Raw genomic sequence first — 57,671 nt, 5'->3', positions numbered from 1 at the left:
GTACGGACAGCTATCTTTCGCTTGTCCGGGTTTATTAGGTTCTAAAGAGCAATTTAAGCAAATTTACTCCGTGCCGATAGATCAGTTTAAAGATGCCAAACGTGCAACCGAATTGCAACGAAAAATTAATCCATTTGTACTGAGAAGAACAAAAGAACAAGTTGCAAAAGAATTGCCCGATAAAACAGAAATTACAATTTATTGCGAAATGGGTACACAGCAACGTGAAATTTACGAAAGTTGTAGAACTGAAATCCGCGATTATTTAATGGGTAACCCAGAAAATGAACTTACTAAAAGTAGTATGCATGTTTTACAGGGGATTACCAAATTAAGACAAATTTGTAATTCGCCAGCAATATTGAGTAAAGAAAAAAACTATGGAAATGCTTCTGCAAAAATGGATGTATTATTAGAGCAGATTGAAAATAAATCAACTAACCATAATATTTTAGTGTTTTCTCAATTTGTAAGTATGTTAGATTTGGTTAAAGAGCAGTTAGAACAACGAAATATTGCTTTTGCTTACTTAACAGGAACAACAAAAAATAGGGAAGAAGTGGTTAATTCTTTTCAACAAAATGCAGCGGTAAAAGTATTTTTAATTAGTTTAAAAGCTGGTGGAGTTGGTTTAAATTTAACTAAGGCCGATTATGTTTTTTTAATTGATCCATGGTGGAACCCAGCTGTTGAAAACCAAGCTATAGATAGGGCTTATAGAATTGGGCAACAAAATAATGTGATGGCTGTACGTTTAATTTGTCAGGATACGATTGAAGAAAAAATAATGCTGATGCAAGAGACCAAAAAGGACTTAGCAAGTGATTTAATTAAAACTGATGAGTTTATCTTTAAATCGTTAACTAAAAATGATTTGTTGGAATTGATTTAAAAGATGGCAATTTTTTAGTGTTAATATTGGTCTCAAACTAGCTATCTTTTTAGTTTATTGATAAGAGATTTTTGGGGATGAAAAATTATCCAAACCATAAAAAAGCAGACGTAATAAGAATCACGCCTGCTAAACCAAATTATAATATGTTATTTTTACTGATAGCCTGGGTTTTGCCCAAATTCTACTCCATTTGTTAAAGAGTTTAATTCAGCCAAAGGAATTGGTCTAAGTCTATGAAAAGCTTCCACTGCTGTAATATCTGGATTACCCGCTTTAATTTTTGCGACAAATTGTTCTCCAGTTAATGTACGTTTCAAATCAAACCACCTTACGTGTTCACCACACAATTCTCTAGCACGTTCGTCGAGTATAAAATTTATACCTCCAGCCTGAACAATTGCAGCTGTAGTTTGCATTGCAGTAGTTTGATTAACAGGTGTTTTAACTGCAGCTCTGGTTCGTAAAACATTTAATTGAGTTGCTGCTGCCCCAAAATTGCCTAATTGAAACTCAGCTTCTGCGGCTATTAAATACATTTCAGCAAAGCGAATTACGATAATGTCAGCAAAACCTGGTTGAGAATTGGGTACTGTTCTGGTATTGTCGATGAATTTTTTTAACGCAACAAAATCAGTTAACGATTTAATGGTGCCATCGGTATTGTAAAGATCATTTCTATCTACAACAACATAAGGTCGGGTTGCTTTATCGGCCACTACATTTTTTGTAATTTGTAAAGAAAGACCGCTACCACTTACCACAGGCGTACCAACAACACTAGCTGCTTTACCAAAGGTTGTAGCTTGAGCAGCAGTCCATGTAAAAGCATTTGTACCAGTTGCTGTAGAATTTGCTATCCAAGTTTCTTGAAAACTTGCGGCATAACGAGCATCTAATTGTTCATTAAACAAATCGAGCAAATAGCGGGTTGGTTGTAAACGTCTTTGTCCATCAAACCCGTATGGTATACTTTGCACTAAACCTGGTTTATTACTGTATTGTGTTAAAAACCAAGCGTGTAATCGGTTAGCATTTCCATCATAGTTTAAAGCAGTATTAGTAGAGTTACTAATAATATACAATGCTTCCTTATTATTTTTATTATTTGCTGGGTTCCATAAATCGCTTGGAGAGGTCCATAAGTCTACTCCAAATTCTGCCTTTCGAGTAATCATTTCATTAGCTGTGTTTCTTGCCAAGGTAAAATACTCGTTTCGCTCTGCACCAGTGGCGTAATAGGCTCTAGATAAATAGGCTCTTGCCAATAACCCTAATGCCGATTTTTTAGATGCACGACTGTACTCAGCACCCCAGAAAGAAGGAATGGGTAAATTTTCTGCTGCAAATTTTAAATCTCCAATAATTAAATCATAAAATGCACTTACCGGACTTCTCGTTGCAGTTAGCTCTACTGTTGTAGTTTCAGTGGTGCGTAAACTCACACCTCCAAATTGCTCTACAATATGCCAGTAATAAAAAGCACGTAAATAACGGAGTTCTCCAAGTCTTCTATTTTTTTCTGCAGGATCTGTGAAGCCAGCACCCTCAATTCTATTGATACCAGCATTACATAAATTTATGGCTCTGTAAAATAATCGAAATGCTGCTAAAGTGGTACTAGGAGAGGCACCTGATAAGCCTACATAACGCGTTACTTGATTTGCATAATTTGCTTTGTTGGCATTAAGCCATAAATCTGTACCGCTTTCAGAATTTAAAAGCCCGTCTTCTTTGCCATACCAGGCACGTTGCTCTTGGTAGGCGCCATTTACTGCTGTAACAAATCCTTGTGGGGTTGTCCAAGTAGCATCTGCAGTTGCACCACCAGGGTTCACCTCATCTAACCTTTTATTACAAGCTGTTAAACTAGCAATGGTTACTATTGTGAATATAATATTTTTTTTCATGATGAGTTTTGATTAAATTATAAATCCAAATTAAAACCAAATACAAATTGTCTACTAAGAGGAGAAGATTCTGCACCACCTCTTTCAGGATCGTAATCTCTAAGCAATTTGTTTTTTGAATAGGTAAAAATGTTTGAACCTGTGGCATAAGCTCTAAGCGAACCTAATTTAAGTTTATCAGTAACTTTTTTAGGAATTGTGTAGCCCAATTGAATATTTTTTACCTTAAAGAATGAACCATCAATGTATAATAGTGATTGATATTGGTTGGGGTAAACTGAAGCTATGCTACCGCCTTGTCTTGGTCTAGGGAAATCGTTTGAAGGATTATTTATTGTCCAGTAATCAAAATTTGCTGGTCCGTTGGCCACACCACCAGGGTTATATCTACCTACAAATTCTGCTTTTACAAATTGACCATATCTAGCCATCAAGAAAATGCTCAAATCAAATGCTTTGTAACGGAAATTATTTAACAAACCTCCATACCATTGTGGCTGTGTTTGACCAACTACCACCCTGTCATTTTGATCAATGATGTTATTTCCATCAATGTCATCAAGTTTTATATCACCAAAACGAAATGCTTGTCCAGCTTGGCTATATGCTGCCGGATTTTCATTTAATTGCCATATACCTAACTTTCTGTAGGTGTAAAATACCCTTACAGGTGATCCAATAAATAAAGAGTTTTCTTCTGGATTGTTGGAAGCAATAATGTCTCTTCCGTCAATTAAATCTGTAATCTTCTCTTTGTTATGAGAGAAGGTTACGGTTGTACTCCAACTAAAATCTTTCTTTTGAAAATTAATTGAAGTTAAGCTGGCGTTAACACCCGTGTTTAAAGTAGCACCAATATTTTGAGTAATGGTAGTTTGTCCGGTTGAGATAGGTAAACTACGGGCTAAAATAATATCTGTGGTTTTTGTGCTATATAAATCCAGCGTTGCTGAAATTCTATTATCAAATAGTCCTAAATCTAACCCTATGTTGCCCGTGGTAGATGTTTCCCATCCTAAATCTGGATTGGCTACTGTACCGCTAAAACCGTAAGCAGGTGCTGCAACATCGCCGAAACCCATTTGCACAGCAGATATTAAACTTTGCGAGCCATAAGGTGAAACACTGCCAGAGTTTCCAGCCTCACCATAGCTTAACCTAAGTTTTAAATTACTTATAGGTTTAACATCCTTAAAAAAGTCTTCACTGCTAATTACCCATCCTGCAGATGCAGAAGCAAACGAATCCCATTTTCTTCCAGGTGCTAAGCGTGAAGCTCCATCCCAACGTTGGGTAGCCTGAAATAAATATTTGCCATTATAACTATAGTTTATACGAGCTGCATAGGCCAATAAATCATATCTAGTAAAACCAGATGTTGTTGTTCTACTACTCGCTTCTGTACCAAATAAATTGTTAAAACCTTGCGATGCCAAAACTTGTCTAATACCAGTAGCTTGACTAAAATCTGCATCGCTATGGATATAACTTGTTAGCGCAGTTGCAGTAAAACTATGTTTGTTAAAATCTCTTGTGTAAGTAATTACATTGTCCCAATTGTAATACCTACCATTGTCATTTCTTACTGATGCAGATGCATAGCGAACATTGTTTTGAGCTGTAGAATTTTGGTCATTAAATATACCTCTTCTGCCATTGTTAAGAACGGTACCAAAACTCATTCTGTAGGTTAAACCTTTTATTGGGTTAAGTTCTGCATAGGCATTTGCACTAATTTCATTTGCTAAATTTTCATCAATTGCTGCTCCAGGGCGTTCATCGGTTAATGGGCTTAAGTTAGTATTGCCAGTTGCAAAACTAGCCATCGGAAATATGTTTACTGATCCATCCGCATTGTAAGGTATACCTAATGGGATAGCCGTTAGTGCAACAGATAATGGATCTCTACGACTATTAGTTTTGCTAAATGCTAATTGACCAGTTATACCGGCTTTTATCCAGCTATTTACCCTATGATCAATATTGTATCTAAAATTATATCTGTTAAAATCATTGCCCTTTAAAGCGCCTTCTTCATTGAAATATCCAAGAGAAAATAGTGCTTTTGTGTTTTCAGAACCTCCACTTACAGCAACCGAATGACTTTGTTGTCTGCCATTTCTGGTAGCAAGATCTACCCAATTTACAAATGCACCTGCTTGTATGGCTGCTAATTCGCCGGCTCCATTAAATATTTGCGCATCAGTTTGAGTGATCACACCCGCATCATTACGAAAAGATTCTCTTCTTAGTGTTAAATAATCTTCTCCCACCCTTGGAGCAGGAAATGCAGTTTCTCCATTTATGCCATAGTAACCATTATAAGAAATTTTAGACTTGCCTGCTGTACCTTTTTTTGTTGTAATGATGATTACTCCATTTGCACCTTGAGAACCATAAATTGCTGTTGATGAAGCATCTTGTAATACATCAATGCTTTCTATATCGTTTGTGTTAAGGTTGTTAATACTCCCACCGTTTTGTACCCCATCAATTACATACAAAGGACCTGGGTTATTAGAAATTGAACGAGTTCCTCTAATTTGAATATTTACACCAGCACCAGCATTACCACTACTTCTTGTAATGTCTACACCAGCGGCTCTACCCTGTATCGCTTCAATTGCATTGTGTGTAGGAGCTTTAATAATTTCTGCTGCTTTAACAGAAGCTACTGCTCCGGTTAAATCTCTCCTTCTTATGGTTCCAAAACCTACTACCACCACTTCATCAAGCGCATTTGTTTGCGATGAAATTTTAATGGTAATGTTTTGCTCATTTGCACCAACCAAAATAGTTTGATCACTAAAACCAATAAATTTAACAATCAAGGTTTCGGGCTTAGCACTTGCCAAGCTAATGCTAAAGTTTCCTTTTGAATCAGTTGTGGTAGCGGTATTGGCTCCTTGTACGCCAATGTTTGCGCCAACAATTGGTGTGTTGTCACTTTGGTCGAGCACTCTTCCATTAAGTAACCTGTTTTGTGCATTCGCTAAAATAGCGAGCATAACGAGCATGCACGTTAGATAGAGTTTGTTCATATTTTATATTTGGTTAGTAAAAGTTTAAAAACAATATGCGATAAATAAATATCTGATATTTAGAATCTGTTGTTTTTAGGTTTGTTTAATCAAAATTAAAGATGTGATGATATAGCTTGTTGTAAAATGTTTTCATATTCCTATATGATATTATCTGTAGCGATGATTTTACATTTATAAGTGAACGGTGTATTTATTTATGATTTTAAGATTTATTTATATAAAAGAGCATTTATTTTTAATATACCTTGATCAAAAAAATTAACTAATAGTAAAATTTATTTCGTTATATTTTTTTAAATGAAACTATTTTTCATTATCGTTGTTCTAAAATTACATCTCATGTACTGGGATTAATTTTACAGCTGATTTTCAATTATTTACAATTATTATATATTTAATCTGTTTAGTAAAGTTTTCGTATCAATCCCTAAATCATGCATAACTTTTTACTCAAATTATTTTCGTTTGTTCTTTTAGGTTTAACTACAAGTAACATATTTGCGCAAAATGAAATTTATCAAATTAGCAATACTACTTTAACAGTAGAAGGTTTTGGTAAGTTAGATAAATGGCATCCAAGTATTAAAGAAATTGATTTAAAAGCTAACTTTTTAGTAAATAAAAATGCCTTAGCACAAATTTCTGATTTTAATTTAAGTTTTTTATTTGCTAATTCTGATGCAGAAAAAGATCATATTTCATCGGCAATGAAAAAAGTTTTATTAGCAGATGGAGGTAATGAGATTAAGCTTTCTCAAGTTAATATGATGATTTTACCAATTATGAAAATTGCCCATTTTACAATGGATATAAATACATCTGGAGTAAAACAATTTTCGCCTTTATTACTAAATTATAAGGTGGAAGAAGATCAAAGTATTTCATTTTCGGGAGAACAAACGATATGGTTGTATCAATTCGGAATTATGCCTAAAAAAATCAAAGAAACTCATGCTAATGATAAAGTGGTTTTGAAAATAAACTTTAGCTTAGTTAAATCTGCAAACATGATTGCAAAATCTGAATAATAAATCTCTTAAAATTCCATAAATAATAAAAAGCACCATGGTTACTTGGTGCTTTTTACTATCATTTATATTGCAGCTCCAGAAGAAACATCGCTGTTGTTAATTCCTTTTTTATTTTTCTTTATGGCTTCTTTAAGTTTTCCAAATCGATAATTAATACTTGTTGTAAAGTTTCGTTGATAATTTTGATTAAAACTTTCTTGCGTAAAGCTTGGTCCATTTATGCTGTTAATTACATTTCTGTACTTGTTAAATGCATTATTTGCAGCTAAAGAAATACTCAGCTTATTAGCCAAAAAGTCTTTATTTATACTTAATGATGAGGTTACAAAAGCATTTGTGCTACCTTGTAAAGTAAAATTACGGCCATTGTAGTTTACACTTCCTGTAGCTTGCCATGTTTTACTTGGTTTATAAGTTAATGAGCCGAAAGCCCTTTTCATTAAACCTTTGGTTTCAATTAAAGTACCATTAACCTCACCACTTACTCTACCATAATTGGCTGTTAAATTTAAACTTGCTCTTAGTTTACTGCTAAAAGGATAATTTGCATTTACATTTAAACCTACCATTGTTGCAGTTCCATTATTTCCATAGCTAGAGCGTGTAATGTTTGTAATTTCATCAGTAACTATTCTTGGCATAATAATATCTTTAAAGAACATCCCTCGTAAACCAACATTAAGTTGTAGTTTTTTAAAGGAACTAAAACTCATTTCAACACTGTTGCCAGACATAGGCTTCAAATCTGGATTTCCTGTTGTTTCAAAATTTGGATTTGATCGATCAACAAAGGGGTTTAATTGATTGATGCCTGGTCTCTGAATTCTTGAGCTTGCTCCAAAATTAATACTTGTATTGTTTTTAAATTTTCGATTTATTGAAATAGAAGGGATAAAATTAAGCGCATTACTTGTAAATTGTTCGTTGGCACCGTAAAAGTTAGCGTTTATTGCAGTTTGTTCGGCTCTTAAGCCAGCTTTTATACCCCATTGCTTTAAATTAAATTGGTAGGTGTTATAAATGCCATAAACGTTTTGGGTATTGTCGAATATATTTGTTCTCAACGCATCAATTATATAATTACCATCCTGATTAAGCGATTGTACTTCGAAATTACTGTTATTATCCCTAAATATCGCCTTAGCTCCAGCTTCAATTATTAGCTTTTTAATGGGTAATGTATAATCTACTTGAAGGGTCTGCTCTTTTGAGCCGCCTGAGTTAAATTGCTGATAATCTGTTAAGTTATAAGCGATAGGATTAATGATATTTACATTGTTAAATTGATTATTCGTAAAATCGTAATAACGATAGGAAAAGGTAAGTAATTGATTTTTATCTTTCTTAAAACCTAGTTGGTAATTAATAGCAGCATCAATACCATTTCCAGAACCTGTTAAATTGTTATTCAATTCGTAGCGCTGTATAATTGCATTGTTGTTGCTTAGTAAAGAATTTTGAGCATTAAAACTTTCATTATCACTCGCATTATAATTAATTTGAGCAGAAATTAAATTTAAACTGTCAATCTCGAAGCTAAGTTCAGTTCCGATGTAGCCACTTTTTCCTTCAGAATCTCTAACACCAGTTTGAAATAAATTGGTTGGATTTATGCCAGTAGTAAACCTCGTATTGCTATTATTTAGTAGAGGGGTGCTATTTAAATTTCCTCCAAAATTACTGGCCATACCAAATTTGCCAGACTTTAACGTAAACGAACCACCCATACCAGGGCCACCAACCGGAAAGCGGTGATTTACATTTATAGTTCCATTGGTGCCATTGTCTAATTTTTTAAAAGTGATGATATTGATAATTCCTGATAAGCCCTCACCATCGTACTTTGCTGGCGGTGTTGTGATTACCTCAATTCTTTCTATACTTGATGCTGGCATACTTTTTAAAATATCTTTCGGGTTACGTTCCATCATGCCCGATGGACGACCATTGATCAATATTTTATAATTACTATTTCCCTGTAATTGAATGTTATCATCACCATCTACACTTAACATTGGTACTTTTCTCATCATCTCTAAAACACTGTTTACTTTACTCTCAGGATCCGCTTTTAAATCGTATGTTATTCGATCAATCTCTTGTTTAATTAATGGTCGCTCTGCAGAAATAGTTACTCCTTTTAATTGGGTAGGGGATGTTACTAAAAAAAGATTTCCAAAATTTTTCGAACTATTGTTTATTACTACCGAAGCTTTTTTATTTTGAGAGCCCACATTAATGATGAGCAATTGAAAAGTTCCATTTGCTAACTTATCTAAATTAAAAAAGCCCTCTTTATTAGTTAAAACTGATTTTAGTTGAACATTTTTTTCATTTTTTAATATTACAGTAGCAAAATTGATGGGTTTGTTTGTAACAGAATCTAAAATATTGCCTGAGATACTATAACCATCGGTAGTTTGGCTTTTAACAATTATGCTTATCAACAAGCTAATTATTAGAGTAAGTAAAGATTTCATTTCGATGTTTGTATGGTTAGTGTATTAGTTAAATAGTACACAAGTATACGATGAAAAATTTAATCTTTTTATAAAATGTGATGAATGCCTAAAAAAATGTGATGAACAATGAAATTTACATTGATGTTATGAAACCACTTTTTATTTGTGTTGTTAGGATTGTAGCTTTATACATTAATAAAATATATAGTTATGAATACAGAAAAAGCAGTTTTAGCTGGTGGATGTTTTTGGGGAGTAGAAGAATTGATTAGACAATTACCTGGGGTAAGTAAAACGGTGGTGGGTTATACCGGTGGCGATGTAAAAAATGCCACTTACCGAAATCACGGAACACATGCAGAGGGAATAGCCGTTACATTTGATCCAACTGTGTTATCTTATCGTAAGCTATTGGAATATTTCTTTAAAATACATAATCCAACTACGCTTAACAGGCAAGGCAATGATATCGGAACTTCTTATCGCTCTGCAATTTTTTATGCCAATGAAGAGCAACGCGATGTAGCAAAACAGTTAATTGCAGAAATGGATGCTTCTGGAGTTTGGCCTGGTAAAATTATCACAGAAGTTGTACCAGAGACTGATTTTTGGAATGCAGAAACCGAACATCAAGATTATTTGCAGAAAAACCCTTATGGTTATACTTGCCATTTTGAAAGACCAGAGTGGAAGTTGAGTTAAGCATTGGTATTTTATAACTAATGGTTTTAATTTTGAGTGGTGATTAACTTAAAGCGGCAATGTTTTTAATCTGCATTTGGTAGGCTTTTGGTAAAATCATCACTTTTAGTAACTCGTTTAAACTCATCATTTTTAGAATTTTATAACAGTAAATTAGTGTTTTTACACCAAACCCATTGCTTAATTTTAAAAGATGTTTAACTTCCAGAGGAACTAAAACTGATTGCACTTTCTTCATCAAAAAATATCTACCTAAGCCTAAATGTTTTTTGTATTGTTTAAATAAATCTTTAGAAAAATTGCCGTATGCTATGTTGTGCTGTAAATCTTCAGCATATATTAGCTGAAATTCACTGTAATTGTGAGGTAATTTGCTAATGTTCATTCTACTGCCAACTCTGCAAAATACGTGTACCACTTCATTTTTTTCTGCCTCATTCAGCTTTCTTTCTAACAATTCAAAAGATCTAATTGAATAATCGATGAGCATAAATAACACATCTCTGTAAGCCCAATCTGGTATTTTGCTATCTCTAGCTGCCTCTACATGCTGATGGATTTGAGTAATTTGATCTATTGCTAAATTAGCTTTTTCGGTTGAAGAGAAAAGTATTTTTTGAGCATAGGCAACAGTAGAAAATAATCTTCCTAATGGATCATTTGGCAATTTGCCAGTAAAATATAGCCAGTCTACAGTTTTATTTACGCTAAACTGTGCTGCAGCACCAGCAAAAATAAATAATACAACATCTGTGTTGCTCCAAATTTTTCTAACTATTGAGTGGTTTGGTACAAAATTATCCATTTGATATAATTTTAGATTTTGTTAAAAAGATTGAGGATGTTTTCAATTGCTCGATAATCGCCATAAATAAAATCCCAAAAGTGTACATCAGCATATCTAGCCAAGAAAATGATGTGCCGATAACTGTATTGGCTATAGATGAGTTTTGTAAGCCGATAAGTTCAACAAATTTGTAGTATTGAAGAATTTCTACCACACAACTAAATAACAGTACAATGGTTAATAGCAGTTTTTTATTCATTTCAACAAAACTTATTATAAAGCAATAAAGCAAAATTACCACTAAAAAGTCTCCAAAATAGGCTCTAATCCAGTTATCTGTAAATAAGGCGATTAAAACTTCAAGGGCAAACAACAACAAAAACCATAAAAAGTAAGATTGGCGAAAGGTAAAATTCATTTTTAAAAGTGCTTTGTATTACAAAGTAAATTTAAATATATCTATTTTCCAAATATTTGAATAGGCTTTTGTTAATAAAAGTTTTGAGGTATAAAATAGATGGCTGTCAACTATTGTCGACAGCACCTTTAGTGTATAAATTAGATTGCCGATGTACCAGCCGATGCTACTTCATGATCTTGCTCAACCGAACCACCCGATACGCCAATTGCACCAATAATTTCATCTCCGCTTTTTAACACAACGCCACCAGGAAAAGATATTAAACCACCGTTAGAGTGTTCTATGCCGAATAGTGGTTGACCAGGCTGTGATAGTTTTCCAATTTCACCAGTATTCATGTCAAAAAAACGAGCTGTTTTAGCTTTTTTAATAGAGATGTCTACAGAACCTAACCAGGCATTATCCATTCTGTGAAAGCTTTTCAGGTTTGCACCTTCATCTACAATGGCAATATTCATAGGTACGCCAATTTCTGAAGCCTTTTGTATGGCTGCTGCAGCAATTTTTTCTGCTAATTCTAAAGTTAATTTCATGTTTAATTTTTTTTATAATAAACGTTTAAAATGCTTGATAAGTTCTTAATTATAAAACTATTTGGTGAAAAAGGTATCAGTTCGTATTCGAGATGTGATATAGATCACTTTTTAAGATGATGAAACAGCGTTTCTGAAAACAGCACTTACAATAACTTTGGAATGTTAATTACTCAAAAACTAATGATACATAAATTTCATATCCCGGTATTAGGTCTTGGTTATTCAATTGATACGCCTTTAAAAGTTGCAAAGTTTGGCATTTCGTCAGTAGTTTCTATTGTTGATGATGAGTTGATAGAAAGAATGAGGGCATATCATAGTAGAGATATTGAATACATCCCGATAGGAAAAAAGGAAGATAACAGTAGAGCAAGAAGAATTACCTGCTACCTGAATATGTTAGATAGAAGGGTTGAACATGATTTTGAGGAATTAAAAAAAATGCCTTTTGTAGCAGGAAACGAACTTTGTAGGTATTTTGAAATGTTGCCAGAAAGTTCTCAATTAAAACAAGGCTATGATTTAATGGTGGATTATCCTGAAGGCGAAAGAAAAGGTATATTTCAAAATTTATTACGTAAACAGATGGTTAAGGGTGCGATAGATGTAAATATCATGTCTAAAGTAGATCGGGTAAACCATAAAAATGGCAATAGTTTTACTGGCGATGAAAATAGTGATGCCTTGATTGCATTACGTGGATTTGCCAATAGTAGGCTAAATTCTTCTTTGGTTTTATCTGCCGGAATGAATGCCAGATTATATAGCTACATAGAACAATTTGAGGATTTTTTTCCAAACGAACAAGGCGAACTCAGCAAGAAAATTATTTTAAAGGTGAGCGATTTCAGATCTGCATTTATACAGGCTAAATTTTTGGCGAAAAAAGGAATTTGGGTTTCTGAATTTAGAATAGAAAGCGGTTTAAATTGTGGCGGTCATGCTTTCGCAACTGCGGGATATTTGTTAGGGCCAATTTTAGAAGAGTTTAAACAGAGGAAGGCTGAAATGACGACAGAACTTTTTAGCATTTATACCGCTGCACTTAGCGCAAAAGGGTTTGATCATTTATCGTTACCAAAACAAAAGATAAGTGTGCAAGGTGGTGTAGGTACGCAATTAGAAAATGAGTTTTTACTAAAACATTATCAGCTTGATTCGATAGGATGGGGAAGTCCATTTTTGTTAGTTCCAGAGGCTACCAATGTTGATGATAAAACTTTAGAAAGCCTGATGAATGCCAAAGAAGATTCATTTTACGTTAGCAATTCATCCCCTTTGGGTGTTCTTTTTAACAATTTTAAAAATAGCGGCATAGATTTACAACGTATAGAACGGATTAAAAAAGGTAGACCAGGAAGCCCGTGTACCAAAAAATATTTATGTAGCAATACCGAATTTACAAAAGAACCAATTTGTACAGCATCTAGCGCATATCAAAAGCTTAAAATAAACGATTTAAAAACAAAAGATTTATCAATTGATCAGTTTGAGCGACAATTAGATAAAGTAACTGAAAAAGTTTGCTTGTGCGAAGGTTTATGCAGTTCGACCTACCAAAGTATTGGTATTTTAAAACCAAAAGAAAGCAAAGCGGTAGCAATTTGTCCGGGTCCAAATTTGGCTTATTTTAGTAGGATATATTCGTTAGATGAAATGGTAGGCCATATTTATGGGAAAATAGATTTATTAGAAAAGGTTAAAAGACCTAACTTTTTTATTAAAGAATTAGACCTTTACATCAATTATTTTAATGAAGAGCTTAAATTGTTTTTAGAAGAGGTAAGCGCTAAAAAACAAGTTCAATTGCAAAAATTTAAAACGCAATTATTAGAAGGAATTGATTATTACAAATATTTGATCAACGAGTTTGCTAATCAAAGTAGTTTGTTTAAAGATAAATTTAAACAACCATTGTTAGCTGCAGAAATGAGGCTAAAAGAAACGGCTATTTAACTTATAATTAAGCTATATTTGAATGGAACCTTTAGATATGGAAAGAGAAAAGTTATTAATTGCAATTATTGAAAACGCAATTGATGGAATTATTACGATAGACGATAGGGGATTAATTGAAAATATAAATCCGGCCGCTTTGCAACTTTTCGGCTTCAAGACCAGAGAAGAACTTTTAGGTAAAAACGTTTCTGTTTTAATGCCCGAACCTGATAAAAAAAGGCATGATAACTATATCGCTAATTACGAAAAAACTGGCCATAAAAAAATAATAGGCATAGGTAGAGAAGTTACCGGACAGCGTAAAGATGGCTCTACATTTCCTTTTAGGTTAGGTGTAAGTGAGATTAAATTTAGCGATAGGCGAATTTACACAGGCTTTATACACGATTTAAGCAGGCAAAAGGAAGATGAGATAAAGATTAAAAGTTATACCGAAGAATTAGAGATGAAAATTAAAGAGCGTACGCGAGATTTAATTAAATCTATAAATGAGTTAGAAACTGCAAAAGAACATGTGAGTGCGCTTTTTGAGAAAGAAAGAGAACTTAACCAACTTAAAACTCGATTTGTTTCTATGGCATCGCATGAGTTTCGTACACCTTTAAGCTCCATACAGTTATCAGCTTCGTTGATTAATAAATACGTAGAAAAACAGGATGCTGAAAGCGTAGAAAAACACACCTCAAAAATTAAAAATGCAATTAATAACCTTACTACCATTTTAAACGATTTTTTATCATTAGAAAAATTGGAAGCAGGGAAGGTAGAGGTTAATCAGCAAAGCTTTAATATTTTTACTTTTGCAGAAGAAATTGCAGAAGAAATGCAATTGATGACCAAACAAAAACAACTCATTGTTTACGAACATCAAGGTACAACCAGTGAGGTGTTTTTAGATCAAAATTTGCTTAAAAACTGTATCATCAATTTAATTTCAAATGCCATAAAATACTCTGGGGAAGATACCATGATTCAATTTAATAGCATTGTAAACGAACACGAATTGATTATAGATGTGAAAGACAATGGTATTGGTATTCCGGCAACAGAAATGAATAATCTTTTTGAACCATTTTTTAGGGCACACAATACTGGCGATATACCTGGAACAGGCTTAGGTTTAAATATTGTTAGGCGATATGTTGGCTTAATGAACGGCACTTGCACTTGTACAAGCGAACAAAATGTAGGCACTACTTTTAGACTTCAATTTAAATTCTAATTATGAAAAAAGCATTAATAATTGAAGACAACGACGATATTAGAGAAGGTACTGCTGAGATATTAGATTTAGCAGGTTACGAAACATTTACAGCAAAAAACGGAAAAATAGGCGTAGAGCTTGCAGTTAAACATTTACCAGATATCATTTTATGTGATATTATGATGCCCGAATTAGATGGTTATGGGGTGCTGTATTTGCTGCAAAAAAATCCTCAAACGGTAAATATTCCATTTATATTTTTAACAGCTAAAGCCGAGCGTGCCGATATGCGAAAAGGCATGGAAATGGGTGCAGATGATTATTTAACTAAACCTTTTGATGATGTAGAGTTGTTTAACTCTATAGAAAGTAGGTTAAAAAAGAAAAATAAAACCGCAGGGTTTAAAACAGTTGGTGGAGATAAAGATGCATTATTAGAAGCCTTAAGGTTGAAAGGAAAAACCAGATCTTTTGCCAATAAGCAAATTATTTATGTAGAAAATGATGATCCGCTGTTTCTATATTATGTAAAAAAGGGGCAGGTTAAAACATATAAAAGAGCTAAAGATGGGAGAGAACTTTCCTCAACACTTTATAAAGATGGAGATTTTTTTGGCTACGAGAGCTTGTGTAAATCGAGCAATTACACGGATAACGCAGCAACTTTAAGTGATAGTGAAATTTCATTAATAAGCAAAGCTGATTTTATGGAGTTTTTGCTTAATCACCAAGAAATTGCCAACGCATTTATTGATATGCTTTCGGGTAGTGTGCAAGAAAAAGAAGAGCAGATGTTAAGATTAGCTTATTTTTCTGTACGTAAACGCGTAGCTGATGCCTTGGTACAAGTGGCTTCTAAATTTGGCGAACCGAATATGGATAGTGCTACTTTAAAAATATCTAGAGATGATTTAGCGGCACTAGTGGGTACGGCAAGTGAAACGGTAAGTAGAATGTTGGCAGATTTTAAAGATGAAAAACTCATCGAAAAAAATGGTAATGCCATTAGAGTTTTATCGATTGAAAAATTAAGAAACGTAAAGCAGTAGGCAGTTTGCAGTTTACAGTTTTCAATTTACAATTATCAGTTGTCGATCTACGTCATTTCGAAATGAGCTCTTCGCGAATGAGAAATCTTTGGGTCTTTTCCACAGGTTTAACATTTGTTCAAGAAATTTTTAGTCTTTCGTTTTTTGTACCTCGTTTTTTGCTAGCCAACAACGAACAACTACTTTCTTCCTTCTAATCTTCCACCTTCCTCCAGCTTTTCTGATGAATATCACTTTTTCTCTTAACTAATCTCACTCAACAATACCTTACTCTTCGATAGTTTTGCATGGTATAAACTATGCATGAATGAAAGCTATCGCCTACAACATCAATCCGAAAGAAAAAGAGTGGTTAATATTAGCTAACTACAAAAAACACGAAATAACAATTATAGCCAATAGCTTAACTTTAGATACACTAAATTTTGCTGCTGGTAAAGAAGCACTTATCGTGTTTAACCAGGATCCGCTAAATGCTGATATTGTTGCCGGGTTAAAAGCTTTAGGTATTAAATATATTGCTACCTCCTCATTTGACTATAGTCACATCGATTTATTTGCCGCTAAAGCAGCGGGTTTAAAAATTGCTAATATTCCTTTTAAAGATGGTGGCAATTTAGAGAACATGCATCAGGTAATTAAGAACCTAGATAATTGGGCAGCAGGAAAATGTGTTGGCGATGCTTGTTGTTGCCAAAATAGTTGTGCAGTTAAATCCATAATTGATCAGAATCATGAACACTGACTTGCTCAAAAAATACAATATTGCTGCACCTAGATATACCAGTTATCCAACTGTTCCGTATTGGGAAACCGATAAATTTTCTGTTAATGGCTGGTTAACCGAGTTGCAAAAAACTTATACTGAAAGTAATACAGAAGGAATTAGCTTATATATTCATTTACCTTTTTGCGAAAGTTTATGCACTTATTGCGGTTGCAATACTCGTATCACTAAAAACCATGGTGTAGAAATACCTTACATTGATGCGTTAATTAAAGAGTGGGAAATGTACTGTAAGGTACTAGGTGAAAAACCAAAAATTAAAGAATTGCATTTGGGTGGCGGCACACCTACTTTTTTTAGTGCAGTAAATTTACAGCGATTAATCAATACCATTTTAAAAGGTAACACAGTTGATGATATTTCATTTTCCTTTGAAGGTCATCCTGATAATACTACAGCTGATCATTTAAAAACTTTAAACCAGTTAGGTTTTAAACGTTTAAGCTTAGGGATACAAGATTTCGATCCGAAAGTACAACTGATGATCAATCGTTTTCAAACTCCGGCTCAAGTGCAGCGCATAACCACCGAAGCTCGCAAATTAGGTTATGATTCCATCAATTTCGATTTAATTTACGGCTTACCCGGCCAAACCACAATCGGCCTTGCCGAAACCATAGCTGAAGTGATTAAAATGTTGCCAGAACGTATTGCTTTTTACAGCTATGCTCATGTGCCTTGGCTTAAACCTGGACAAAGACATTACTCCGAAAAAGATATCCCGACAGGAGATGAAAAATTTGCTTTATACCAATTGGGTAGAGCTGCTTTGCTTAATGCTGGCTATGAAGAAATTGGTATGGATCATTTTGCATTAAAGCAGGATAGCCTCTGTAAAGCTGGCCAAAACCAGCAATTGCACCGAAATTTTATGGGCTATACCGATCAGGCTACTCAACTATTAATTGGCTTGGGCGTTTCTTCAATCAGCGATTGCCAAACTGCTTTTGCACAAAATAACAAAACTGTTGAAGGTTATATGGAGCAAGTTGATAAAGGCCATTTTGCAATAGAAAAAGGACATCTCCTAACTGATAAAGACCTTAATATCAGAAAACACATTTTAAACCTCATGTGTAAAGGGTTTACCAAGTTTAAGACCGAAATTCCTTTATCTATTTTAGAAAGATTAACGCCATTTATGAATGATCAACTCGTTTTGGTTGCACACAACCAAGTACAAATCACACCACAAGGCAGATCTTTTTTAAGAAACATTTGCATGGCATTCGACGAGCGTTTATGGCAAAGGCAACCGCAAACCAATTTGTTTAGTAACGCAGTTTAACCACATTTTATGGAACAGCAAAAAATTATCGAGGCAAGTTTATGTTACCATTGCGGAGAGGAAATTGCAACATTGGATTTAGTAATTGATGACAAACATTTCTGCTGTGCAGGTTGTAAAGGCGTGTATCAAATTTTGGCTAACAATAACATGTGTGCCTATTATGCATATAATGACACACCTGGTAAACGACTAAATCTAAACACTCATTTCGAGTATTTAGATGAGCCAAGCCTACTTAAACAATTGCTTAATTATCAGGATGAAACGAGTAGTATGGTTACTTTTTACATTCCGGCAATTCATTGCAGTTCTTGCATTTGGTTGTTAGAACATTTATATAAAATAGATGCAGCCATATTCAATTCTCGTATCGACTTTTTAAAAAAAGAAGTCAGCATTAGTTTTAAGCACCAAGAAATTAGTTTACGAAAATTAGTAGAAACCTTGGTACAAATTGGTTACGAACCAGCCATTAATTTACAAGATTTTGTTAAAGAAAACAGTAACACAGTAAACAAAAGTTTGATTTTAAAAATTGCAGTATCAGGTTTTTGCATGGGTAATGTAATGCTGTTCAGTTTTCCAGAATATTTTGGCCTATCTAACCTCGAACCGCAATTTAAAGCGTTATTTGGTTGGCTAAATCTGGCTTTTTCTATACCTGTTGTTTTGTTTTGTGCCAAAGATTATTTTTTATCCGCCTATGCGAGCTTAAAACACAAACACGTAAACTTAGATACACCTTTGGCTTTAATTATTGCCGTTTTATTTTTAAGAACTGCCTATTCGGTAATTTTTAATGATGGCGTAGGTTTTGCAGATACCTTAACAGGATTGGTTTTTTTATTGTTGATGGGCAAGTGGGTTAAGCAACGCACTTATCATCACATTTCGTTTGATAGAGATTATCGCTCTTATTTCCCGATTGCTATTACCACTTTACAAGGTGGAAAAGAAAAACCAAAAGCAATTAATGAGTTGGCCATAGGCGATAGGTTATGGATTAGGAATGGAGAATTAGTGCCTGCAGATTCTATTTTAATGAAAGGCGATGCATGGTTAGATATGAGTTTTGTGACTGGCGAAACAGAACCAAAACACAAGGTTTTAGGCGAAATTATTTATGCAGGTGGCAAGCAAATGGGCGAAGGTATAGAAATTGAAGTGGTTAAAAATGCATCGCAAAGTTACCTGACAAGTTTGTGGAACAAAGAGAACTACAAAGCTAAGTTTAAACAAAATTTTAACGATAGTGTAGCTAAAGTTTTCAGTATTGTAGTGTTTGTAATTGCTTTTAGTGCAATGGTTTATTGGTTTTACTACGGAAATTCGGCAAAAGCTTGGGCCGCATTTACAGCAGTAATTATTGTAGCTTGTCCTTGCGTGTTGGCTTTAAGTACGCCGTTTACTTTGTCGGCTATTTTAGCTGTTTTCGATAAAAAGGGTTTTTATGTAAAAAACACCGATGCCGTTGAAGATTTAGCCAGTTGTAACTCGATTGTTTTCGATAAAACAGGAACGTTGACTACTGCAGAAAATGCTATAATCAGTTTTACTGGTAACCTTACTGATGAAGATAAAAAGATAGTGGTTTCATTGCTCAACCATTCATCGCACCCATTAAGCCGACAGGTTTTAAAACACCTTTCCTGCAATCAATTTTATCCGATTACGCAATATAAAGAGGTTTTAGGTAAAGGAATTAGAGGGATAGTTAATCAGCAAATGGTTTATGCAGGTAATCAATCTTTATTGCCTTTTGCTATTAAAGCTCCAGAGAAATCAGGAGTACACATCGTAATTAACGAACAATACAAAGGAACATTTATTGTTGCCCAACAGTGGCGCCCAAATTTAGCAAAGCTGATAACAAAACTTACAACCCAATTTAAGTTAAAAGTGCTTTCTGGCGATACCAATAAAGATGAGCAGGCTTTGCAAACTTTTTTTTCGCCTTTGGCCGATATTAGTTTTGAGCAAAGTCCACAAGAAAAGTTAACCGCTATAACACAGCAACAGCAAAATGGTGAAAAAGTAATGATGCTTGGCGATGGATTGAATGATGCAGGAGCTTTAAAACAAAGTGATTTTGGTATCGCAATTACCGATAATGTGAACAATTTTACACCCGGTTGCGATGCCATTTTAAAAGGTAGTTCACTATCGCTACTTCCAAATTTTCATCAGCTCAGTAAAGATGGTTTGAAAATTATTAAAATCAGCTTTGCTATTGCAATTACCTATAACTGTGTGGGTTTGTATTATGCAGTTCAAGGTACACTTTATCCTTTAGTTGCAGCAGTGCTGATGCCTATTAGTACCATTACCATTATCAGTTTTACTACCATAGCTACCAGATTTTTTGCAAGTAAAAACAAATTATTATGAACATACTTTATTTTTTGGTTGGTTGTAGCATATTAATGGCTTTGATTTTTTTAGGTGCTTTTGTTTGGTCGCTCAAAAATGGCCAGCATGATGATGTGGTAACTCCAGGAATCAGAGTGTTGTTTGAGGATGAGGATTCTAAAGTTGACAGTTAGGGGTTTTCAGTTAACAGTCTTCACTAGCCTTATCGTCATTGTCAGCTCGACTGGCAATCGTAATGCAATACAAATGAAAATAGAATTTAGCGCATTACTATTCCCGCCTACGCGGGAATGACGGTCGATTTTAAAATTCCATAATTCCCCTCAATAGTGACCAATATCACATTTCTAACTAAGCACTGTCACCCTTCAAATTTCATCTAGCAAATACCTTTGTTTCATTACAAAACACAAAACTATTTTATGCAGTTAGAAAAATTTACTTACGACAACAAGATTGTTCGCAATTTTGGTATTGCCACCATCATTTGGGGTATCATTGGCATGACAGTAGGTTTGCTCATCGCTTTGCAACTATTTAAACCTGCAATGAACATGGGCAACCAATATACCACCTTTGGTAGAATTAGACCATTGCACACCAATGCGGTAATTTTTGCCTTTGTTGGTAATGCCATTTTTATGGGAGTATATTACTCGCTTCAACGTTTGTTAAAAGCCCGTACGTTTAGTGATACCTTAAGCAAAATTCATTTTTGGGGTTGGCAACTCATTATCGTTTCGGCTGTAATTACATTGCCACTCGGTTTTACTTCATCGCATGAGTATGCAGAGTTAGAATGGCCAATTGATATTGCCATAACCCTAATTTGGGTAGTTTTTGGTGTAAATATGTTCGGTACAATTTTTAAACGCCGAGAACGCCATTTATACGTTGCCATTTGGTTTTACATTGCCACATTTGTAACTATTGCGGTTTTACACATCGTAAACTCTTTTCAATTACCAATTTCTTTCTTAAAAAGCTATTATGTGTTCGCTGGTGTGCAAGATGCCTTGGTACAATGGTGGTATGGACATAACGCGGTGGCATTTTTCTTAACTACACCTTATTTAGGGATGATGTATTACTTTTTGCCTAAAATGGCAAATCGCCCTGTGTACTCTTATAAACTTAGTATTCTTCACTTTTGGTCGTTAATTTTTATCTATATCTGGGCTGGGCCACACCATTTGCTATATACTTCCTTACCAGGATGGGCACAATCGGTAGGTGTTGCATTTTCGATTATGCTAATTGCCCCAAGTTGGGGCGGTATGATTAACGGTTTGTTAACCTTACGTGGCGCATGGGATAAAGTTCGTGAAGATGTTACTTTAAAGTTTATGGTAGTTGCCATTACTGCTTATGGTATGGCAACTTTCGAAGGGCCAATGTTATCGTTAAAACAAATTAACGCAGTTGCTCACTTTACCGATTGGATTGTAGCACACGTACACGTTGGCGCTTTAGGATGGAACGGATTTTTAACCTTCGGGATCATGTATTATTTGGTGCCAAAGCTGTATAAAACAGAATTGTATTCTAAAAAAATGGCTTCTTTCCACTTCTGGATTGGTACTTTGGGCATCTTATTTTATGCTGTACCAATGTACTGGGCTGGTTTTACACAAGGCTTAATGTGGAAAGAGTTTACCGCCGAAGGTTTATTAAAATACCCTAACTTTTTAACTACTACACTACAAATTATTCCGATGCATGTTTTACGTGGCATTGGTGGTGCAATGTATTTGCTTGGTGTAATTGTAATGGCTATAAACTTGGGTAAAACCATGTTAAGAGCAAAATTGGTTGATGAAACCGTTGAGGCAATGCCATTGGCAAAAGAAATAGAATCAACCGATCCAGCTGATAAAAAATGGCACCGCGTTTTAGAACGTAAACCAATGAAATTTATGGTGTTATCATTAATCGTGATTTTAATTGGTGGCATGGTAGAAATGATGCCCACATTTACCATCGAATCTAATATCCCAACCATTGCAGCCGTAAAACCATATTCGCCTTTAGAGCTGCAGGGCAGAGATCTATACATCAGAGAAGGTTGTGTAAACTGTCATACGCAAACTATACGTCCTTTCCGCTCAGAAACAGAACGTTATGGCGAGTATAGCAAAGCTGGAGAATTTGTGTACGATCATCCATTTTTATGGGGTAGTAAACGTACCGGACCAGATTTACACAGAATTGGTGGTAAATATTCTAACGCATGGCATTTTAACCACATGGTAGATCCAACATCTATGTCGCCAGGTAGCATTATGCCGCCGTACCCTTGGTTAATAGAGCAAACACTTGATGTTTCTACAACGCCAGCAAAAATAAGAGCCATGCAAACCTTAGGTGTGCCTTATCGCGATGGTTTTGCATCTGAAGCAAATGATAAACTAAAAATCCAAGCTGATGAAATTGCCAAAGATTTGAAACAAAACAACATCAACGTTAAAAGCGACAAAGAAATTATAGCCTTAATTGCTTATTTACAGCGTATGGGTACAGATATAAAAGCAAACCGAATGACCATTCCTTCAAACCAATAATTATGTTTAAACAAATTAAAGACTTAGCCGGCGGTGAATTTTACCTCATTACATCGCTCATCATATTTATGGTTTTCTTTTTAATAATTGGTTTATACCTCTATAAATTAAGCAGAAGCCACATCAGTGTGATGCGTAATCTACCTTTCGAAGACAATCAATCTAATGGATATGAAGAAGACTAATTTAATTTTAACACTCTTGCTGATAAGCTCTGGAGTTATAGCGCAAACAACCGTAGAACCAGCAAAGCAAATTATACCAGAACCAAATATTGGTTTAAGTATCACCGAATTGCTTGTTATCGCTCTGCTATTTTTTGCAGTGGTTTTATTGGTTGTTGCTGTAACGCTTTTTAATGCTTTTAAGGTAATGCTTAAAGAACAGAAAGATCCGCAACCTTTCATTAAATATCAAAAACCAGAGCAAGTTGATTATACAGAATGGTTAAAACTTAAAAAGAGTACGCCAAACATTTGGACCAAACTTTTGAGCTTAAAACCAATGGAAGAAGAGAAAAATTTAGAAATTCCACATGCTTATGATGGTATTAAAGAATTGAGTAATCCGGTGCCTGCTTGGTTTAATGTACTATTTTATGGTACCATTATTTTTGGTGCTTTTTATTTATACTATTATCACATTGGTGGATATGGAGAAAGACAAGATGATGAGTATATCACCGAAATGACTAAGGCCGATTTAGATAAAAAAGCTTTTCTGGCAAAATCTGCTACTAAAGTGGATGAAGGCTCGATTAAAATTGATGCTGCTCAAATTGTAAATGGAAAAGGTGTTTTTGATGCAAATTGCATTGCTTGCCATGGCGATAAAGGACAAGGTTTAGTTGGCCCTAATTTAACTGATGAGTTTTGGTTGCATGGTGGTAGTGTAGTGGATGTTTTTAAAGTGGTTAAATATGGCGTACCTGAAAAAGGAATGGTAAGTTGGCAAAAGAACCTCACATCGTTGCAAATTAGCGAAGTTACCAATTACATCATGTCTTTAAAAGGTACAAATCCGGTAGGAGCCAAAGCACCACAAGGCGAAAAATATGAAGAAAAATTAGCAATTGATACCGCGAATGCTGAAATCATAACTAAAAACTAATATGAAACTAATTGGACGTAAATTTCTTTACCCTAAAAAACCTGCTGGTAAATTATACAATTACCGCAAATGGGTAAGCTATGTTCTTTTAGTTTTTTTGTTTGCCGCACCTTTTTTAAAGATGAAAGGCGAACAGTGGGTTTTGTTAAACTTTTTAGACCGTAAATTTGTGTTTTTTGGTTTGATATTTACTCCTCAAGATTTTTATCTCTTTGCCTTAGCCATGCTGATTTTTATGATCTTCATTGTGTGCTTTACGGTAATTTTGGGTAGGCTTTGGTGCGGGTGGGCTTGTCCGCAAACTATTTTTATGGAAATGGTTTTTAGGCGAATTGAGTATTGGATAGAGGGAGATGCCAACCAGCAGAAAAAGTTAGATGCACAACTATGGACAAGAGAGAAAATTTTGAAAAAAGGTTTTAAACACTTTTTATTTCTGCTCATTTCCTTCGCTATCGCCAATACGTTTTTGGCATATATCATCGGCTCTGATGTACTTTATAAAATCGTTACTGAACCTATTAATCAGCACTTTACTGGCTTTATCTCAATTTGGTTCTTCACCTTTGTGTTTTATATGGTTTTTGCCTACGTGCGTGAAGTGGTTTGTACTGTAATTTGCCCTTATGGTAGGTTGCAAGGTGTATTGTTAGATAACCAAAGTTTAATTGTTGCGTATAACGAAAACAGAGGAGAGCCTAGAGCACATTTACAAAAAAACAAGGTAGATTTAAGCAAAGGAGATTGTATTGATTGTGGTTTATGCGTACAGGTTTGCCCTACTGGAATTGACATTAGACAAGGTACCCAATTAGAATGTGTCAACTGTACAGCTTGTATTGATAGTTGTAACGAGGTGATGCTTAAAATTAACAAACCTCAAAACTTAATTGGCTTTTTTACGCAAGATTACATTCAAAAGCAAACACCTTTTAAACTGGGTTTACGAGCTTACGGTTATACAGCGGTTTTGTTTGTGGTAGTTTTAGTTTTTTCGAGCTTAATTTATAAAAGGCAAAATGTACAAACTACGGTTTTACGGGCTAGTGGCACCACTTATCAGGTTAGGCCAGATGGAGCTATCAGTAATTTGTACAATGCCGAATTAATTAACAAAACCAATAAAGACATCAACTTTGTTTTTAAATCCGATAACCCCGCAGACAAGATAGAGTTTATTCAGAAACCAGTGTATTTACCGAAAGAAGGCACAGTTAGATTAACATTTTTCTTGATCAAAAATCCGAAAGATTTAACTGGTTTTAAAACAGATGTTTTGTTTGAAATAAAGACAAACAATGAAATAATAAGCACAGCTGAGACTACTTTTTTTGCACTGCCTTAACAAACGCTTTTAGTATTTTTATGAATACTTAAACAAATCAAAATGGTAACGATAGATAACTATTTAGACAGTCATTACATACACAGAAGCAATTGGCTACGAGCTGCTGTTTTAGGCGCAAATGATGGTATTATTTCGATTTCGAGCTTAGCAATTGGCATTGCTGCAGCAAGCACTACCAGAGAGCCTATTGTTTTGGCAACAGTTGCGGGTTTAGCTGCAGGTGCTTTGTCTATGGCAGCTGGCGAATATGTGTCGGTAAGTTCGCAAACTGATACTGAAAAAGCAGATATAGAAAGAGAGCGACAAGAGTTGCTAGCAATGCCAGAAGAAGAGCTTAAAATATTGGCTCAGATTTACGAGCGTAGAGGTTTAAAAAAGGAAACTGCACTACAGGTAGCTATTGAATTAACAGAGAAAGATGCTTTGGCTACGCACATTAGAGATGAGTTGGGCATCAATGAAATTAGTCAAGCGAAACCCATTCAGGCTGCATTTGCATCTGGAGCTTCTTTTACCGTTGGCAGCATATTGCCATTAATGGTAGTGTTGTTTGCCCCAGTTAAGGGATTGGAATATTGGCTGTATGCCTGCACCATTGTTTTTCTGATGATTTTAGGTACAGTTGCAGCAAAAACCGGCGGATCGCATATTGGTAAAGCGGTTTTGCGTATAGCTATTTGGGGTACTATTGCTATGGGTTTATCTGCTCTGGTGGGTTATATTTTTGGCGTTAAGGTTTAAAAAGTTACAAAATTAAAAGCACATGAACTGGGGAACGAAAATTGTTTTAGGAATGATAGTATTCATGCTGTTTATCATCGGTATGGTTGTGTATATGTTTAAAATACATGGAAATGATAATTTAGTAGATGAAGATTACTACGAAAAAGGGATCAATTACAATGATGAATACAATGCCAATCAGAACGTAATTACCGATAAAGCTGAACCAAAAATTACCATTAGCGATAGCCAAATCATTATTCAGTTAAAAGACAGTGCCAATTACAATTTAAAATTAGCCAGACCATCAACCAAAAAAGATAAATTGGCAGATAGTGGCGCTACGGTAAGCGATGCTCATCTGATCATCATTAATAGACAAAACATGCATAGCGGAGTTTGGTATTTAGAGCTAAAATGGATCAGCAATGCTAAAAAGTATCAACTTAAAAAAAGCATCACCCTGTGAACGGATTACCCTTAGCATTTTTATTGGGCTTACTCGGTAGTTTACATTGTGCGGTAATGTGCGGACCATTAATGCTGAGTTTGCCTTTACCTAAACAAAATTACTTTAAAGCAGCCTTACATTTATTGCTTTACCAGTTTGGTAGAGTTTTAATGTATACGCTAATGGGTATTTTAGTAGGTTTTGTTGGGAATAGTTTAAGTTTAGTTTTTAGTCAAAATACGCTTAGCTTAATTATAGGGATATTGCTTGTGATTTTTACTGTTCTATATTTTAGTAAAAGTTATCTGCAATTTTTTAATTCTTTTCAATCGAAACTAATTGCTCCAATTGCAAAATTAATGGGTAAGGTTTATGGTTTGCCATTTTGGGGCTTCTTTGCAGGTATGCTGAATGGTATTGTTCCTTGCGGCATGGTTTATTTAGCCTTAGCAACCGCTTTAAATACAGCATCAGTTCAAGAAGCGGGAATATTTATGTTTCTGTTCGGCTTAGGTACAACACCATTAATGTTATTGATCTCCTTAGGTGGGATTTATTTAAAAAAATACATTCGTTTTAACCCCAACAAGTTGGTGCCTTGGTTTATGCTTTTTTTAGGTGTGCTTTTTATCATGCGAAGTGCAGAATTGGGTATTCCTTTTTTATCTCCAGCAATTCATGCCACGCATCCTGGGCATGTGGCAGAATGTATGTAATTAATTAAGCAAAGCTGATGAAAATCAGTTTTTAACTTATTAAGAGTCATTAATTAAACATCGCTAAGAGCTTACTTTTATATTGTTTAGCAGCCCAAAAAGTAGCTGCAACTATTTATATGAAAGTTCCTAATTATATTGATGAAGATAATGCTCTAGCTATTGTAAATTCTGGCGATAGGGTTTTTATACACGGTGGTGCTGCCACACCAGTTTGCTTAGTAAAAGCCTTGCAAAATAGGCATCAGCAATTAAAAAATGTAGAATTGGTTAGTATTACAACACTTGGTGATGTTAATTTGGATCAACCAGAGTTTCGCAATTCCTTCTACTTCAATTCATTATTTGTATCGACAGCTACCAGAAACGTTGCCAATAGCGAAAACGGCGATTATGTGCCCATTTTTTTAAGTCAAATACCACAGCTTTTTCGTAAAAATATTTTACCTATTGATGTAGCCTTAATTCAGGTTTCTCCGCCAGATGCACATGGCTATTGCTCATTAGGTACATCAGTAGATATTGCCCGTTCTGCGGTAGAAATGGCCAAACATGTAATTGCACAAGTAAATCCATTAATGCCGCGTACACATGGTGATGGTTTTTTACACATCAATAAGATTGATGCAATGGTTTGGTACAATGCCGATTTGCCAGAGGTGAATTACGCAAACCAAATTACTGATGTGGTTGAAAAAATTGGATTGAACGTAGCCTCACTTGTAGAAGATGGAGCAACGCTGCAAATGGGTATTGGTGGTATTCCAGATCAGGTTTTAAAGAATTTAACTACGCATAAAAATTTAGGGATCCATACCGAAATGTTTGCCGATGGTATTATTCCATTGTTAGAAAGTGGTGTAATTAACAATAGTTTAAAGAAATTGAATGTGGGCAGATCGGTAACCTCATTTATTACCGGCACTCGCAAATTGTACGATTTTGTGCATGATAATCCTTCGATAAGAGTAATGGATATTGGGTACGTTAACGACACTAGTATCATTAGGCAAAATCCAAAAGTTACTGCCATTAACAGTGCAATAGAAATTGATATGACCGGACAGGTTTGTTCAGACTCTATCGGCACTTATCAATATTCGGGAATTGGAGGTCAGATGGATTTTATCCATGGCGCCTCACTTTCTGAAGGTGGTAAACCTATCATCGCTTTGCCATCTCAAACCAATAAGGGTATCAGTAGGATAGTACCATTTTTAAAAGAAGGAGCAGGAGTGGTAACCACTCGTGGTCATGTACATTGGATTGTAACCGAATATGGGAAGGTAAATTTATTTGGATTGAGCCTTAAACAACGAGCAAAAGCATTAATAGCAATCGCTCATCCCAACCACAGAGAAATGTTGGAAAAATCTTACCATCAACGATTTAATAAATAAATTTTTCACCCTAAAATATCAATACCATGATTCCAAAAACAATGAAAGCGGCTGTGCTGCATGAATTCGGCAAGCCACTTACGATAGAGCAGGTTGAAGTTAAAATGCCTGGTGAAAATCAAGTTTTAATTAAAGTAATTACAAGCGGTGTTTGCCATACAGATTTACATGCTTGTGAAGGCGATTGGCCGGTTAAACCTAAATTACCATTAATTCCTGGTCATGAAGCTGTAGGTAATGTTGTTGCTTTAGGCAGAGGAGTAGAGAATGTACAAATAGGAGATGTTGTTGGTGCGCCATGGTTATTTAGCGCTTGTGGGCATTGTGAATATTGCATCACCGGATGGGAAACCTTATGCGAAAGTCAGCAAAATGGTGGTTACAGTGTAGATGGTGGTTATGCAGAATATGTAGTTGCTGATGGGAGGTATATTGCTCGTTTTCCGAAAGATATTGATTTTTTAGCAATGGCGCCAATTACCTGTGCCGGAGTAACAGTTTATAAAGGATTGAAAGAAACGGAAGTTAAACCTGGCGAATGGGTAGCGATTTCTGGTATTGGCGGACTAGGACATTTAGCGGTACAATATGCCAAAGCAATGGGTTTACATGTGGCAGCAATTGATATTTCTGATGAAAAGTTAGCCCTAGCTAAAAAGTTAGGTGCCGATTTAACAGTTAATGCATTACATGATGATCCTGGTAAGTATTTAAAAGAAAAAACTGGTGGCATGCATGGTGTTTTGGTTACGGCCGTTTCGCCAATTGCTTTTAAACAAGCGTTAACTGCTTTGCGCAGAAAAGGTACGATCTCATTAAATGGTTTACCTCCGGGAAGTTTTGATTTGCCAATTTTCGAAACGGTTTTAAATCGTTATACGGTAAGAGGATCTATTGTTGGCACGCGAAAAGATATGCAAGAGGCCATCGGCTTTGCCGTAGAAGGAAAAGTAAAAGCTACCGTTCATGCTGCTAAACTAGAAGATATCAATGAAATTTTAGCGCAGATGAAAAAAGGTGAAATAGAGGGTAGGATCGTATTACAAATTGCAGAATAATTAATTTAATTTAATCACAATAACCATGGATTTAATATCAGAGTCAACATTATCAACAGAGCTGCAAGAACTTTATTTGCAAAATAAAGAATGGATGTCGCAAGTTTGTTTTTTAGAAGATGAAAGTAGGTTTTACCAGAAACTTTTTGGTGAAAAGCTATTTTATATTGGCAAAAAACATACAGCTAAAGAAATTGATGCCATTACAAAAAGCTTAGCCATTTTGAGTGAAAAGACATTGGCGTTAAAAGAATTGGTAAACAAACATCAGCGTATGCTGGAAGGTATTTTAAAAACCGAAGATTTAAATGTGGATATGAAATTAATTGAAGAGCATAGCGAACTTACAAAGGAAATTAATGAGCAATTACTTGCCAATCGGATTGTTAAATCTGATTTATTTAGAATGGTTGAAGGGGTTGATTGATTGAAGAATTTTATGCGATATGTCAGTCTGAGCGTAGTGAGGGATCTCTTTTTTTGGATTATCAATGAGATTCCTCACAAGCTTTTTATGACACTTTTCTAAGCACGTTTTGTCATCCAGAACGCAGCGAAGGATCTCTTTAGACTTTTTAATGAGATTCCTCGCAAGCTCGGAATGACAAAGTTACTAAGGATGGTTTCTAAAAAACTTGTCATCCAGAACGCAGTGAAGGATCTCTTTTAGGATTTATCAAAGAGATTCCTCGCAAGCTCGGAATGACAAAGTTACTAAGGAAGGTTTCTAATCACGCTTTGTCATCCAGAACGCAGTGAAGGATCTCTTTCGCAACTTATCAATGAGTTTCCTCGCAAGCTTGGAATGATAAAGTTTCTAATCACGCTTTGTCATCCAGAACGCAGTGAAGGATCTCTTTTTTAGGATTATCAATGAGTTTCCTCGCAAGCTCGGAATGACAAATTTTTAATCTAAAATTTTATTTTGTAAGTTCAATTATGAATTATCATAATTACGCTATATACATTCTAACTAATAAAGCAAGAACTGTTCTCTACATAGGTGTAACTAATGATTTATCTATCAGATTACAACAACACATTGAAGGTTATAATGCATTTTCATTTACTTCAAAATACAATTGTTTTTATTTAGTTCATTTTGAGCATTTTCAATATGTTGATGATGCAATTGCAAGGGAAAAAGAACTTAAAGGCTGGTCACGAGAAAAGAAAAACTCATTGATTGAGACTGATAATAAAGACTGGAGATTTCTAAATGATGAGGTAATCCAAAAATGATTTGCTTAGAGACTCCTCGCAAGCTCGGAATGACAAAGTTACTAAGGATGGTTTCTAAAAAACTTGTCATCCAGAACGCAGTGAAGAATCTCTTTTAGGATTTATCAAAGAGATTCCTCGCAAGCTCGGAATGACAAAGTTACTAAGGATGGTTTCTAAAAAAAAATTGTCATCCAGAACGCAGTGAAGGATCTCTTTCGCAACTTATCAATGAGTTTTCTCGCAAGTTAGGAATGACAAAGTTTCTAATCACGCTTTGTCATCCAGAACACAGTGAAGGATCTCTTTCGCAGCTTATCAATGAGTTTCCTCGCAAGCTCGGAATGACAAAGTTTCTAATCACGCTTTGTCATCCAGAACACAGTGAAGGATCTCTTTCGCAGCTTATCAATGAGTTTCCTCGCAAGCTCGGAATGACAAAGTTTTTTAAAATAATTGTTATTCAGGACTTGTACCTATTTTACATCGGTAACCCATTCAAGTACCACTATAACCTACCAACCAATAACCTCATTTCCCTCTGGTAAAACCATTAAAGGGATACTTATATTCTTAGCCATTTGTTGGGTATGACTACCAAATGCAAATTCAGCGAACATTCCTTTCTGGCGATGTACCATTGCTAAAATATCAACATCTCCATTTTGGGTAAGCCATAATAAACCATCATTCACCTTTTTTTGCTGTATATGACGATAATAGATTTTAGGATAATTAATTTTACCTGTTACATTTTTCAGAAAAATATTTGCTTTGCTGTACGGATCATGAAAATCTGAAGCTAATCCATGGATATGACACAATAAAATCTCTGGTTCTAGTCTGCAGAAGTGTCTTGCAATGTTTTGTATAGAATCCATGTCTCCAACATTTAAATCTGTTGCAAAAGCAATTTTATCAATTTTACGATAGGTAGCGTTTTTAGGGATCAACAAAGTTGGAATTTTAGTTTGATCAATTTGTTTTCTGCTTATGCTACCAATTAAAAATTTTTCTACTGCACCTGCTCCAGATAAACCCATCACAATTAAATCAAAATCATGCCGATCTATTAGTTGATCTATTGCTTTATTAGCATCGGTATGTTCTATACTATAAGTAAGTGAAGGTGTTTCTGCAGTATTTAAATTTTCTTTTTCGATAATTTTCTCTGCAAATGTTTTTAAAAACGTGGTTGTTCGATCGATATAACTTTCGTCTTCGCTGGGCGTAACTACCGTAATGCCATACATCGCATTGTTTGCTATCGGAACAATTGAATGACAGATGTGAATGTTAAATTTGATAACCTTAGCTAATTGAATGGCATAGTTTAATGCATTGTCTGCACATTCAGAAAAATCAATTGGGACAAGTATTTTTTTCATGATGATGTTGTTTTTATCAAAGATAACCAAGTGCTAATTTAGAAATGTAAGCATCGTCATCATACAATGTGATGCTACTCATATATTTGATATTCAATAAATTATAAATCAATTTAATGATTACAATCAGTTTTATAACTATTGCTTATCATTAGCAGCTAATGGGGTAGCTGTACATTTGATTAACAATAAAAACTTAATCAATCACCCCCAATGAAAACAAATCAACTCATCCACTACGGTTGGATAATTTTAAAAGTTAGCATCGTCTTATTCATGCTTTCTCCTATGATGCTAATGGCGCAAAGCAGCTATAAATTGGCTTCTTCTAAAGATAATACAATTAAGGTTTTAGGTAAATCTAATGTGCACGATTGGACAATGGTAGCTAAAGGTTTAGAAAGCAGTGGTTCTTTTAAATTTAACAGTAACAATGAACTAGTTGATTTAACCTCTTTTAGGTTTAGTGTTTTAGCTAAAAGCTTAAAAAGTGATAAAACATCGATGGATGAAAGAACTTATAAAGCAATGAAAGCCGATCAGTTTCCAAAAGTTACTTATCAGCTCACTTTTGCAACGGTTACCATGGTGCAAGCTAATAAATACAGTATACAAACATCGGGTAATTTAACTATAGCAGGCAAAACTCAGGTTATTGCCATGAAAGTTATGGCTTTGGTAAATGCAGATGGTTCTATTACTTGCCACGGACAAGAAAATTTAATCCTTACAGATTACGGCATACAGCCACCAAGTTTTATGCTAGGTGCCATGAAAGTTGGTAACGACTTAAGCATACAATTTAATCTTACTTATACTAAATAATACGAAATCCTTAAAATCAAGATCATGAAAACTAATTCTACAATATTAAAAGTTGCTGCGGTAGCGCTTCTTTTCACGAGCACGTTGAGTATAAAAGCTCAAGCTCAGGTTACTAACTTGCGTCCTTACGATAAATCTGGTATCAACGTATTTGAAGCGCCTAAAGATAGCACCACAATTTTCGACAAGCTAAAAGTGCAATTTGGTGCTGGCTTTACTCAATCTTTTCAAGGTTTAAAACATGAAAACACTGCTGGTGGATTATATAAAATGACACCAGGATTTAACACTGCAAATGCCAATTTATTTATGGATGTGCAATTAGCAGATGGAATTAGATTAAACTTAACAAGTTACCTATCTTCTCGTCACCATAACGAAACTTGGGTAAAAGGTGGCTATATCCAATTTGATAAATTACCATTTAGAGGCAAATTATGGGAAGATATCATGTCGGTAACCACCATAAAAATTGGCCACATGGAAATCAATTATGGCGATCAGCACTTTCGTAGATCTGATGGTGGACAAACCATTTACAATCCTTTTATAGAAAACTATATTATGGATGGTTTTACCACAGAAATTGGTGGAGAAGTTTTGGTTAGAAAAAATGGATTATTCGGAATGTTGGGTGTATCTAACGGAATGATTAAAGGGAATATTGATAGTTTAATTGCCACCACTCAAGATGCAAATGTGCATAAATCGCCAGCTATATATGCTAAAGGTGGTTTCGATAAACAACTGAATACAGATGTACGAGTTCGTTTTGCAGGTTCATTTTACAGCAATAACAGCTCTGGCGGACAAACCTTATATGGTGGCGATAGAACTGGATCAAATTATTTCATGGTGATGGAAAAAATAGGTGCAACAACTGCTGCAAATGCTTTTTCTGGAAGATTTAATCCTGGTTTTAGTAAAAAAGTTAGTGCCTTGCAATTAAATGCATTTGTAAAACTAAAAGGACTAGAATTATTTGGTACTTATGAAAATGCCAAAGGCAGATCAAAAACTGAAACTAATGTAAGAGGAGCAGAGCAGATAGCGATAGATGGTGTTTACAGATTTGGAGTAGAAGAAAACTTCTTTATTGGCGCCAAATACAATGTAGTAACAGCCGAATTGGCTAATGTAGCAGCAGTTGGTACTACACCTGCAATTACTTATGCAAGTGATGTTAAAATTGATAGAGTTGCTTTTACAGCTGGCTGGTTTTTAACTAAAAACATCTTGTTAAAAGGAGAATATGTTACCCAAAAATATAAAGATTTTCCAACTGCAGATTTTCGTAACGCAGGCAAATTTAAAGGTTACGTGATCCAAGCCTTAGTTGGTTTTTAATTACCCAAATAATTAATAGGAGGCTGTATCAGAATTAAAAATTCAAAATTTTAGGAAAATTAAATTTGGCGGTTTCGTCATGCTCAGCTTGACTGGGCATCGTAAAGCGCTTAATAAGGGCTAATCATTAACCTTTTCTTGCATTACGATTCCCGTTTTCACGGGAATGACGACAGTTCAAAATATTATTCTGCTAATCAATCATTAAAATCTATTCTGATACAGCCTCTTTTTTATGCCATTATCATGAAAAAATATCTATTACTTTTAATTGTTTTTATCGTATCAACAAGCTTTGTTGGCAATAGAAACACAGCGCTTAACACCAAATGGATTATTACAGAACATAGTAATTTAAGTGTAAATGGCACCACAAACGTAGGTAAGTTTTCATGCAAAATTAATGAGTATGCTAAAACTGATACTATTATTATTGCTAATGACAAAACCGATAACATTATACTTACAGGAGCGGTTACAATTGATGTTTCAAATTTTAGTTGCAGTAATTTTATAATGACAAGAGAATTGCGCAAAACCCTGAAATCAGATCAGTTTCCACAATTAATTGTTAAATTTTTATCACTAAAAGAAATTGCTAATCCGAACTCAAAAGTAAGTACCGTTTGTGGCAATGTAGAAATAACCATTGCAGGTGTAAGCAAACGCTTTGAGATTTCTTACCGTATCAATATTGATAATAATAAAATGACCTTAGTTGGCGTTCAACCTATCTATTTTTCCGATTTTAAACTTACTCCACCCAAAAAAGTTGGTCATTTGGTAAGGGCCAATGATAAGCTCTCGGTAATATTTAATTTAAATTTGCGAGCAATTTAATCTTTTAATCAATTCTGATGATCAGTGCTCAATCTTTTCTCTAGTCCTAAATAAATTAAAAGATTTAGCAAAATTAAGTTCATCCCATAAAATATATCTTCAATAGGTATGGTTAACATTCTAATACCGATAATTTCATTGCTGTTGTACCAAACAACAGGTGCATCAAGCATCGTTCCTGTTAATAATCCGTTTACAATGGTAAAAGGTATCAATAATATCAAATAAACTAGGAAAAATCGATCTAGCCAATTTACTTTTAAAACAAATTTTGCTACAATAAGTAACAAAGCAAGACTAAATAAGGTAACGGTAGTATACAACTGATCTAAGAAATAAAACCCGCCGACAAAACCCATTGCGATGAAAAAGTAAGTGATCAAATTGGTTGTTTTTTCAGCTAATTTTAGTTTTAAAAGAATGTTTAAGCAATGGAAGGTAAAAACACAAGAAAAAGGAATACATAGAAAAAACAAGATTTCCTCAATCGGCATGTTACCAATTTTTAGCCCAATTAAATAGGTAGGATTAAAGCCCCAAACACCCAAATGGGTAAAGTAAACATCTCCTAAAACAAATACCAATCCTGTTATCAGCACGGCTGGAAAAAAGGAGCGCCAAGTTTTATGAAATTTTAACCTCGGATGAAACGAAAATAAAAAGGGAACAATAATGGTAAAAAAATCAATAAGCAAATAAGTATACTTCATGTTATTTGCTGTTTTTAGCCTGCATAAAATATTTAATTGGCACCCACAACATACCAAAACATTCGCCTTCATGTTTGCCTAAATGTTTATGGTGCATTTTATGAGCTCTTCTAATTGCCTTTAAATACCAATTGTCTGTATTTCTAAATATTTTAAAACGTTGGTGAATAAAAATATCGTGTACCAAAAAATAGCATAAACCATAAAGGGTAATTCCTATACCAACGTATAGCGCAATCCTTACCTCAAAAAAGTTGCCTAAGGCCAAGCAAATTATTCCCGGAATAGCAAAAATCAAAAAGAAAAAATCATTCTTTTCTAAAAAATCATTTGGGTCTTTTTGATGATGATCTTCGTGCAAAAACCAGCATAAGCCATGCATAACATATTTATGCGTTAGCCACGCAACTCCTTCCATGCTAAAAAATGTGCCCAATACGATACCTATATTTATTAAAGTTTGCATATCCTAAAAAATTGTTTTGTAAAGTGTTAAAACCTTATCTATGGCTATTTTAAGCCACTCAGTATATTGTTGTGGATTAGTTTTTAAATCTTCAGCCAAATCATACAAATTTAAGTATTTATAATTAGCTACCTCAGCTACATTTATAATTGGCAAGTCATCTGTTATGCCATAATATACATGATCAAACTCATGTTCTATTAAACCATTTTCTACATTGGCTTTGTATAAAAAGTTAAAGCCATAAATCAAATCACAACTCATGCCCATTTCTTCTAACAACCTTCTATTTGCTGCCGCGATATTTTCCTCGCCACTTCTTGGGTGACTGCAGCAAGTGTTAGTCCATTTGCCGCCCGAATGGTATTTGTCTAAAGCTCTTTGTTGCAACAATAAATCGCCTTTGGTATTAAATATAAAAACTGAAAAGGCACGGTGTAAAATACCACTAATATGAGCCTCCATTTTTGGCATTATGCCAATTTCATTGTCGTTATAATCTACTAAAATTACGTCTTCTGCCAATTTTTTATTTTTTTAATTTCTTCCTGATTACATTGTTTAGATATAATGAGGTATTCTATAATGTTGTTTTTTAGTTGCTTATCATCAATTTTAACAATTGAATTGATTAACACATCTTTATCTATTTTAATATGATCATTGTAACCCAAAAAGGAGGGAAGGTTGGTTTGTATAGAAAACCTAATAAACCTTAACTCCGCTTGTTTTGGTTCTTTTTTAATGGCCTTTTCTAAATAGTTTTTTCCTTTATTAAATCGGCTTAATTTAGTTACCGGATTAAACGCATATTTGGCTTCCATCATTTCAGTTGCACCTCTATAACCAATTAAAATTGCATCAGAATTGTCGTTTACTTTAGCCAGCAAAGCTGATAATTTTTTTACTGCTGCTTTATTTTCTGCGGCTTCGTAATATAATTTGCGTAGGGTTGCAACCTCCACATCGCTCATTGTAAAAAAATTCGAAACCATCATCAAAATCAACACAGCTAAAAATTTCATAAAACATTCATTTTGTGTCTTAATAGCGAATCGAACATCAATCCAAATTTATGACCGTTAGAAATTCTAATTCTATTGTTCATCACTTTTTCTGGTGGTGCCTTTTTAATTTTCTTAAACAGCTCTAAATAATAAATGTAAGCTAAATAAACGCCTTTTTTTGAGCTTTTAGGCAATTGTTTTATGCCTTCTAAAGCCAATTTAAATTCGTTTTCTATGTCTGCTTCAATTTCTTTTTTTGCAGCATGGCTGAAATTAGTTAAATCGATATTAGGAAAATAAGAGCGGTTCAATTGCTGAAAATCTGCTTTTAAATCTCTCAAAAAATTAACTTTCTGAAATGCTGAACCTAGACGCATGGCTGATGGTTTTAATCTTTGATATTCTGCTTCATCACCATTGGTGAAAACCTTTAAGCACATTAAACCAACCACTTGTGCCGAGCCTAAAATGTATTCATCATACTTGTCATTACAATAGGTTTGCTCATTTAAATCCATCTCCATGCTTTTTAAAAACAAAGCAATTAATTCGTGGTCAATTTGGTATTGATTAACCACTTGCTGAAATGAATTTAAAATTGGATTTAAACTAATGCCTTGTTCAATTGCTTCATTACAATCGTCCTTAAATTTTTGCAGCAGATACGTTTTATCATAATCATGAAAGCTATCTACTATTTCGTCGGCAAGCCTAACAAAACCATAAATTGCATAAATTGGTTGGCGCAATGGTTTGTGTAAAAAATAAATGCCTAACGAAAAACTAGTACTGTACCTAAGGGTAGTTAACTTGCTGCATGAGGCAGATAATGTATCAAATGTCTCTTTCATATTTGTTTTTCTAGGTGCTTAATTAATACATCTGTGGCCACTTTGCCCGAAATAATAGAAGGCGGAACACCAGGACCAGGAACTGTAAGTTGACCAGCATAACAGAAATTAGCTAGTTTTTTATTCTGAATAGAAGGCTTAAGGTTAGCTGTTTGTGGTAAAGTATTGGCTAAACCATACGCATTGCCCTTGTATGCGTTATAATCGTTTACAAAATCTGTAATGCAATAACTTTTTTTATAATCGATGTTGTTTCTAATATCGGTTTCGGTAAATTTCTCTAATCTATCCATCACAATGTGATAATATTTTTCTCTTAACGCTTCAGTATCTTCTAAATTGGGAGCAAGTGGTATAAGGATAAATAGATTTTCGTGACCAGCAGGGGCAACATCTTGGTCTGTTTTTGAGGTGCAACAGGTATAAAATAACGGTTTGCTTGGCCATTTTGGTGTGGTGTAAATCTCTTCGGCGTGTAATGCCAAATCTTCATCAAAAAATAGGGTATGATGATGTAGTTTTTCTATTTTTTTGGTTACACCTAAATAAAATAATAAGCTCGATGGAGCCATTACTCTTTTATCCCAATATTTTTCTTTGTAGTTTCTGTAATCATCACCCAAAACCTCTTCAATATGGTGATAGTCTGCAGCAGCGATTACACCATCGTAATCTTCTGTTCTAGTGGTAGATTTTAATTGGGCAACTTCGTGGTCATCAATAACAAAAGACTGAATACTTTCATTGGTATAAAATTTTACACCTTGTTGTACTGCTAAATCTTTCATGGCATTAATTACAGCAACAAAACCACCTTTAGGGTACCAAGTACCTAAACTTAAGCCAGCATAATTCATTAAGCTGTATAAAGCTGGTGTATCTGCAGCAGTAGCACCCAAAAACAAAATAGGAAATTCCATTAAGGCAATTAATTTGGGGTGCTTAAAAAACTTACGCACATGATTATGGAAAGAAGTAAGCAGCTGAAGTTTAAATATACCTTTAAAAATATCTAAATCAATAAATTCTGCAATTGATAAACCAGGTTTGTAAACCAATTTATCCATACCTACTTTGTATTTGTAGGCGGCTTCCTCTAAAAATTGTTTCAGTTTTACGGCACTTCCTTTCTCTATACTTTCAAAAAGCTCATCTAAAGCCAATTGATCATTAGGAATTTCCATTAAGTCGTTTTCACCAAAAACAATTGAAAAACCTGGGTCGAGTAAGGTAAGCTCGTAAAAATCTGATGGTTTTTTACCGAAGTCTGCAAAAAAACGTTCAAATACATCGGGCATCCAATACCAACTTGGGCCCATATCAAATTTGTAACCGTTTTCGGTACTCATTTGCCTTGCTCTGCCGCCAATGTCTTCATTTTTTTCATATACATCAACCTCATATCCGGCTTTTGCCAAATAACAAGCAGCACTTAAGCCTGCAAAGCCAGAGCCAATAACGGCAATTTTTTGTTGATAGGTTTGTTTAGTTGGCATGGCTTAGTTGATGGAGATGAGTTATAAATGCGGCTATTGAAGGTAAGTAATTAATTTTTTGATCTAATTGTAAAGAGGTGATTAAATCTTTATTCCCAGATAAGTGAATATTTATATCAGGGTTTTGATTGCTGAGTTCGTGTATGAGTTTATTTGTTTCTGCTAGTGGTCTTTGTCTAACCATAAAAAGTAAAAGATGAGCTATTTTATTTTGATGAATTGCATTTTGAATTGAATTGGTGGGTATTTTTTCTCCTAAGTAAATTACCTTAAATCCGTTGTTGCGTAATAAGTAATTGGCAAAAAGAAGGGGGATATCATGGCCTTCATCCTCTGGTAGGCACAATAACCAAGTAGATTTATTTAATGATGCCAACGGTATTTGCGCTATGGCAACCATCAGTTTCTGACGTATGATATTGGTGATAAAGTGCTCTTGAGCTGGGCATACTTCGTCTTTTCGCCATAAAAAACCAACCCTTTGTAATACAGGATAAATGATGTTTTGATAAGATTTTTCAATGGTGTAATTGCTAAAACAGCCTTCCAGTAGCCTGCTAAACTCCACTTCATTAAATGTTAATCCGTATTTTACCAGTTGCGAGATGTAAAATTCGTGTCTTTCATCAATACCAACTGTTTTATTGATTTCATTTTCTAAAAAACTATTAATTTGAAGTTGGGTATAAGAACAGGCTGCCGAAATTTTAATACCGGCTTGTACCATGCTTACAATATCTAACAGTCGTTTTAAATGTGCATCAGAATAAATTCTGGTATTTCCTTCAGAACGATCTGGCGTAAGGGCATGATATCTCCTTTCCCAAATTCTAATGGTATGAATGGGTACACCTGAAAGTTGCTCTAAATGTGAAATTGAAAACTTCATTTTTGTCTAAGTAAATTAACGAAAATTTAGACAAAATGGATGTAGGAATTATAAAATTTATCAGTTTTGTTACTTTAAGGAATTAAGAGGGCTGATTTTAGTGCTTCAATAGGGAAGTAAAGCTTATGAAAATATTTTTTAAAAACAGCGCTAAAAAAGAAAACGGAGACACAGTTTTAACACCGTATCCCCGTTTAAATTAACGCTCTCAAGAGCAAATATAATGATAACTCTATTTAAAAAAAATAAAATCAAATAAATATGTTAAAAACCTATTGTAATATTTGTAATTATTTGATTAATAGCTCAATAAATTTTAAAATTTTTTTTCAAAAAAGCCCCAACAATTGTTGAGGCTCGCATAGGTAGATATATCTTAATAACTAATTAATTTTACATTTAAGTTCTTCATAAACCTTAAGGTATTTTTTTAAATGCATACGAGCATAATGTATCCTGGTTTTAACAGTGCCGATGGGCATATCAAACTCTTCGGCAATTTCATGATATTTATAACCTTCAAAATAGCGCATAAATGGATCATACAAGTTAGCTGGTAAAGAGGTTAATGCTTTTTCAATATCAGCATTGATAAATTTTTGCTCCCCTTGGTTTTTTGATGCGCTGTGCAGTAATTGACTTGAAGAAATTTCTTCAGTAGTAGACATTACTTTTTGAGTACGGGCATTACGGCGGTAATCATTAATAAAAGTATTGCGCATAATGGTAAATAACCAAGCCCTAAAGTTGGTTTCGGGTTTAAATTTAGCAAAATAAGTAAAGGCTTTAAGCAAAGTATCTTGCATTAAATCATTTGCATTTTCTTCATCGTTAGTAAAGCCCATGGCATAAGCTTTAAGCTTAGCACGGTAAGGAATGATCATTGAATCGAAGTTTAAGCTTTCTATAGTCATAATAGGTTGATTTAAATTTTTTCAGAGATTAATTCGATAACAATAAAATTTGTTCAAACATTATACCATCATGGCAACGAATTTTGATCTCCATTCTATCGAAAATGTTGCTTAACGAATTATTAAAAGCATTATATGCCTTGTAGCGATATTCTGATAAGTTTTGAACATCATGCCATTTATTAGCTTGAATATTAAGCATTAAAAATTGGGTACTTATACCTTTAACATTAAGTAAATTACGCAAACGCGGATGAAAATTGGCGAAACCTTAATTGCCTAAAAAAATACAGCTGAAGACCAATTGTACAAAACATTGAACAATAAACAATAAAATGGAAATGATAGTAAATAGGTGAGGTAGATTAGCTTAGTTGAAATATTTTCTCAACTTTAAAATGGCCAATCTCAACTTTGTTTTAATGGTACCCAAAGGGATATTTAAAATTTCAGATACTTGAACGTGAGTAAATCCTTTAAAATAAATAAGTTCAATAATTTCTTGCTGATCTTGTTTTAAGTGGCCAAGCAATTGCTTAATCCCGATGGTTTCCATATTAGGGTTTACATAAGATTGATGTTCTATCAATCCAAAAGATACTTCACCAATATCATCAGTTTTACTGGCATTTAAATGAGCTTTACATCTTACTTGATCTATTGCCATGTTTTTGGCCACGTTAGCCATCCATGTAAAAAGCCTGCCTTTAGTTGCATCATACTGGCCAATAGATTTCCATATTTTAACAAATGTATCTTGCAAAACGTCTTCTGCAATTTCGTCGTATTTAATAATCCTTTTAATGATACCGTTTAAAGCCGGGGCATACATTTGGTACAATTGTTTAATGGCTATAGCTTTCCCTTCTTTTAATTCAGCAACCAAAGTTTCCTCAACAGATGGTGTTTTAACCAATTTGAGGTGCTGTTTTTCAATAGCTTGGAAAGTAGATTTAAGGGCGAGCATCATTATACCGTTATTTAATAATTGATGGTATAACACAAGGAAATTAAAATTGTTGGTGATATTCCTATAAAGAATACTAATTATTTATTGAGTGATATTCTGAAAAGGAGTGTGATATTTTAGATTAAATAAGGCTGTTGAAAACCGAAGCGCTTGATCTCACGTATGTGCCCCATATAAGACCTTATTACGAAACTTAAAATAATTTATTTCTTATGGAAAATTTAAACGAACCAAAACAAGATGTACTAAATGAAAGTACAATTTTGGAAGCTAAATTACAGCGTCGTTCTTTTTTGCGTTATGCAGGAGCTGGAGCAGCGGTAGTAGCTTTAACAGCAGCCGGCTGTAGAAAAGACCGTGTAGCTATACCTAACATGGGCGCTACGCTAGATTTTAAAGATGATGTTGGTGTATTAAACTATGCTTATGCTTTAGAGCAATTAGAAGCAGCATTTTACATTAGAGTAGCATCGGCTTTGCCATCTTCTTTTACAACTGTACAACGTAACTATTTTCAGGATGTGCAGTTTCATGAAATTGCCCACAGAGAATTCTTTAAAAAAGCATTAGCTGGTAATGCTATTGGTAGTTTAGAGGTTGATTTTTCTTCTATTGATTTTACAAGTGGCGCAGCAGTTTTAGCAGCAGCTCAAACATTTGAAGATTTAGGTGTTGCAGCTTACAACGGTGCTGGTGTTAGAATAACAAATACAGCTAACTTAGTAATTGCCGGACAAATTGTATCGGTAGAAGCTCGTCACGCTGCATGGGTTAGAGACCAAATTAATCCAGGTTCATTCGCTAATTTAAGTACATTAGTTCCATTTGGTGCAAATGTAGCTGGTGGTTTAGATGGAGCATTAACACCAGATAGAGTTTTGGCATTGGCTAAACCATTTATCAAAACTCAAATCAACGTAATCAATCTTTAATCTTTAATTCAACAATCATGAATATCATAAATATATTAGACGAAATAGAAAAAGTTGACGGTGAGATCTATGAAAGATTAAGCCCAAGACGTAAAGCAATGAAAGATTTTTTCAATGTAGGAAAAAAAGTTTCTTTAGCTGCATTGCCATTGGCTTTAGGTTCTATGTTTCAAAAAGCATACGGACAAACAAACCCAACTAGTGTTACCGAAGTTTTAAACTTTGCTTTGGCATTAGAATATTTAGAATACAATTATTATAACCACGCTTTAACAAATTCTACCATTGTTTTCCCTAATGCAGCATCAAGAACTGCGATTGAAACCATCCGTGGTCACGAACGTGCACACGTTGATTTGTTAAAAGGTGCATTAAATATTACAGGTGCAGATGCTTATGTAGATGCAGATTTTGATTTTACAGGTGCGGCAACGTTCGGTACTGCTTTTGCAGATGTATTTAGCAATTACGCAACGTTCTTAAAAGTAGCTATTGCTTTCGAAGATACAGGTGTTAGAGCTTACAAAGGTCAAGCTGGCGTATTAAAACAGAATGCGGTATTAACAACTGCTTTACAAATTCACTCAGTTGAGGCTCGTCACGCTGCTCATGTTCGTCAAATGGCGGCTGCAGCTGGAATACCATTAAAACCATGGATTGCTTATGCAGCAAATGGAAATGATACAGGTATTGCGCAAGTAAATGCAGTTTATGCTGGTGAGCAAAGTACAATGCAAGCTGGTGTAGAAATTACTGGTATCAATGGAACTGCAGTTACGCAAACACATGCTGCCGAGTGTTTCGATGAGATTTTAAATGGTACAACTGTTAAAACAATCGCAAACATTTTCATCAGAACTAAAAAATTAGCATAAGTTTTTATTGGTTTAAGTTAAGGGAAGGGAATGGATATTTTCTTCCCTTTTTTATTGCCATAAATTTTTAACAAAATTTTGTTTTACACAGGGTGATAATAGCTGAATTATTGGCGATTGTGCAAAGTTTAAGGAAGTTCATAAAAGTCCCTGTTTAATTTAAAAGAGACTTTTTATTTGAACTTTATGGTGTGCCTGCCCTACACGGATTACCCGTTCACAGGACTTTTTTGTCGTTTTATTAATCTGATAACAATTTAGGTTTTTAAAGGTTTAATCTGTTTAAAAACTTTTACACAATATGTGGATTATCCACAAATTTCTATCTCAAACAGATGATTTAATTCTAAATTCATCTAATGTTAACTTAACTATAAATTGTTTCTTATTTGTGTTTCAATTTCCTTATCGTTAAATCAATTAATTTATTTTGTTTATATCCCTTATTTAAAATTTTTTAAACCTTTTGTGCTAAGGTAAGTTGTTTTAGTAAACATAAAATGATGAAAAGCAACGCACAAATAATTACAGACCTTAAAGATTTAGTTCAAATTGTAAATGATGGCAAAGAAGGATTTAAAGTAGCAGCAGAGGCAACAAATGATCAATTTTTAAAAGATCTTTTTATGCAAAAAATTACCGAACGTAATATTTATGAAGATGAATTAAAGTTTCAAATTTTGAGACTTGGAGAAATTGCTGAAAATGAAAAAGGTGGTTTAATTGGAATATTGCATCGCACTTGGTTAGAAATTAAAGATGCTTTAAAGGCAAGAGACGATGCAGCAATTTTAGCTGCTGTAAAAATAAGTGAGCAAGCTGCGCTAGTTAAATATGATTATTATTTGGCTGAAAGTGAAGAGGTAGAAGATTATTTTTCTATTTTACTTAGGCAAAGAGCGGGAGTATTGAATACATTAAAAGAAGTAGAAGAATTACATCAACAATTTACCAATTAAAAAGCATAAAAATAGGTCAGTGAAATCATCCACTGACCTACAAATACATATCAGATATTTATCTAATTGGTCTGTTGGTATTAAACGCTACCACATAATTTAGTTCTAATTTATCAATCGATTTTTTATCCAGTAAAGATACTTCTAAATCTTCGCCTTGATTTAGCTTTGCTCTAATGGCTTGATAAACCTCAACAATAATATTTTTAGGAATTTGAGTAGCAATAGCGGGCTTATAATCCTTCACTATTTTTTTCATATCAATCTCATTGGTAAGTTTTATTTCCCACTTTTCATCGGTTTTAAAGCCGCTTTCGTCAGATGTATTATTTAATTGAAAAAGGAAAAGTCCGATTTGATATTGAATTTCTTTTGTGCTCATGTATGCTGTTTTTAATTAACCTAAAAGGATTTGTCATCCTGTAGGGCAAACGTGCCCTAAAAGGAATTAAGAAAAGGAAGGAAGGTTTGGCTTGATTTTCTGCGGTGAAGATACACTATAATTTGCTTTAATTGATAGTTAAAATAGAATTGCTTTGTTAAGCATTGCAATTATCCAAACAATAGCCGAGTAACAATGTTTAATATTTAGTATAAATTTAAACATTAAACCTATGTTACCTACGCAAAATGAGCCAAATGGCACTAACGAAAATCAAAAAAGAAATAACGTTGAATTAAGTTCAGATGACAAAGCAAAACTAGAGAAAGAAGAAACAGATTATTCTCAAAATGACATTGCTGGAAATGCATCTGGCAATCTTCCGCCAGAAGAAAAAGAAGATAGTGAAGATGAATCTGCAACAGATACTGATGGTAAAGGTTTTTTAGGAGATTTTGCTAAACCACAGCACGACGATTAATAAGTATGAAGATAGCAACCTACAACGTAAACGGCATTAATGGCAGATTGCCAGTACTTTTAAAATGGTTAAGTGAAACTAGTCCGGATGTGGTTTGTTTGCAAGAGCTTAAAGCACCAGATGAAAAGTTTCCTATACAAGCCATAAATGAAGCTGGTTACAATGCAATTTGGCATGGTCAAAAAAGCTGGAACGGGGTTGCTATCTTAGCTAAAAATAAGGAAATAAAAGAGCTGAGGAGAGGCTTAGCAGGAGATGATGATGACTTACAAAGTAGATACATTGAAGCTTTGATTGATGGTATAGTTATTGGCTGTTTGTATTTACCAAATGGAAATCCTTCACCAGGTGTAAAATTTGATTATAAATTGCAATGGTTTGAAAGGTTAACTGCACATGCCGCTCAACTACTAACTTATAAATTACCTACCATATTAATTGGCGATTACAATGTGATGCCAACAGAATTAGATGTTTACAAGCCTGAGCGTTGGGTTAATGATGCACTTTTTAGACCTGAAACTAGAGCTGCATTTCAAAAATTATTAAGCCAAGGTTGGATAGATGCCATTAGATTATTATATCCTACCGAGAAAATTTATACTTTTTATGATTATTTTAGAAATGCTTACGGCAGAGATGCCGGATTAAGGATAGATCATTTTTTGCTTAGTCCAGATTTAAAACCAAAACTAATTAATGCAGCAGTTGATAAACATGTAAGAGGTTGGGAGAAAACCAGTGATCATTGCCCAGTTTGGATTGAAATAAAAACTTAAAGCTATTTATCTAACTGATCTTCTACTTTTTCTATAAAATCATCAATATCAAACGGTTTATTGATAAAATCTTCGGTTTCGCACATTTTTTTTGCCGCACTGTAAGCATTATTGGCCGACATCATTAATACGGGAATATGTCTCGTATTTCTATTGTCCTTCAACTCATCACAAAGATCAATTCCATTTCCATCCGGTAACATCACATCCAAAATAAAAAGATCTGGCTGTGCGTACATTATACCTTTTCTAAATTCTTTTACATTCGAGAAACCTTTAACCTCAAAATTTTTCTCAGTTAATATTTCTGATATGATGTTCCTGATATCCTCGGTGTCATCTAAAATATAAATGCTCTTTTTCATAATGATGTGGTAAGTAGACATATAGTTAAACTGAATCGCAATAATTTTGTTTAGCTAAAAACTCAGTTTAAACCTATAGGTTGTATTTTAATCATTACATGCATTAATAAGCTAAACATAATTATCAAATCATTGTTCAACATCAATAACAATTAACGTTTTTTTAATGAATACTTCCAAAAGTAAAATTCGTATAGCCATATTAGGTGGTGGCCCAAGCGGCTTATTTATGTTTAAAAGAATTGTAGAGGCAAACCAACCAAACTTCGAGGTTACTATTTTTGAACGAAAAAATCAATTAGGAGCAGGCATGCCTTATAGTACCGAAGGTGCTAGCGATGAACATATCACAAATGTTTCTGATAATGAAGTGCCAAATTTTGTTAATTCAATCGAAGAATGGGTTGATCAAGCTCCGCAAGAGTTATTAGATCGATACCAAATCAAATCAAATAATTTTAACGAATACAAAGTGCTTCCAAGGCTTTTCTTTGGAGCTTATTTACAAGCGCAGTTCGAAATATTACTTCAGCAAGCGGTTGAGAAAAATATCGATGTTGAAGTAAAAACAAATTGCAATGTAGATGATGTAATTTATAAGCCAGAATTAAATGAAGTTTGGATTTTAGCTGATCAAAACATTTTTAAGTTTGATAAAGTAGTGATTGCAACCGGACACAATTGGCCTAAAAAATACGAAGGTTTAGTTCAAGGTTATTTCGATTCTCCTTATCCTCCTGCAAAACTAGCTTTAAAACTTAATCATCCAATCGCATTAAAAGGTTCGTCGCTAACAGCTATTGATGCCATTAGAACACTAGCTCGCCACAATGGAAGTTTTGCCAAAAATGAAGATGGTAAATTAACTTATCAATTGGCAGCAGGTAGTGAGAATTTTAGCTTATTGATGCATTCTAGAAATGGATTATTGCCTGCCGTTAGGTTTCATTTAGAAGATTCGAGACTAAGAAATGATTCGTTACTTAGCATAGAAGATTTTAAACAGCATAGGGAAGAAAATGAAGGTTTTGTTTCTTTAGATTTTGTTTTTGAGAAAGATTTTAAGGAGATTTTTAAAGAAAAAGATCCTTCATTTTATGAACAGATTAAAGATATGGATGTTGAAACATTCGTAGATGCAATGATGGAGTTAAGGGAAAAACTACCTCCATTTCAGTTACTAAAAGCCGAGTATGTTCAGGCTGAAAAGTCTATTAAAAGAAAGGAATCAATTTATTGGAAAGAAATGTTGGCTATACTTAGTTTTTCTATGAATTATCCTGCAAAATATTTTTCTGCCGAAGATATGTTAAGACTGCAGAAAAAATTGATGCCTTTAATATCAATTGTGATTGCATTTGTGCCACAAAGTTCTTGCGAAGAATTAATCGCTTTGCATGATGCTGGAGTTTTAGATATTGTTTCGGTAGGTAACGACAGTGAGGTAGAAATTGCAGATAAGGGTGGTATCATCTATCATTATACGGATGAAAATGATGTTGCTGTAGCACAGGCATACCAAACTTTTGTAGATTGTGTAGGGCAACCACATTTAGATTTTGATAAATTTGTTTTTGATGGTTTAAAAGAAGCTGGAGCAATTAGTTCAGCTAAATTGAATTTTAAAGATCAAGAGATTGGTGCTGCCGAGTTTGTTGACAATGAAAAGGTTAAGCAGTCGGAAGATCAAAGTTTTACATTGGATGTTCCTGGCATAACCATCAATGATCATTTTCAAATTGTTGATGAAAGAGGGGAGGCAAACCCGCATTTATTTATCATGGCGGTTCCTTATATCGGCGGTTTTAATCCAGATTATTCGGGTATAGATTTTAGTGAAGAAGCATCTCAACGAATTATAGCTAAATTTTAAATGAGTGACCTAGCCAAACGTTTTATTCAAAATCCGTTATTAAAGCCTGCTGATTTAGAGCCCAGTAACAGTCAATTGGTTATTGTTAGTTTACTTAATCCTGGTGTTTTTGTATTTAAAAATAAAATATGGCTTTTAGTTCGTGTTGCAGAAAATGTAAAGCCGAAAGAGGGTTACATTAGTATTCCAAAATTAAATGCCAATAAAGAAATTGAAATAAAAGAAGTTTCGATTAATGATCCAGAATTAATTATTGAAGATGTAAGAGTGGTTAATTATCAAGGAGAAGATTATTTAACTACAGTTTCGCATTTAAGGTTACTTTGTAGCGATAATGGGATTGATTTTACAGAAGATGAAAATTATCCAGCCCTTTTTGGTAATGGCGAATTAGAAAATTTTGGTATTGAAGATTGTAGAGTAACCCAAATTAAGGAAACTTACTATTTAACTTACACAGCAGTATCAAATTGTGGCGTTGGTGTTGGTTTAAGAACAACAAAAGATTGGCGCAATTTTGAAGAATTAGGAATGATTTTCCCTCCCCATAATAAAGATTGTGCCATATTTGAGGGTAAAATTGAGGGTAAATATTACGCTTTACATAGGCCTAGTAGTGCAGTAATCGGCGGGAGCTATATTTGGCTAGCAGAATCTGATGATGGATTACAATGGGGCAATCATAAATGTTTAATTAAGACAAGAAATAATCTTTGGGATAGCGCAAGGGTTGGGGCGGGTGCATCTCCAATTAAAACAAAAGCGGGATGGTTGGCTATTTATCATGGCGCTGATGAGCATCATAAGTATGGATTAGGAGCTTTTTTGTTGGATTTAGAAAATCCGAGTTTGGTGCTAGGTAGAACTATTGATTCAATTATGCAACCGCTAGAAAAGTATGAAAAATATGGGTTTTTTGGTGAAGTGGTATTTACCAATGGTCATATTGTAAATGGAGATAAATTAACCATTTATTACGGCGCCGCTGATGAAGTTATTTGTGCTGCAGATTTTTCTATTTCAGAGATTTTAAATAAAATAAATAAAATTCACTCCTATTTAGCGTAATCTTAAACATTTTTAAAACTTCAGCTATTTATAAGATAATTGATTACTAATTGAATAGTAAAAGCAAATTAAAACATTTCCTATAACAAAAAATTAAGCAAAAAATTTATGAAAAACATTTTAATTATCCTAGCATTTGCCGGTATGGTAACTTTAGGGTGTAATACAAATCAAAAAAATGATGCTGCAGATGCTGATTCAAATCGCATTGATACAAGCATGACTAATCAATCTTCAGAAAATATGAATAATGGCGCTATGGGAGATACAACTGGTATGAGTAACGATACCACCAACATGGATACTTCAAACAATATGCAGTAATTTTAATTAATCAGGAGGAAGATTTTGTTCCTCCTTTTTGGTTATTATCTTTTGCTTTTTAAGATCTATCCTTAATAAATTATACAAACTCATGTAAACATTAGCAATCCATATAATACTAAATCCTGCTAGTAAATATCCTTTCCAACCATCGTAAATTAAAGTGTAGTTTGTTATTGCTAAAATTAATATGGTTACGTAATGGCTAAAACAATATTCGCAAGTAAATAGGTAAAAAAATTTCCTTTGTAATAAAGTTCTGCATTTTTGAGATTTTCCTACACAAAACTCTCTTGCCTCTCTAAAAACTTCTTCTTTAGTAACCGTCCATGCAATACAAGCAACTGGAATAGCGAGTATAAAAATCATTTCCATATCAATCTATAATAATATTTATGATAAACCTAAAAGTAGCCAGTATGTTTTATTATTTACTTTAAATATTGGTGTTAAGTAACATTAATTCAATTTACTTGTTCTAACAATATAAAATTAATCACGTTGTAATGTAAAGTGAGTAATAATGTGGCGGGAATAATTATACTCAATTTGGGGATTTAAATCCACATTTTTTTAAAGTTAAATATATTCATAAAATAATTGTAGTCAATTTTTTTAAAGATATTTTAATTCAAAATATTTACAACTTAATGTTTAAACATCTTTTCTGTCTATTAAAAAGCATAAACCAAAAAATTGTTATATTTAGGTTAGGCCTGAATTGTAACAAATTGAATAATGCTTAATAAATTTTAAGTTGGGTATAAAAATTGGATACGACTAAATGAATATCAAGATTTTAATAATTAAGTAATTACTAAAATTAAATTCTTTTATTCAAATCACTCCTTGTTCAATAAATCTAATAATAAATAAATAACTTTCTATTTATATGGTGCAACCAACTAAAATTATGATCGTAGATGACAATCCAATTGATCATATGATTACTAAATATATACTAAAGCACAATTTTTCGATAGAAAATGTAACAGTTATGGAATGTGCTGAGGATGCATTAGCTTATCTGGTACAACGCCAAAATAATATAACAGAATTGCCTGAATTAATTATTTTAGATTTGGATATGCCATGTATAAATGGCTTCGGATTTTTAGAACGTTTTGCTAAATTAAACGATCAATTAATTAAAAAGTGCAAAATTGTTGTGCTTACTGGTTCTGATGTTTTAGTTGATTTAGCTAAAATTAAAGCTAATCCTTATGTAACGGAGTTAATTAGCAAACCCTTAAATAAGAGCGCTTTGGCTGAATTAATCTGATTATGTTCTTTAAGTTTTTTTAAGAGTTGTAAATAGCTATTATATAATTTTTAAAACTTTTTATCAATTAGAAAGCTTTTAAATAAAAAGCTGATATGCAACACGATAAAAAAACAGTCCCTCCACAAGAAGATTTTAAAATAGTATCAAGACCAAGTAATGAAGAGCTTGATGATCAAATTATTGATGAGGAAAATCTAAATCATCCAAAAAATAAACCGCTAAAACAAATTCCAAAAACTGATTTTGGAGAAGGTATAGAAGATTAAATTTCTCACAATCTTGTCATCAAATTTATTTTTATAGGCATATCGGGAAATTCCGATATATATTTGTGCCATGGATCAGATTGAAGTATTCAAAGCACTATCAAATAAAACTAGGTTACAAATTTTAGCTTGGCTTAAAGAACCAGATCTTCACTTCCCAGATTATAAAACCACATGTGATAAAGAAAATTTGGGCGTTTGCGTGGGTCATATTCAGCAAAAAGCTGGACTAACACAATCCACCATTTCAGAATATCTCTCGCTCTTGCAACGTGTGGGTTTGGTTACTGCTACAAGAATGGGGAAGTGGACTTATTACAAAAGAAACGAAGCTGCATTTACTGCTTTGAGTAAAATTATATCATCTGATATATAATTTTTTAAGATTTACTGAGCTTGCATTCAGGCTCTATATTGATAAAAGTTTTTATGAGTACAAGAAATTTATCATCGCTTAGCTATTCTATTTTAGATTTAGCAACTGTGATTGAAGGAAAAACTGCAGCAGATACATTTAAAAGAAGTGTAGATGTTGCAAGGCATGCAGAAGATTGGGGTTACGAGCGTTATTGGTTTGCCGAACATCACAATATGATAAGCGTAGCCAGTTCTGCAACATCATTATTAATTGGTCATATTGCAGAAAAAACAACAAAAATTAGAGTAGGTTCTGGAGGTATTATGCTGCCAAACCATTCGCCTTTAGTTATAGCCGAGCAGTTTGGTACATTGGCAACTTTATATCCCGATAGGATTGATTTAGGACTTGGTAGGGCGCCTGGAAGCGATCAATTAACGGCTATGGCAATACGCGGAGATCGCTTTAATGCTGCCAATGATTTTCCGACCGACGTAAGAAAATTACAACTTTACTTATCGGATGAAAATAAAAATGCCAAAGTTAGAGCCATACCGGGCGAAGGCACAAATGTACCGATATGGATTTTGGGTTCAAGTACAGATAGCGCACATTTAGCTGCAGCTTATGGTTTACCTTATGCATTTGCAAGTCATTTTGCTCCTCAACAATTTTTAAATGCAATTAAAATTTACAGAGCCAATTTTAAACCCTCAGCAGCACTTCAGCAACCTTATGTTATGGCTTGCGTAAATGTTGTTGTAGCAGATACCGATCAAGAAGCAGAACGATTATCGACCTCCTTAAAGCAATTATTTATTGGCATAGTAACCGGACAAAGAAAGTTGCTGCAAGAACCTGTACAAAGCATGGAAGGAATTTGGGATGATATGCAAGAAGAAGCTGTGCAACAAATGTTAGCTGTTTCACTTATTGGAGGTAAAGAAACTGTAAAGGAAGATTTGCAATCCTTTTTAGCTCAAACAGGTGTGGATGAAATTATGGCTACATCACACATTTATGATCATACAGCGAGATTGTATTCATATCAACTTTTTGCAGATATTATTAAAGGAAAGTAGTCTCAATAACTAACCAACTAACCAACTCAACAATAAAACATTAATAAAATCCAACAATATGGAATATAGAAGATTAGGCGCATCGGGCTTAAATGTGCCGGTACTTAGTTTCGGAACTGCTACTTTTGGTGGTACCAACGAATTTTTTAAAGCTTGGGGCACAACTCAGGTTGATGAAGCCAAACACTTGATTGAACTTTGTTTAGCAGCAGGCGTTAACCTTTTTGATACGGCAAATATTTATTCGCAAGGAGTAGCCGAAGAAATTTTAGGTAAAGCAATTGTAGGCATAAATAGAGATGAGATTTTAATTTCTACCAAAGCAACATTTCAAATGGGCGAGGGGGCAAATAGTTCAGGTTCTGGGCGCTTACATTTGGTAAAACAAGTAGAAGATAGTTTAAGGCGCATGAATACTGATTATATCGATATTTACCACATGCATGGTTTTGATGCAACTACCCCAGTTGATGAAACGCTAAAAACTTTAGATAATTTAATCCAATCTGGTAAAGTGAGGTACATTGCTTGTTCAAATTTTTCGGGTTGGCATTTAATGAAATCTTTATCTGTTTCAGAAAGATACGGATGGTCTAAATACATTGGTCACCAAGTTTTGTATTCATTATATGATAGAGAATTTGAAAACGAATTGATGCCTTTAGCTATTGATCAAAATATTGGAACCTTAGTTTGGAGCCCATTATCTTCTGGTAAATTAGGTGGCAGATATGATAGAGAAAAACCAATTCCTACTGATAATAGAATACAGCAGGGCGGCTCTCATGGTCCGGCAATTGACCAAGAAAGATTATTTAACATAGTTGATGCGCTGAAAATTGTGGCAGAAGAAACTGAGAAAACAGTTGCCCAAGTAGCACTAAACTGGTTATTGCAGCGACCAACTATTGCAAATATTATTGTTGGCGCTAGAAATGAAGAACAATTGAAACAGAATTTACAAGCTGTTGGATGGAATTTATCGGCAGATCAAATCAAAAGATTAGATGAGGCAAGTTACGTTTATCCAGCTTATCCTTACTGGCATCAACAACAAAATCTTGATTTGGTTCCACAACCAAAATTTTATTAAGTTTTACCAACTACTAATTGGCGTATTAAACTAATTAGTACGCCTTTTTTTGTTTACTGTCAAAATTACTATCTTCCCAAAAAAATAACCAAGTATGAACAAGTATATCTTTCTATTTTTAATATTTTTCTCCTACTCATCTTTTGCTCAAGATAAATATTGGCAGCAGCATTTAAATTACACAATTGATGTAACCTTAGATGATAATGACAAAACCTTAACAGGATTTGAAACCATTGTTTACAAAAATAATTCGCCATCAAGTTTAGATTTTATTTGGTTTCATATTTATCCCAATGCCTATAAAAATGAAACTACGGCTATGTTTCAACAGATTAAAAATGATCCATCGCGTAAAAAGAAATTAGATAAATATACTTACGGAGAGATAGCTGGCCTAAATTTTAAAGTAAACGGTAAAGTTGCTGAAACAGAAGCGCATCCAAATCCTCAGTATATTGATGTGATTAAAGTTAAACTTCCATCTGCTTTAAAACCTGGGGATTCTACAGTAATCACAACTGATTTTAAAGTGAAGTTGCCATCATATTTTTCGAGATCAGGCTATGCCGATGGAGAATTTATGATCACCCAATGGTATCCAAAACCAGCTGTTTACGATAAAGATGGTTGGCATGAATTTCCATATTTAGATATGGGCGAGTTTTACAGCGAATATGCTGATTTTAAAGTGAATATTAGTTTGCCATCTGCATACATAGTTGGTGCCACAGGTATTTTGCAAAATGCAGATGAACTAGAACAGTATAAAAAAATCGGTGCTCAAAATTATGCATCCAAAAACGATAAACCGGTTTTATATATCCCCCAAAACAAATCTGGCAATAAAACTTTAACTTATGTGATGAAAAATGCACCTGACTTTGCCTGGTTTGCTGATAAAAAGTTTGTTGTTGCTTATGATACTGTTCAACTTAATTCGGGTAAAGTGGTTGATGTTTTTTCTTATTACTTTAATAAGAAAAATACGCTTTGGTTGCAGAGTGTTGATTATGCAAAAGATGCCACAAAAAAATACAGCAACTGGATTGGGGAGTACGATTATCCAGTGGTGCAGGTTGTAGAAGGACCAAAAAATAATGCCAGCGGTGGTATGGAATATCCTACAATTACGTTAATCACTAGTCCTGATGCTAAGCCCGAAACATTAGATGCGATAATTACACATGAAGTTGGCCACAATTGGTTTATGAGTATGTTAGGTAGTAATGAACGGATACACTCTTGGCAGGATGAAGGTTTGAATACCTATTACCAATTTAGATACGAAGCAGAAAAATACAAGTCAAATTCTGTTATGGGCGAAATTCCTGCAAACATAAAGGCATTGCCAGTTGATCAATTTCAGTCGGCCATTTATAATGCTGTTATGAGCATACCTATTAAATCTGCAATTGCAACGCCAGCCGCAGAGTTTCCAACATCAGATGATTATGGAATGGCATCATACCTTAAACCAGCTTTGTGGCTGTACATGTTAGAGGCGGCAGTTGGTAAAGATAAAGTAGATTTAGCGTTTAAAAATTACTACAATAATTGGAAACATAAACACCCAAGTCCGGCAGATATGAAAGCTGCTTTTGAGCAATCTTTGGGTTCTAATCTGGATAAATATTTCGATTTGCTTAAAAAAGAAGGTTCATTTAAAGAGACAAAGTAGGTTGTTGTTTTTAGAACTCTTTGGCACGTGATGATAAGTAATATGGTTTGATAGTTAGTGGTGAAGCCAAGGCTGGGTTTAAAAAAATAACAAAAATTATTGTCATCCTTGTAGAAGTCAGATATTTCGGTAACAGAATCAAAATTTTTAAATTGATTCTGTTATGGCAATAAACACAAATGATTTTACTGTAGAACGGAAGTACCTACAGACCTATCGGATGATGATCCGGGAGTATGAGTTGGTAAAGCAAAAATCGCATCCTGTATATCGTTTTGTAGAGGAACTTTACAAAGCCTGGGGTACCAACCGGAAGAGTTTTTTGAAATATTATAACCGTTTTAAGCAGAGCGGCGAAGATCTAGACTTGTTGCCTCGAAAGCGAGGTCCAAAATACCGTACCAGGCGTCCGATACGTTTTATAGAGAACAAAGTCCTTGAACTTCGTCAGCTGGGTAATTCCAAACATGAAATAGTTTCAATTCTCAAACCAAGATTACATAAATTTACACCTTCTGCATCAGGGGTCTATAACATTAGCAAACGCTATGGATTAAACAGGCTAAATCCCAAGATGAAGGAGAATAAAAGGAAAATCATCAAGGAAAGAATGGGTCAACTTGGACATGTGGACTGCCACCATCTAGGCAGGGCAATTATAAGGGGTCAAAGCCAGAAACTGTACCTGGTCTGTCTTTTGGACGACCATAGCCGCTTGGCGTGGGCAGAGGTAACGCATGATGTTACCGCACTAACGGTAATGTTTGCTACCATGAAGTGCATCAGCGTGCTGCAGGGCGAATATGGGATAAAGTTCGAAGAGATCATATCAAATAATGGACCTGAATTTGGTCAGAAGCAAAGTCAGAGCAAGATCAACCATCCGTTTGAACGGCTGCTTATTGAACTTGATATTGTACACAGGTACACAAGACCCTATAGGCCACAGACCAATGGAAAGGTAGAGCGGTTCTGGAGAACACTGAAGGAAGATCTGATAGAAGAAACGGACTTCGATACAATAGAAGAACTAAAAGATGAACTGATGCAATACATGCTATACTATAATCAGCAAAGACCGCATCAGGGCATCAATGGCAAAACTCCAGCAGAGATGGCAAAACTAAGCGGG

58 protein-coding genes (1 of these 58 running past the window's edge) are annotated in these 57,671 nt (G+C 34.2%); 39 read left to right on the top strand and 19 right to left on the bottom strand.

Annotated elements, in window-relative coordinates; genetic code table 11:
* Nucleotides 1–892, top strand: the end of a protein-coding gene (locus FA045_RS17330) for a DEAD/DEAH box helicase (RefSeq protein WP_136878347.1). 2,039 nt of this gene lie to the left of the window's left edge; 892 of the gene's 2,931 nt are visible here — the last part of the coding sequence; the start codon falls outside the window, past its left edge; it ends in the stop codon at nucleotides 890–892.
* A gap of 155 nt (nucleotides 893–1,047) precedes the next feature.
* On the opposite strand, the gene FA045_RS17325 is transcribed toward FA045_RS17330, so the two are convergent.
* Nucleotides 1,048–2,802, bottom strand: a complete 1,755-nt coding sequence (locus FA045_RS17325) for a RagB/SusD family nutrient uptake outer membrane protein (RefSeq protein ID WP_136878346.1) — start codon at nucleotides 2,800–2,802, stop codon at nucleotides 1,048–1,050.
* A gap of 17 nt (nucleotides 2,803–2,819) precedes the next feature.
* Nucleotides 2,820–5,810 carry a SusC/RagA family TonB-linked outer membrane protein gene (locus tag FA045_RS17320; protein ID WP_169305089.1) on the bottom strand — a complete coding sequence of 997 codons (2,991 nt, stop codon included), beginning with the start codon at nucleotides 5,808–5,810 and terminating at the stop codon, nucleotides 2,820–2,822.
* Nucleotides 5,811–6,280: 470 nt separating this feature from the next.
* Here FA045_RS17320 and FA045_RS17315 point away from each other — a divergent pair, with 470 nt between their 5' ends.
* On the top strand, nucleotides 6,281–6,874 hold the full coding sequence (locus FA045_RS17315) for a hypothetical protein (protein ID WP_136878344.1): 594 nt from the start codon (nucleotides 6,281–6,283) through the stop codon (nucleotides 6,872–6,874).
* Nucleotides 6,875–6,939: 65 nt separating this feature from the next.
* Here the strand turns inward: FA045_RS17315 and FA045_RS17310 are convergent, their stop codons facing one another.
* Nucleotides 6,940–9,357: an outer membrane beta-barrel protein gene (locus tag FA045_RS17310; protein ID WP_136878343.1), complete on the bottom strand. Its 2,418-nt coding sequence runs from the start codon at nucleotides 9,355–9,357 to the stop codon at nucleotides 6,940–6,942.
* Nucleotides 9,358–9,549: 192 nt separating this feature from the next.
* On the opposite strand from FA045_RS17310, the gene msrA reads away from it, so the two are divergent.
* Entirely contained in the window at nucleotides 9,550–10,041 is a 492-nt protein-coding gene (gene msrA / locus FA045_RS17305) for a peptide-methionine (S)-S-oxide reductase MsrA (protein WP_136878342.1), read from the top strand.
* A gap of 43 nt (nucleotides 10,042–10,084) precedes the next feature.
* Here the strand turns inward: msrA and FA045_RS17300 are convergent, their stop codons facing one another.
* The 3 genes from FA045_RS17300 to FA045_RS17290 form a co-directional block, all read right to left on the bottom strand.
* Nucleotides 10,085–10,846, bottom strand: coding sequence for an oxygenase MpaB family protein (locus FA045_RS17300; RefSeq protein ID WP_136878341.1), 762 nt, complete (start codon nucleotides 10,844–10,846; stop codon nucleotides 10,085–10,087).
* Complete coding sequence (locus FA045_RS17295) at nucleotides 10,839–11,246, bottom strand: ribosomal maturation YjgA family protein (RefSeq protein ID WP_136878340.1); 408 nt, start codon at nucleotides 11,244–11,246, stop codon at nucleotides 10,839–10,841. The genes FA045_RS17300 and FA045_RS17295 overlap by 8 nt, the downstream gene beginning before the upstream one ends.
* Before the next feature lie 140 nt (nucleotides 11,247–11,386).
* Nucleotides 11,387–11,782, bottom strand: coding sequence for a GlcG/HbpS family heme-binding protein (locus tag FA045_RS17290; protein ID WP_136878339.1), 396 nt, complete (start codon nucleotides 11,780–11,782; stop codon nucleotides 11,387–11,389).
* Between the two features lie 183 nt (nucleotides 11,783–11,965).
* Between FA045_RS17290 and FA045_RS17285 the strand changes: the two genes are divergently transcribed.
* From FA045_RS17285 to FA045_RS17200, 18 genes are all read left to right on the top strand, one after another.
* The gene (locus FA045_RS17285; RefSeq protein ID WP_136878338.1) at nucleotides 11,966–13,741 is read left to right on the top strand and encodes a hypothetical protein; all 1,776 of its coding nucleotides are present in this window, start codon (nucleotides 11,966–11,968) and stop codon (nucleotides 13,739–13,741) included.
* A gap of 37 nt (nucleotides 13,742–13,778) precedes the next feature.
* Nucleotides 13,779–14,966 (top strand): PAS domain-containing sensor histidine kinase, encoded by a 1,188-nt coding sequence (locus tag FA045_RS17280; protein WP_136878371.1) that lies wholly within the window; start codon nucleotides 13,779–13,781, stop codon nucleotides 14,964–14,966.
* A 2-nt stretch (nucleotides 14,967–14,968) separates the two neighbouring features.
* On the top strand, nucleotides 14,969–15,997 hold the full coding sequence (locus FA045_RS17275) for a response regulator (protein ID WP_136878337.1): 1,029 nt from the start codon (nucleotides 14,969–14,971) through the stop codon (nucleotides 15,995–15,997).
* A gap of 307 nt (nucleotides 15,998–16,304) precedes the next feature.
* Entirely contained in the window at nucleotides 16,305–16,742 is a 438-nt protein-coding gene (locus FA045_RS17270) for a Rossmann-fold NAD(P)-binding domain-containing protein (protein WP_136878336.1), read from the top strand.
* On the top strand, nucleotides 16,732–18,072 hold the full coding sequence (hemN, locus tag FA045_RS17265; RefSeq protein WP_205943181.1) for an oxygen-independent coproporphyrinogen III oxidase: 1,341 nt from the start codon (nucleotides 16,732–16,734) through the stop codon (nucleotides 18,070–18,072). The genes FA045_RS17270 and hemN overlap by 11 nt, the downstream gene beginning before the upstream one ends.
* 9 nt (nucleotides 18,073–18,081) lie before the next feature.
* Complete coding sequence (locus FA045_RS17260) at nucleotides 18,082–20,463, top strand: heavy metal translocating P-type ATPase (RefSeq protein ID WP_136878335.1); 2,382 nt, start codon at nucleotides 18,082–18,084, stop codon at nucleotides 20,461–20,463.
* The gene (gene ccoS / locus FA045_RS17255; RefSeq protein WP_136878334.1) at nucleotides 20,460–20,618 is read left to right on the top strand and encodes a cbb3-type cytochrome oxidase assembly protein CcoS; all 159 of its coding nucleotides are present in this window, start codon (nucleotides 20,460–20,462) and stop codon (nucleotides 20,616–20,618) included. Before FA045_RS17260 ends, ccoS begins: the two co-directional genes overlap by 4 nt.
* Nucleotides 20,619–20,867: 249 nt before the next feature.
* Nucleotides 20,868–23,006 carry a cytochrome-c oxidase, cbb3-type subunit I gene (gene ccoN, locus FA045_RS17250; protein WP_136878333.1) on the top strand — a complete coding sequence of 713 codons (2,139 nt, stop codon included), beginning with the start codon at nucleotides 20,868–20,870 and terminating at the stop codon, nucleotides 23,004–23,006.
* A 2-nt stretch (nucleotides 23,007–23,008) separates the two neighbouring features.
* Entirely contained in the window at nucleotides 23,009–23,191 is a 183-nt protein-coding gene (locus tag FA045_RS17245; RefSeq protein WP_136878332.1) for a hypothetical protein, read from the top strand.
* Nucleotides 23,178–24,116 (top strand): cbb3-type cytochrome c oxidase N-terminal domain-containing protein, encoded by a 939-nt coding sequence (locus FA045_RS17240; protein ID WP_225871375.1) that lies wholly within the window; start codon nucleotides 23,178–23,180, stop codon nucleotides 24,114–24,116. The genes FA045_RS17245 and FA045_RS17240 overlap by 14 nt, the downstream gene beginning before the upstream one ends.
* A 1-nt stretch (nucleotide 24,117) precedes the next feature.
* Entirely contained in the window at nucleotides 24,118–25,461 is a 1,344-nt protein-coding gene (ccoG, locus tag FA045_RS17235; protein WP_136878331.1) for a cytochrome c oxidase accessory protein CcoG, read from the top strand.
* A 42-nt stretch (nucleotides 25,462–25,503) separates the two neighbouring features.
* Entirely contained in the window at nucleotides 25,504–26,205 is a 702-nt protein-coding gene (locus FA045_RS17230; RefSeq protein WP_136878330.1) for a VIT1/CCC1 transporter family protein, read from the top strand.
* 22 nt (nucleotides 26,206–26,227) lie between these two features.
* A complete protein-coding gene (locus FA045_RS17225; RefSeq protein ID WP_136878329.1) occupies nucleotides 26,228–26,656 on the top strand; it encodes a FixH family protein in 429 nt (142 codons plus the stop codon).
* A complete protein-coding gene (locus FA045_RS17220; RefSeq protein WP_136878328.1) occupies nucleotides 26,653–27,354 on the top strand; it encodes a sulfite exporter TauE/SafE family protein in 702 nt (233 codons plus the stop codon). The genes FA045_RS17225 and FA045_RS17220 overlap by 4 nt, the downstream gene beginning before the upstream one ends.
* Before the next feature lie 119 nt (nucleotides 27,355–27,473).
* Nucleotides 27,474–28,754, top strand: a complete 1,281-nt coding sequence (locus FA045_RS17215; protein ID WP_136878327.1) for an acetyl-CoA hydrolase/transferase family protein — start codon at nucleotides 27,474–27,476, stop codon at nucleotides 28,752–28,754.
* A 26-nt stretch (nucleotides 28,755–28,780) separates the two neighbouring features.
* Nucleotides 28,781–29,812 carry an alcohol dehydrogenase AdhP gene (gene adhP, locus FA045_RS17210; protein WP_136878326.1) on the top strand — a complete coding sequence of 344 codons (1,032 nt, stop codon included), beginning with the start codon at nucleotides 28,781–28,783 and terminating at the stop codon, nucleotides 29,810–29,812.
* Nucleotides 29,813–29,837: 25 nt separating this feature from the next.
* Nucleotides 29,838–30,239: a hypothetical protein gene (locus tag FA045_RS17205; RefSeq protein WP_136878325.1), complete on the top strand. Its 402-nt coding sequence runs from the start codon at nucleotides 29,838–29,840 to the stop codon at nucleotides 30,237–30,239.
* A 512-nt stretch (nucleotides 30,240–30,751) separates the two neighbouring features.
* Nucleotides 30,752–31,054 (top strand): GIY-YIG nuclease family protein, encoded by a 303-nt coding sequence (locus FA045_RS17200; RefSeq protein WP_136878324.1) that lies wholly within the window; start codon nucleotides 30,752–30,754, stop codon nucleotides 31,052–31,054.
* A 494-nt stretch (nucleotides 31,055–31,548) separates the two neighbouring features.
* Here the strand turns inward: FA045_RS17200 and FA045_RS17195 are convergent, their stop codons facing one another.
* Nucleotides 31,549–32,421 carry a universal stress protein gene (locus FA045_RS17195; protein ID WP_136878323.1) on the bottom strand — a complete coding sequence of 291 codons (873 nt, stop codon included), beginning with the start codon at nucleotides 32,419–32,421 and terminating at the stop codon, nucleotides 31,549–31,551.
* Between the two features lie 213 nt (nucleotides 32,422–32,634).
* On the opposite strand from FA045_RS17195, the gene FA045_RS17190 reads away from it, so the two are divergent.
* From FA045_RS17190 to FA045_RS17180, 3 genes are all read left to right on the top strand, one after another.
* Nucleotides 32,635–33,246, top strand: a complete 612-nt coding sequence (locus FA045_RS17190; protein ID WP_136878322.1) for a YceI family protein — start codon at nucleotides 32,635–32,637, stop codon at nucleotides 33,244–33,246.
* Nucleotides 33,247–33,270: 24 nt separating this feature from the next.
* A complete protein-coding gene (locus FA045_RS17185; protein ID WP_136878321.1) occupies nucleotides 33,271–34,593 on the top strand; it encodes a hypothetical protein in 1,323 nt (440 codons plus the stop codon).
* A 246-nt stretch (nucleotides 34,594–34,839) separates the two neighbouring features.
* Nucleotides 34,840–35,433: a YceI family protein gene (locus tag FA045_RS17180; RefSeq protein WP_136878320.1), complete on the top strand. Its 594-nt coding sequence runs from the start codon at nucleotides 34,840–34,842 to the stop codon at nucleotides 35,431–35,433.
* 8 nt (nucleotides 35,434–35,441) lie between these two features.
* Here the strand turns inward: FA045_RS17180 and FA045_RS17175 are convergent, their stop codons facing one another.
* The 9 genes from FA045_RS17175 to FA045_RS17135 all read right to left on the bottom strand — a co-directional run bounded on the left by FA045_RS17175 (nucleotide 35,442) and on the right by FA045_RS17135 (nucleotide 42,736).
* Nucleotides 35,442–36,143, bottom strand: coding sequence for a lycopene cyclase domain-containing protein (locus tag FA045_RS17175; RefSeq protein WP_169305088.1), 702 nt, complete (start codon nucleotides 36,141–36,143; stop codon nucleotides 35,442–35,444).
* Nucleotide 36,144: 1 nt separating this feature from the next.
* On the bottom strand, nucleotides 36,145–36,609 hold the full coding sequence (locus FA045_RS17170) for a sterol desaturase family protein (RefSeq protein ID WP_136878318.1): 465 nt from the start codon (nucleotides 36,607–36,609) through the stop codon (nucleotides 36,145–36,147).
* 3 nt (nucleotides 36,610–36,612) lie between these two features.
* The gene (idi, locus tag FA045_RS17165; protein ID WP_136878317.1) at nucleotides 36,613–37,134 is read right to left on the bottom strand and encodes an isopentenyl-diphosphate Delta-isomerase; all 522 of its coding nucleotides are present in this window, start codon (nucleotides 37,132–37,134) and stop codon (nucleotides 36,613–36,615) included.
* On the bottom strand, nucleotides 37,119–37,634 hold the full coding sequence (locus FA045_RS17160) for a hypothetical protein (protein WP_136878316.1): 516 nt from the start codon (nucleotides 37,632–37,634) through the stop codon (nucleotides 37,119–37,121). Before FA045_RS17160 ends, idi begins: the two co-directional genes overlap by 16 nt.
* Nucleotides 37,631–38,467 (bottom strand): phytoene/squalene synthase family protein, encoded by an 837-nt coding sequence (locus FA045_RS17155; protein WP_136878315.1) that lies wholly within the window; start codon nucleotides 38,465–38,467, stop codon nucleotides 37,631–37,633. Before FA045_RS17155 ends, FA045_RS17160 begins: the two co-directional genes overlap by 4 nt.
* Nucleotides 38,464–39,963, bottom strand: a complete 1,500-nt coding sequence (locus tag FA045_RS17150) for a phytoene desaturase family protein (RefSeq protein WP_136878314.1) — start codon at nucleotides 39,961–39,963, stop codon at nucleotides 38,464–38,466. The genes FA045_RS17155 and FA045_RS17150 overlap by 4 nt, the downstream gene beginning before the upstream one ends.
* Nucleotides 39,953–40,852, bottom strand: a complete 900-nt coding sequence (locus FA045_RS17145) for a MerR family transcriptional regulator (protein ID WP_136878313.1) — start codon at nucleotides 40,850–40,852, stop codon at nucleotides 39,953–39,955. Before FA045_RS17145 ends, FA045_RS17150 begins: the two co-directional genes overlap by 11 nt.
* A gap of 383 nt (nucleotides 40,853–41,235) precedes the next feature.
* Complete coding sequence (locus tag FA045_RS17140) at nucleotides 41,236–41,766, bottom strand: RNA polymerase sigma factor (protein ID WP_136878312.1); 531 nt, start codon at nucleotides 41,764–41,766, stop codon at nucleotides 41,236–41,238.
* Nucleotides 41,767–42,136: 370 nt separating this feature from the next.
* Nucleotides 42,137–42,736, bottom strand: coding sequence for an RNA polymerase sigma factor (locus FA045_RS17135; protein WP_225871374.1), 600 nt, complete (start codon nucleotides 42,734–42,736; stop codon nucleotides 42,137–42,139).
* 212 nt (nucleotides 42,737–42,948) lie between these two features.
* Between FA045_RS17135 and FA045_RS17130 the strand changes: the two genes are divergently transcribed.
* The 3 genes from FA045_RS17130 to FA045_RS17120 all read left to right on the top strand — a co-directional run bounded on the left by FA045_RS17130 (nucleotide 42,949) and on the right by FA045_RS17120 (nucleotide 45,502).
* Nucleotides 42,949–43,668, top strand: a complete 720-nt coding sequence (locus FA045_RS17130) for a ferritin-like domain-containing protein (protein WP_136878311.1) — start codon at nucleotides 42,949–42,951, stop codon at nucleotides 43,666–43,668.
* 17 nt (nucleotides 43,669–43,685) lie between these two features.
* Nucleotides 43,686–44,543: a ferritin-like domain-containing protein gene (locus FA045_RS17125; RefSeq protein WP_136878310.1), complete on the top strand. Its 858-nt coding sequence runs from the start codon at nucleotides 43,686–43,688 to the stop codon at nucleotides 44,541–44,543.
* Between the two features lie 500 nt (nucleotides 44,544–45,043).
* Nucleotides 45,044–45,502 (top strand): PA2169 family four-helix-bundle protein, encoded by a 459-nt coding sequence (locus FA045_RS17120; RefSeq protein WP_136878309.1) that lies wholly within the window; start codon nucleotides 45,044–45,046, stop codon nucleotides 45,500–45,502.
* A gap of 58 nt (nucleotides 45,503–45,560) precedes the next feature.
* On the opposite strand, the gene FA045_RS17115 is transcribed toward FA045_RS17120, so the two are convergent.
* Nucleotides 45,561–45,884, bottom strand: coding sequence for a hypothetical protein (locus FA045_RS17115; RefSeq protein WP_136878308.1), 324 nt, complete (start codon nucleotides 45,882–45,884; stop codon nucleotides 45,561–45,563).
* A 232-nt stretch (nucleotides 45,885–46,116) separates the two neighbouring features.
* On the opposite strand from FA045_RS17115, the gene FA045_RS17110 reads away from it, so the two are divergent.
* Nucleotides 46,117–46,365, top strand: coding sequence for a hypothetical protein (locus FA045_RS17110; RefSeq protein ID WP_136878307.1), 249 nt, complete (start codon nucleotides 46,117–46,119; stop codon nucleotides 46,363–46,365).
* Nucleotides 46,366–46,370: 5 nt separating this feature from the next.
* Nucleotides 46,371–47,144 (top strand): exodeoxyribonuclease III, encoded by a 774-nt coding sequence (gene xth / locus FA045_RS17105; RefSeq protein WP_136878306.1) that lies wholly within the window; start codon nucleotides 46,371–46,373, stop codon nucleotides 47,142–47,144.
* A gap of 2 nt (nucleotides 47,145–47,146) precedes the next feature.
* Here the strand turns inward: xth and FA045_RS17100 are convergent, their stop codons facing one another.
* Nucleotides 47,147–47,509: a response regulator gene (locus tag FA045_RS17100; protein WP_136878305.1), complete on the bottom strand. Its 363-nt coding sequence runs from the start codon at nucleotides 47,507–47,509 to the stop codon at nucleotides 47,147–47,149.
* A gap of 166 nt (nucleotides 47,510–47,675) precedes the next feature.
* On the opposite strand from FA045_RS17100, the gene FA045_RS17095 reads away from it, so the two are divergent.
* From FA045_RS17095 to FA045_RS17085, 3 genes are all read left to right on the top strand, one after another.
* The gene (locus FA045_RS17095; RefSeq protein WP_136878304.1) at nucleotides 47,676–49,382 is read left to right on the top strand and encodes an FAD/NAD(P)-binding protein; all 1,707 of its coding nucleotides are present in this window, start codon (nucleotides 47,676–47,678) and stop codon (nucleotides 49,380–49,382) included.
* Nucleotides 49,383–50,450: a glycoside hydrolase family 130 protein gene (locus FA045_RS17090; protein WP_136878303.1), complete on the top strand. Its 1,068-nt coding sequence runs from the start codon at nucleotides 49,383–49,385 to the stop codon at nucleotides 50,448–50,450. It abuts the gene before it with no gap.
* Nucleotides 50,451–50,558: 108 nt separating this feature from the next.
* On the top strand, nucleotides 50,559–50,774 hold the full coding sequence (locus FA045_RS17085; protein WP_136878302.1) for a hypothetical protein: 216 nt from the start codon (nucleotides 50,559–50,561) through the stop codon (nucleotides 50,772–50,774).
* A 6-nt stretch (nucleotides 50,775–50,780) separates the two neighbouring features.
* On the opposite strand, the gene FA045_RS17080 is transcribed toward FA045_RS17085, so the two are convergent.
* A complete protein-coding gene (locus FA045_RS17080) occupies nucleotides 50,781–51,143 on the bottom strand; it encodes a hypothetical protein (protein ID WP_225871373.1) in 363 nt (120 codons plus the stop codon).
* Nucleotides 51,144–51,687: 544 nt separating this feature from the next.
* Here FA045_RS17080 and FA045_RS17075 point away from each other — a divergent pair.
* The 7 genes from FA045_RS17075 to FA045_RS17050 form a co-directional block, all read left to right on the top strand.
* Nucleotides 51,688–52,056: a response regulator gene (locus FA045_RS17075; RefSeq protein ID WP_169305087.1), complete on the top strand. Its 369-nt coding sequence runs from the start codon at nucleotides 51,688–51,690 to the stop codon at nucleotides 52,054–52,056.
* Between the two features lie 95 nt (nucleotides 52,057–52,151).
* The gene (locus FA045_RS18920) at nucleotides 52,152–52,325 is read left to right on the top strand and encodes a hypothetical protein (protein WP_169305086.1); all 174 of its coding nucleotides are present in this window, start codon (nucleotides 52,152–52,154) and stop codon (nucleotides 52,323–52,325) included.
* Between the two features lie 70 nt (nucleotides 52,326–52,395).
* Nucleotides 52,396–52,701, top strand: coding sequence for an ArsR/SmtB family transcription factor (locus FA045_RS17070; protein ID WP_136878299.1), 306 nt, complete (start codon nucleotides 52,396–52,398; stop codon nucleotides 52,699–52,701).
* A gap of 53 nt (nucleotides 52,702–52,754) precedes the next feature.
* On the top strand, nucleotides 52,755–53,765 hold the full coding sequence (locus tag FA045_RS17065; protein ID WP_136878298.1) for an LLM class flavin-dependent oxidoreductase: 1,011 nt from the start codon (nucleotides 52,755–52,757) through the stop codon (nucleotides 53,763–53,765).
* 58 nt (nucleotides 53,766–53,823) lie between these two features.
* Complete coding sequence (locus tag FA045_RS17060; RefSeq protein WP_136878297.1) at nucleotides 53,824–54,858, top strand: aldo/keto reductase; 1,035 nt, start codon at nucleotides 53,824–53,826, stop codon at nucleotides 54,856–54,858.
* Nucleotides 54,859–54,952: 94 nt separating this feature from the next.
* Complete coding sequence (locus tag FA045_RS17055) at nucleotides 54,953–56,539, top strand: M1 family metallopeptidase (RefSeq protein ID WP_136878296.1); 1,587 nt, start codon at nucleotides 54,953–54,955, stop codon at nucleotides 56,537–56,539.
* A gap of 163 nt (nucleotides 56,540–56,702) precedes the next feature.
* Nucleotides 56,703–57,671 (top strand): integrase core domain-containing protein (locus tag FA045_RS17050; RefSeq protein ID WP_136878295.1); only part of this gene is annotated, 969 nt, incomplete at its 3' end.

Source organism: Pedobacter cryotolerans (assembly GCF_005116475.1).
GTDB classification, from domain to species: Bacteria; Bacteroidota; Bacteroidia; order Sphingobacteriales; family Sphingobacteriaceae; genus Pedobacter; species Pedobacter cryotolerans.
The sequence above is the reverse complement of the archived record's forward strand: the minus strand, read 5'-3'. Positions and strand labels throughout refer to the sequence as shown.

What these genes read in the sequence shown, in the direction of transcription:
- FA045_RS18920 (WP_169305086.1), top strand. Translation starts at nt 52,152, where the DNA reads ATGCAACACGATAAAAAAACAGTCCCTCCACAAGAAGATTTTAAAATA.
- FA045_RS17270 (WP_136878336.1), top strand. Translation starts at nt 16,305, where the DNA reads ATGAAAGCTATCGCCTACAACATCAATCCGAAAGAAAAAGAGTGGTTA.
- adhP (WP_136878326.1), top strand. Translation starts at nt 28,781, where the DNA reads ATGATTCCAAAAACAATGAAAGCGGCTGTGCTGCATGAATTCGGCAAG.
- FA045_RS17155 (WP_136878315.1), bottom strand. Translation starts at nt 38,467, where the DNA reads ATGAAAGAGACATTTGATACATTATCTGCCTCATGCAGCAAGTTAACT.
- FA045_RS17315 (WP_136878344.1), top strand. Translation starts at nt 6,281, where the DNA reads ATGCATAACTTTTTACTCAAATTATTTTCGTTTGTTCTTTTAGGTTTA.
- FA045_RS17260 (WP_136878335.1), top strand. Translation starts at nt 18,082, where the DNA reads ATGGAACAGCAAAAAATTATCGAGGCAAGTTTATGTTACCATTGCGGA.
- FA045_RS17320 (WP_169305089.1), bottom strand. Translation starts at nt 5,810, where the DNA reads ATGCTCGCTATTTTAGCGAATGCACAAAACAGGTTACTTAATGGAAGA.
- FA045_RS17125 (WP_136878310.1), top strand. Translation starts at nt 43,686, where the DNA reads ATGAATATCATAAATATATTAGACGAAATAGAAAAAGTTGACGGTGAG.
- FA045_RS17090 (WP_136878303.1), top strand. Translation starts at nt 49,383, where the DNA reads ATGAGTGACCTAGCCAAACGTTTTATTCAAAATCCGTTATTAAAGCCT.
- FA045_RS17060 (WP_136878297.1), top strand. Translation starts at nt 53,824, where the DNA reads ATGGAATATAGAAGATTAGGCGCATCGGGCTTAAATGTGCCGGTACTT.
- FA045_RS17135 (WP_225871374.1), bottom strand. Translation starts at nt 42,736, where the DNA reads ATGATGCTCGCCCTTAAATCTACTTTCCAAGCTATTGAAAAACAGCAC.
- FA045_RS17080 (WP_225871373.1), bottom strand. Translation starts at nt 51,143, where the DNA reads ATGATTTTTATACTCGCTATTCCAGTTGCTTGTATTGCATGGACGGTT.
- FA045_RS17075 (WP_169305087.1), top strand. Translation starts at nt 51,688, where the DNA reads ATGATCGTAGATGACAATCCAATTGATCATATGATTACTAAATATATA.
- FA045_RS17215 (WP_136878327.1), top strand. Translation starts at nt 27,474, where the DNA reads ATGAAAGTTCCTAATTATATTGATGAAGATAATGCTCTAGCTATTGTA.
- FA045_RS17190 (WP_136878322.1), top strand. Translation starts at nt 32,635, where the DNA reads ATGAAAACAAATCAACTCATCCACTACGGTTGGATAATTTTAAAAGTT.
- FA045_RS17110 (WP_136878307.1), top strand. Translation starts at nt 46,117, where the DNA reads ATGTTACCTACGCAAAATGAGCCAAATGGCACTAACGAAAATCAAAAA.
- FA045_RS17095 (WP_136878304.1), top strand. Translation starts at nt 47,676, where the DNA reads ATGAATACTTCCAAAAGTAAAATTCGTATAGCCATATTAGGTGGTGGC.
- FA045_RS17085 (WP_136878302.1), top strand. Translation starts at nt 50,559, where the DNA reads ATGAAAAACATTTTAATTATCCTAGCATTTGCCGGTATGGTAACTTTA.
- ccoS (WP_136878334.1), top strand. Translation starts at nt 20,460, where the DNA reads ATGAACATACTTTATTTTTTGGTTGGTTGTAGCATATTAATGGCTTTG.
- FA045_RS17180 (WP_136878320.1), top strand. Translation starts at nt 34,840, where the DNA reads ATGAAAAAATATCTATTACTTTTAATTGTTTTTATCGTATCAACAAGC.
- FA045_RS17140 (WP_136878312.1), bottom strand. Translation starts at nt 41,766, where the DNA reads ATGACTATAGAAAGCTTAAACTTCGATTCAATGATCATTCCTTACCGT.
- FA045_RS17225 (WP_136878329.1), top strand. Translation starts at nt 26,228, where the DNA reads ATGAACTGGGGAACGAAAATTGTTTTAGGAATGATAGTATTCATGCTG.
- FA045_RS17275 (WP_136878337.1), top strand. Translation starts at nt 14,969, where the DNA reads ATGAAAAAAGCATTAATAATTGAAGACAACGACGATATTAGAGAAGGT.
- xth (WP_136878306.1), top strand. Translation starts at nt 46,371, where the DNA reads ATGAAGATAGCAACCTACAACGTAAACGGCATTAATGGCAGATTGCCA.
- FA045_RS17325 (WP_136878346.1), bottom strand. Translation starts at nt 2,802, where the DNA reads ATGAAAAAAAATATTATATTCACAATAGTAACCATTGCTAGTTTAACA.
- FA045_RS17245 (WP_136878332.1), top strand. Translation starts at nt 23,009, where the DNA reads ATGTTTAAACAAATTAAAGACTTAGCCGGCGGTGAATTTTACCTCATT.
- FA045_RS17230 (WP_136878330.1), top strand. Translation starts at nt 25,504, where the DNA reads ATGGTAACGATAGATAACTATTTAGACAGTCATTACATACACAGAAGC.
- FA045_RS17055 (WP_136878296.1), top strand. Translation starts at nt 54,953, where the DNA reads ATGAACAAGTATATCTTTCTATTTTTAATATTTTTCTCCTACTCATCT.
- FA045_RS17170 (WP_136878318.1), bottom strand. Translation starts at nt 36,609, where the DNA reads ATGCAAACTTTAATAAATATAGGTATCGTATTGGGCACATTTTTTAGC.
- FA045_RS17285 (WP_136878338.1), top strand. Translation starts at nt 11,966, where the DNA reads ATGATACATAAATTTCATATCCCGGTATTAGGTCTTGGTTATTCAATT.
- FA045_RS17065 (WP_136878298.1), top strand. Translation starts at nt 52,755, where the DNA reads ATGAGTACAAGAAATTTATCATCGCTTAGCTATTCTATTTTAGATTTA.
- FA045_RS17310 (WP_136878343.1), bottom strand. Translation starts at nt 9,357, where the DNA reads ATGAAATCTTTACTTACTCTAATAATTAGCTTGTTGATAAGCATAATT.
- FA045_RS17115 (WP_136878308.1), bottom strand. Translation starts at nt 45,884, where the DNA reads ATGAGCACAAAAGAAATTCAATATCAAATCGGACTTTTCCTTTTTCAA.
- FA045_RS17175 (WP_169305088.1), bottom strand. Translation starts at nt 36,143, where the DNA reads ATGAAGTATACTTATTTGCTTATTGATTTTTTTACCATTATTGTTCCC.
- FA045_RS17160 (WP_136878316.1), bottom strand. Translation starts at nt 37,634, where the DNA reads ATGAAATTTTTAGCTGTGTTGATTTTGATGATGGTTTCGAATTTTTTT.
- FA045_RS17185 (WP_136878321.1), top strand. Translation starts at nt 33,271, where the DNA reads ATGAAAACTAATTCTACAATATTAAAAGTTGCTGCGGTAGCGCTTCTT.
- FA045_RS17145 (WP_136878313.1), bottom strand. Translation starts at nt 40,852, where the DNA reads ATGAAGTTTTCAATTTCACATTTAGAGCAACTTTCAGGTGTACCCATT.
- FA045_RS17290 (WP_136878339.1), bottom strand. Translation starts at nt 11,782, where the DNA reads ATGAAATTAACTTTAGAATTAGCAGAAAAAATTGCTGCAGCAGCCATA.
- FA045_RS17130 (WP_136878311.1), top strand. Translation starts at nt 42,949, where the DNA reads ATGGAAAATTTAAACGAACCAAAACAAGATGTACTAAATGAAAGTACA.
- hemN (WP_205943181.1), top strand. Translation starts at nt 16,732, where the DNA reads ATGAACACTGACTTGCTCAAAAAATACAATATTGCTGCACCTAGATAT.
- FA045_RS17120 (WP_136878309.1), top strand. Translation starts at nt 45,044, where the DNA reads ATGATGAAAAGCAACGCACAAATAATTACAGACCTTAAAGATTTAGTT.
- FA045_RS17195 (WP_136878323.1), bottom strand. Translation starts at nt 32,421, where the DNA reads ATGAAAAAAATACTTGTCCCAATTGATTTTTCTGAATGTGCAGACAAT.
- FA045_RS17070 (WP_136878299.1), top strand. Translation starts at nt 52,396, where the DNA reads ATGGATCAGATTGAAGTATTCAAAGCACTATCAAATAAAACTAGGTTA.
- FA045_RS17300 (WP_136878341.1), bottom strand. Translation starts at nt 10,846, where the DNA reads ATGGATAATTTTGTACCAAACCACTCAATAGTTAGAAAAATTTGGAGC.
- FA045_RS17240 (WP_225871375.1), top strand. Translation starts at nt 23,178, where the DNA reads ATGAAGAAGACTAATTTAATTTTAACACTCTTGCTGATAAGCTCTGGA.
- FA045_RS17200 (WP_136878324.1), top strand. Translation starts at nt 30,752, where the DNA reads ATGAATTATCATAATTACGCTATATACATTCTAACTAATAAAGCAAGA.
- ccoG (WP_136878331.1), top strand. Translation starts at nt 24,118, where the DNA reads ATGAAACTAATTGGACGTAAATTTCTTTACCCTAAAAAACCTGCTGGT.
- FA045_RS17295 (WP_136878340.1), bottom strand. Translation starts at nt 11,246, where the DNA reads ATGAATTTTACCTTTCGCCAATCTTACTTTTTATGGTTTTTGTTGTTG.
- ccoN (WP_136878333.1), top strand. Translation starts at nt 20,868, where the DNA reads ATGCAGTTAGAAAAATTTACTTACGACAACAAGATTGTTCGCAATTTT.
- FA045_RS17205 (WP_136878325.1), top strand. Translation starts at nt 29,838, where the DNA reads ATGGATTTAATATCAGAGTCAACATTATCAACAGAGCTGCAAGAACTT.
- FA045_RS17100 (WP_136878305.1), bottom strand. Translation starts at nt 47,509, where the DNA reads ATGAAAAAGAGCATTTATATTTTAGATGACACCGAGGATATCAGGAAC.
- FA045_RS17280 (WP_136878371.1), top strand. Translation starts at nt 13,779, where the DNA reads ATGGAAAGAGAAAAGTTATTAATTGCAATTATTGAAAACGCAATTGAT.
- FA045_RS17150 (WP_136878314.1), bottom strand. Translation starts at nt 39,963, where the DNA reads ATGCCAACTAAACAAACCTATCAACAAAAAATTGCCGTTATTGGCTCT.
- msrA (WP_136878342.1), top strand. Translation starts at nt 9,550, where the DNA reads ATGAATACAGAAAAAGCAGTTTTAGCTGGTGGATGTTTTTGGGGAGTA.